This is a genomic window from Halomonas almeriensis, assembly GCF_030409235.1.
Taxonomy (GTDB): domain Bacteria; phylum Pseudomonadota; class Gammaproteobacteria; order Pseudomonadales; family Halomonadaceae; genus Halomonas; species Halomonas almeriensis.
In genome coordinates this window covers 1-55,756 of the sequence record NZ_JAUFPO010000006.1, presented here as the reverse complement: position 1 = coordinate 55,756, position 55,756 = coordinate 1, and the positions used below count along the sequence as shown (strand labels likewise).

At 63.1% G+C, this 55,756-nt stretch carries 58 protein-coding genes (1 of these 58 cut by a window edge); 25 read left to right on the top strand and 33 right to left on the bottom strand.

Annotation, left to right across the window (positions count from 1 at the left end):
• The 5 genes from QWY74_RS04160 to QWY74_RS04140 all read right to left on the bottom strand — a co-directional run.
• A protein-coding gene (locus tag QWY74_RS04160; protein WP_290313834.1) for a gamma-glutamylcyclotransferase family protein crosses the window boundary here: on the bottom strand, window positions 1-497 show its 5' portion. The gene continues 13 nt to the left of window position 1, outside the view; only the first 497 of its 510 coding nucleotides appear in the window; it begins with the start codon at window positions 495-497; its stop codon lies off the left edge, out of view.
• Window positions 494-826 carry a YqcC family protein gene (locus tag QWY74_RS04155; protein WP_264825433.1) on the bottom strand — a complete coding sequence of 111 codons (333 nt, stop codon included), beginning with the start codon at window positions 824-826 and terminating at the stop codon, window positions 494-496. The genes QWY74_RS04160 and QWY74_RS04155 overlap by 4 nt, the downstream gene beginning before the upstream one ends.
• A 67-nt stretch (window positions 827-893) precedes the next feature.
• A complete protein-coding gene (locus tag QWY74_RS04150) occupies window positions 894-1,652 on the bottom strand; it encodes an amino acid ABC transporter ATP-binding protein (RefSeq protein WP_264825432.1) in 759 nt (252 codons plus the stop codon).
• Window positions 1,649-2,323: an amino acid ABC transporter permease gene (locus tag QWY74_RS04145; protein ID WP_264825430.1), complete on the bottom strand. Its 675-nt coding sequence runs from the start codon at window positions 2,321-2,323 to the stop codon at window positions 1,649-1,651. Before QWY74_RS04145 ends, QWY74_RS04150 begins: the two co-directional genes overlap by 4 nt.
• Before the next feature lie 18 nt (window positions 2,324-2,341).
• Window positions 2,342-3,118: an amino acid ABC transporter substrate-binding protein gene (locus QWY74_RS04140; RefSeq protein WP_264825429.1), complete on the bottom strand. Its 777-nt coding sequence runs from the start codon at window positions 3,116-3,118 to the stop codon at window positions 2,342-2,344.
• Between the two features lie 301 nt (window positions 3,119-3,419).
• Between QWY74_RS04140 and QWY74_RS04135 the strand changes: the two genes are divergently transcribed.
• The 4 genes from QWY74_RS04135 to QWY74_RS04120 all read left to right on the top strand — a co-directional run bounded on the left by QWY74_RS04135 (window position 3,420) and on the right by QWY74_RS04120 (window position 6,411).
• Window positions 3,420-4,445: a DUF3549 family protein gene (locus QWY74_RS04135; protein WP_264825428.1), complete on the top strand. Its 1,026-nt coding sequence runs from the start codon at window positions 3,420-3,422 to the stop codon at window positions 4,443-4,445.
• 49 nt (window positions 4,446-4,494) lie between these two features.
• Window positions 4,495-4,932, top strand: coding sequence for an ATP-dependent zinc protease family protein (locus QWY74_RS04130; protein WP_264825427.1), 438 nt, complete (start codon window positions 4,495-4,497; stop codon window positions 4,930-4,932).
• A 35-nt stretch (window positions 4,933-4,967) separates the two neighbouring features.
• Window positions 4,968-5,876 carry a 30S ribosomal protein S6--L-glutamate ligase gene (rimK, locus tag QWY74_RS04125; RefSeq protein ID WP_264825426.1) on the top strand — a complete coding sequence of 303 codons (909 nt, stop codon included), beginning with the start codon at window positions 4,968-4,970 and terminating at the stop codon, window positions 5,874-5,876.
• 88 nt (window positions 5,877-5,964) lie between these two features.
• Window positions 5,965-6,411, top strand: coding sequence for a hypothetical protein (locus QWY74_RS04120; RefSeq protein WP_264825425.1), 447 nt, complete (start codon window positions 5,965-5,967; stop codon window positions 6,409-6,411).
• On the opposite strand, the gene QWY74_RS04115 is transcribed toward QWY74_RS04120, so the two are convergent.
• The 7 genes from QWY74_RS04115 to QWY74_RS04085 all read right to left on the bottom strand — a co-directional run bounded on the left by QWY74_RS04115 (window position 6,332) and on the right by QWY74_RS04085 (window position 13,234).
• On the bottom strand, window positions 6,332-7,090 hold the full coding sequence (locus QWY74_RS04115) for a SanA/YdcF family protein (RefSeq protein WP_264825424.1): 759 nt from the start codon (window positions 7,088-7,090) through the stop codon (window positions 6,332-6,334). The genes QWY74_RS04120 and QWY74_RS04115 overlap by 80 nt on opposite strands.
• Before the next feature lie 81 nt (window positions 7,091-7,171).
• Window positions 7,172-7,744: a putative Fe-S cluster assembly protein SufT gene (gene sufT / locus QWY74_RS04110; RefSeq protein ID WP_264825423.1), complete on the bottom strand. Its 573-nt coding sequence runs from the start codon at window positions 7,742-7,744 to the stop codon at window positions 7,172-7,174.
• 14 nt (window positions 7,745-7,758) lie between these two features.
• Window positions 7,759-9,000: an aminotransferase class V-fold PLP-dependent enzyme gene (locus QWY74_RS04105; protein ID WP_290313830.1), complete on the bottom strand. Its 1,242-nt coding sequence runs from the start codon at window positions 8,998-9,000 to the stop codon at window positions 7,759-7,761.
• A complete protein-coding gene (sufD, locus tag QWY74_RS04100) occupies window positions 9,000-10,349 on the bottom strand; it encodes a Fe-S cluster assembly protein SufD (RefSeq protein ID WP_264825422.1) in 1,350 nt (449 codons plus the stop codon). Before sufD ends, QWY74_RS04105 begins: the two co-directional genes overlap by 1 nt.
• Entirely contained in the window at window positions 10,346-11,098 is a 753-nt protein-coding gene (gene sufC, locus QWY74_RS04095; RefSeq protein WP_264825421.1) for a Fe-S cluster assembly ATPase SufC, read from the bottom strand. Before sufC ends, sufD begins: the two co-directional genes overlap by 4 nt.
• A 161-nt stretch (window positions 11,099-11,259) precedes the next feature.
• Complete coding sequence (gene sufB / locus QWY74_RS04090; protein WP_264825420.1) at window positions 11,260-12,702, bottom strand: Fe-S cluster assembly protein SufB; 1,443 nt, start codon at window positions 12,700-12,702, stop codon at window positions 11,260-11,262.
• A gap of 70 nt (window positions 12,703-12,772) precedes the next feature.
• A complete protein-coding gene (locus QWY74_RS04085) occupies window positions 12,773-13,234 on the bottom strand; it encodes an SUF system Fe-S cluster assembly regulator (RefSeq protein ID WP_264825419.1) in 462 nt (153 codons plus the stop codon).
• A gap of 368 nt (window positions 13,235-13,602) precedes the next feature.
• On the opposite strand from QWY74_RS04085, the gene QWY74_RS04080 reads away from it, so the two are divergent.
• From QWY74_RS04080 to QWY74_RS04050, 7 genes are all read left to right on the top strand, one after another.
• Window positions 13,603-14,268 (top strand): ABC transporter permease, encoded by a 666-nt coding sequence (locus QWY74_RS04080; protein ID WP_290313827.1) that lies wholly within the window; start codon window positions 13,603-13,605, stop codon window positions 14,266-14,268.
• Window positions 14,269-14,308: 40 nt separating this feature from the next.
• Complete coding sequence (locus tag QWY74_RS04075; RefSeq protein WP_290313825.1) at window positions 14,309-15,469, top strand: ABC transporter ATP-binding protein; 1,161 nt, start codon at window positions 14,309-14,311, stop codon at window positions 15,467-15,469.
• Window positions 15,470-15,473: 4 nt separating this feature from the next.
• A complete protein-coding gene (locus QWY74_RS04070) occupies window positions 15,474-16,205 on the top strand; it encodes an ABC transporter permease (RefSeq protein ID WP_290313823.1) in 732 nt (243 codons plus the stop codon).
• 76 nt (window positions 16,206-16,281) lie between these two features.
• On the top strand, window positions 16,282-17,163 hold the full coding sequence (locus tag QWY74_RS04065; protein ID WP_290313822.1) for a glycine betaine ABC transporter substrate-binding protein: 882 nt from the start codon (window positions 16,282-16,284) through the stop codon (window positions 17,161-17,163).
• Between the two features lie 57 nt (window positions 17,164-17,220).
• Window positions 17,221-18,528 carry an MmgE/PrpD family protein gene (locus QWY74_RS04060; RefSeq protein ID WP_290313820.1) on the top strand — a complete coding sequence of 436 codons (1,308 nt, stop codon included), beginning with the start codon at window positions 17,221-17,223 and terminating at the stop codon, window positions 18,526-18,528.
• Window positions 18,529-18,596: 68 nt separating this feature from the next.
• Window positions 18,597-19,439, top strand: a complete 843-nt coding sequence (locus QWY74_RS04055) for a nitrilase-related carbon-nitrogen hydrolase (RefSeq protein WP_290313818.1) — start codon at window positions 18,597-18,599, stop codon at window positions 19,437-19,439.
• A gap of 104 nt (window positions 19,440-19,543) precedes the next feature.
• The gene (locus QWY74_RS04050; RefSeq protein ID WP_290313816.1) at window positions 19,544-20,062 is read left to right on the top strand and encodes a gluconokinase; all 519 of its coding nucleotides are present in this window, start codon (window positions 19,544-19,546) and stop codon (window positions 20,060-20,062) included.
• A gap of 79 nt (window positions 20,063-20,141) precedes the next feature.
• On the opposite strand, the gene QWY74_RS04045 is transcribed toward QWY74_RS04050, so the two are convergent.
• The 7 genes from QWY74_RS04045 to QWY74_RS04015 all read right to left on the bottom strand — a co-directional run bounded on the left by QWY74_RS04045 (window position 20,142) and on the right by QWY74_RS04015 (window position 26,760).
• On the bottom strand, window positions 20,142-21,047 hold the full coding sequence (locus tag QWY74_RS04045) for a 2-dehydro-3-deoxygalactonokinase (protein WP_290313814.1): 906 nt from the start codon (window positions 21,045-21,047) through the stop codon (window positions 20,142-20,144).
• A complete protein-coding gene (locus QWY74_RS04040; RefSeq protein ID WP_290313812.1) occupies window positions 21,044-21,709 on the bottom strand; it encodes a 2-dehydro-3-deoxy-6-phosphogalactonate aldolase in 666 nt (221 codons plus the stop codon). The genes QWY74_RS04045 and QWY74_RS04040 overlap by 4 nt, the downstream gene beginning before the upstream one ends.
• A gap of 18 nt (window positions 21,710-21,727) precedes the next feature.
• On the bottom strand, window positions 21,728-22,876 hold the full coding sequence (dgoD, locus tag QWY74_RS04035; protein ID WP_264825410.1) for a galactonate dehydratase: 1,149 nt from the start codon (window positions 22,874-22,876) through the stop codon (window positions 21,728-21,730).
• Window positions 22,877-22,962: 86 nt separating this feature from the next.
• Window positions 22,963-24,267, bottom strand: a complete 1,305-nt coding sequence (locus QWY74_RS04030; protein ID WP_264825409.1) for a TRAP transporter large permease — start codon at window positions 24,265-24,267, stop codon at window positions 22,963-22,965.
• Window positions 24,267-24,860 (bottom strand): TRAP transporter small permease subunit, encoded by a 594-nt coding sequence (locus QWY74_RS04025; protein WP_264825407.1) that lies wholly within the window; start codon window positions 24,858-24,860, stop codon window positions 24,267-24,269. Before QWY74_RS04025 ends, QWY74_RS04030 begins: the two co-directional genes overlap by 1 nt.
• An 86-nt stretch (window positions 24,861-24,946) precedes the next feature.
• Complete coding sequence (locus QWY74_RS04020; RefSeq protein ID WP_264825406.1) at window positions 24,947-25,966, bottom strand: TRAP transporter substrate-binding protein; 1,020 nt, start codon at window positions 25,964-25,966, stop codon at window positions 24,947-24,949.
• Window positions 25,963-26,760 carry a FadR/GntR family transcriptional regulator gene (locus tag QWY74_RS04015; protein WP_264825405.1) on the bottom strand — a complete coding sequence of 266 codons (798 nt, stop codon included), beginning with the start codon at window positions 26,758-26,760 and terminating at the stop codon, window positions 25,963-25,965. Before QWY74_RS04015 ends, QWY74_RS04020 begins: the two co-directional genes overlap by 4 nt.
• Before the next feature lie 225 nt (window positions 26,761-26,985).
• On the opposite strand from QWY74_RS04015, the gene QWY74_RS04010 reads away from it, so the two are divergent.
• The 3 genes from QWY74_RS04010 (at window position 26,986) to QWY74_RS04000 (ending at window position 30,307) form a co-directional block, all read left to right on the top strand.
• Complete coding sequence (locus tag QWY74_RS04010) at window positions 26,986-27,891, top strand: complex I NDUFA9 subunit family protein (RefSeq protein ID WP_264825404.1); 906 nt, start codon at window positions 26,986-26,988, stop codon at window positions 27,889-27,891.
• 287 nt (window positions 27,892-28,178) lie between these two features.
• Window positions 28,179-29,630, top strand: coding sequence for an alanine/glycine:cation symporter family protein (locus QWY74_RS04005; RefSeq protein ID WP_264825403.1), 1,452 nt, complete (start codon window positions 28,179-28,181; stop codon window positions 29,628-29,630).
• 98 nt (window positions 29,631-29,728) lie between these two features.
• On the top strand, window positions 29,729-30,307 hold the full coding sequence (locus QWY74_RS04000) for an NADPH-dependent FMN reductase (protein ID WP_290313809.1): 579 nt from the start codon (window positions 29,729-29,731) through the stop codon (window positions 30,305-30,307).
• A 65-nt stretch (window positions 30,308-30,372) separates the two neighbouring features.
• On the opposite strand, the gene QWY74_RS03995 is transcribed toward QWY74_RS04000, so the two are convergent.
• The 5 genes from QWY74_RS03995 to QWY74_RS03975 all read right to left on the bottom strand — a co-directional run bounded on the left by QWY74_RS03995 (window position 30,373) and on the right by QWY74_RS03975 (window position 35,512).
• Complete coding sequence (locus tag QWY74_RS03995; RefSeq protein WP_264825401.1) at window positions 30,373-30,738, bottom strand: thiol-disulfide oxidoreductase DCC family protein; 366 nt, start codon at window positions 30,736-30,738, stop codon at window positions 30,373-30,375.
• A 35-nt stretch (window positions 30,739-30,773) separates the two neighbouring features.
• Window positions 30,774-31,346, bottom strand: coding sequence for a retropepsin-like aspartic peptidase RloA3 (gene rloA3, locus QWY74_RS03990; protein WP_264825400.1), 573 nt, complete (start codon window positions 31,344-31,346; stop codon window positions 30,774-30,776).
• Between the two features lie 162 nt (window positions 31,347-31,508).
• Window positions 31,509-32,999, bottom strand: a complete 1,491-nt coding sequence (locus QWY74_RS03985; RefSeq protein WP_290313808.1) for a CoA-acylating methylmalonate-semialdehyde dehydrogenase — start codon at window positions 32,997-32,999, stop codon at window positions 31,509-31,511.
• Between the two features lie 302 nt (window positions 33,000-33,301).
• The gene (locus QWY74_RS03980; RefSeq protein ID WP_264825397.1) at window positions 33,302-34,585 is read right to left on the bottom strand and encodes a M24 family metallopeptidase; all 1,284 of its coding nucleotides are present in this window, start codon (window positions 34,583-34,585) and stop codon (window positions 33,302-33,304) included.
• A gap of 48 nt (window positions 34,586-34,633) precedes the next feature.
• Window positions 34,634-35,512: a HalD/BesD family halogenase gene (locus QWY74_RS03975; protein ID WP_290313807.1), complete on the bottom strand. Its 879-nt coding sequence runs from the start codon at window positions 35,510-35,512 to the stop codon at window positions 34,634-34,636.
• 108 nt (window positions 35,513-35,620) lie between these two features.
• Between QWY74_RS03975 and QWY74_RS03970 the strand changes: the two genes are divergently transcribed.
• A complete protein-coding gene (locus QWY74_RS03970; protein WP_264825395.1) occupies window positions 35,621-36,544 on the top strand; it encodes a LysR family transcriptional regulator in 924 nt (307 codons plus the stop codon).
• Window positions 36,545-36,585: 41 nt separating this feature from the next.
• Here QWY74_RS03970 and QWY74_RS03965 read toward each other — a convergent pair whose 3' ends face one another.
• Entirely contained in the window at window positions 36,586-37,062 is a 477-nt protein-coding gene (locus QWY74_RS03965; RefSeq protein WP_290313806.1) for a YbhB/YbcL family Raf kinase inhibitor-like protein, read from the bottom strand.
• 157 nt (window positions 37,063-37,219) lie between these two features.
• Between QWY74_RS03965 and QWY74_RS03960 the strand changes: the two genes are divergently transcribed.
• Window positions 37,220-37,681: a flavodoxin family protein gene (locus QWY74_RS03960; RefSeq protein WP_264825393.1), complete on the top strand. Its 462-nt coding sequence runs from the start codon at window positions 37,220-37,222 to the stop codon at window positions 37,679-37,681.
• A gap of 86 nt (window positions 37,682-37,767) precedes the next feature.
• Here QWY74_RS03960 and fadA read toward each other — a convergent pair whose 3' ends face one another.
• A complete protein-coding gene (gene fadA / locus QWY74_RS03955) occupies window positions 37,768-38,946 on the bottom strand; it encodes an acetyl-CoA C-acyltransferase FadA (RefSeq protein WP_264825391.1) in 1,179 nt (392 codons plus the stop codon).
• A gap of 52 nt (window positions 38,947-38,998) precedes the next feature.
• On the bottom strand, window positions 38,999-41,197 hold the full coding sequence (gene fadB / locus QWY74_RS03950; RefSeq protein ID WP_290313805.1) for a fatty acid oxidation complex subunit alpha FadB: 2,199 nt from the start codon (window positions 41,195-41,197) through the stop codon (window positions 38,999-39,001).
• A gap of 173 nt (window positions 41,198-41,370) precedes the next feature.
• On the opposite strand from fadB, the gene QWY74_RS03945 reads away from it, so the two are divergent.
• On the top strand, window positions 41,371-42,609 hold the full coding sequence (locus QWY74_RS03945; RefSeq protein WP_264825389.1) for a DUF2914 domain-containing protein: 1,239 nt from the start codon (window positions 41,371-41,373) through the stop codon (window positions 42,607-42,609).
• A gap of 75 nt (window positions 42,610-42,684) precedes the next feature.
• Window positions 42,685-43,125 carry a transcriptional regulator SlyA gene (gene slyA, locus QWY74_RS03940; RefSeq protein WP_264825388.1) on the top strand — a complete coding sequence of 147 codons (441 nt, stop codon included), beginning with the start codon at window positions 42,685-42,687 and terminating at the stop codon, window positions 43,123-43,125.
• A 23-nt stretch (window positions 43,126-43,148) separates the two neighbouring features.
• Here slyA and QWY74_RS03935 read toward each other — a convergent pair whose 3' ends face one another.
• A complete protein-coding gene (locus tag QWY74_RS03935) occupies window positions 43,149-43,676 on the bottom strand; it encodes a preprotein translocase subunit YajC (protein WP_290313804.1) in 528 nt (175 codons plus the stop codon).
• Between the two features lie 145 nt (window positions 43,677-43,821).
• Between QWY74_RS03935 and QWY74_RS03930 the strand changes: the two genes are divergently transcribed.
• Window positions 43,822-44,283, top strand: a complete 462-nt coding sequence (locus QWY74_RS03930; RefSeq protein ID WP_264825386.1) for a universal stress protein — start codon at window positions 43,822-43,824, stop codon at window positions 44,281-44,283.
• 55 nt (window positions 44,284-44,338) lie between these two features.
• On the opposite strand, the gene QWY74_RS03925 is transcribed toward QWY74_RS03930, so the two are convergent.
• The gene (locus tag QWY74_RS03925) at window positions 44,339-46,282 is read right to left on the bottom strand and encodes an ATP-binding cassette domain-containing protein (RefSeq protein ID WP_264825385.1); all 1,944 of its coding nucleotides are present in this window, start codon (window positions 46,280-46,282) and stop codon (window positions 44,339-44,341) included.
• A 115-nt stretch (window positions 46,283-46,397) separates the two neighbouring features.
• On the opposite strand from QWY74_RS03925, the gene QWY74_RS03920 reads away from it, so the two are divergent.
• Together QWY74_RS03920 and QWY74_RS03915 are read left to right on the top strand one after the other, a co-directional pair.
• On the top strand, window positions 46,398-47,285 hold the full coding sequence (locus QWY74_RS03920) for a TatD family hydrolase (protein ID WP_264825383.1): 888 nt from the start codon (window positions 46,398-46,400) through the stop codon (window positions 47,283-47,285).
• 2 nt (window positions 47,286-47,287) lie between these two features.
• Entirely contained in the window at window positions 47,288-47,770 is a 483-nt protein-coding gene (locus QWY74_RS03915; protein ID WP_264825382.1) for a hypothetical protein, read from the top strand.
• A gap of 6 nt (window positions 47,771-47,776) precedes the next feature.
• Here the strand turns inward: QWY74_RS03915 and QWY74_RS03910 are convergent, their stop codons facing one another.
• Window positions 47,777-48,346 (bottom strand): elongation factor P hydroxylase, encoded by a 570-nt coding sequence (locus QWY74_RS03910; protein WP_264825381.1) that lies wholly within the window; start codon window positions 48,344-48,346, stop codon window positions 47,777-47,779.
• Between the two features lie 151 nt (window positions 48,347-48,497).
• On the opposite strand from QWY74_RS03910, the gene QWY74_RS03905 reads away from it, so the two are divergent.
• From QWY74_RS03905 to QWY74_RS03895, 3 genes are all read left to right on the top strand, one after another.
• Complete coding sequence (locus tag QWY74_RS03905; RefSeq protein WP_264825379.1) at window positions 48,498-49,949, top strand: MATE family efflux transporter; 1,452 nt, start codon at window positions 48,498-48,500, stop codon at window positions 49,947-49,949.
• 31 nt (window positions 49,950-49,980) lie between these two features.
• On the top strand, window positions 49,981-50,967 hold the full coding sequence (locus tag QWY74_RS03900) for a DUF3080 family protein (RefSeq protein WP_264825378.1): 987 nt from the start codon (window positions 49,981-49,983) through the stop codon (window positions 50,965-50,967).
• A gap of 154 nt (window positions 50,968-51,121) precedes the next feature.
• Window positions 51,122-51,820 carry a hypothetical protein gene (locus QWY74_RS03895; RefSeq protein ID WP_264825377.1) on the top strand — a complete coding sequence of 233 codons (699 nt, stop codon included), beginning with the start codon at window positions 51,122-51,124 and terminating at the stop codon, window positions 51,818-51,820.
• A gap of 187 nt (window positions 51,821-52,007) precedes the next feature.
• Here the strand turns inward: QWY74_RS03895 and tusA are convergent, their stop codons facing one another.
• Complete coding sequence (tusA, locus tag QWY74_RS03890; RefSeq protein ID WP_264825376.1) at window positions 52,008-52,259, bottom strand: sulfurtransferase TusA; 252 nt, start codon at window positions 52,257-52,259, stop codon at window positions 52,008-52,010.
• Window positions 52,260-52,307: 48 nt separating this feature from the next.
• On the opposite strand from tusA, the gene QWY74_RS03885 reads away from it, so the two are divergent.
• The gene (locus tag QWY74_RS03885; RefSeq protein ID WP_264825375.1) at window positions 52,308-52,595 is read left to right on the top strand and encodes an antibiotic biosynthesis monooxygenase family protein; all 288 of its coding nucleotides are present in this window, start codon (window positions 52,308-52,310) and stop codon (window positions 52,593-52,595) included.
• Between the two features lie 30 nt (window positions 52,596-52,625).
• Here the strand turns inward: QWY74_RS03885 and rlmM are convergent, their stop codons facing one another.
• Window positions 52,626-53,714 carry a 23S rRNA (cytidine(2498)-2'-O)-methyltransferase RlmM gene (gene rlmM / locus QWY74_RS03880; protein WP_264825374.1) on the bottom strand — a complete coding sequence of 363 codons (1,089 nt, stop codon included), beginning with the start codon at window positions 53,712-53,714 and terminating at the stop codon, window positions 52,626-52,628.
• A 119-nt stretch (window positions 53,715-53,833) separates the two neighbouring features.
• On the bottom strand, window positions 53,834-55,405 hold the full coding sequence (locus tag QWY74_RS03875) for a BCCT family transporter (protein WP_264825373.1): 1,572 nt from the start codon (window positions 55,403-55,405) through the stop codon (window positions 53,834-53,836).
• Window positions 55,406-55,756 lie beyond the last annotated feature (351 nt).

Sequence of the window (55,756 nt, the reverse complement as noted above, 5' to 3'; positions counted from 1 at the left end):
TCCGGCGATATGCCCAGTGACTTCAGGGCCTCCTGCCCAAGCCCTTCTACGCAAGGCGTCTCTGCCAACCAGGCTCGGTACGCCGAGGAAAGGAAGGCCTCACCTTTCAGCAGATGCATCAGGTACTCGCGGGCCGGCAGCCGCTCCGCTTCAGTAGTGCCCGGTACGGCGATATAGACCCAGGCGTCGATGACGCCCTGACCGGTATGGATTGGCAGCCGATGACGCTGATACGCCGTTGGATGACCTTCGAAGGGATCCATGGCGAGGATCTGCCCGGAGTGCTTCAGGCCGATCAGCACCCCTTCGACCCGGGCTCCCGGCCTGGCCACTACATTGGCATGACTAACCCCGGGCACCCTGGACGCCTTGTCGAAGCGCAGCTCATAGCCCTTCAACACACCCGGCATGGCGCTGTGTGTCTCGCCGATGCGCGCCGCCACGCGTTGCGGGTTCATGTTGCTGCCATAGGCGAAATAACAGGCCGGTGGGTTCAATTCTCGGTCACCAGGCTGTCCACGCGTTCAATCGCCTTGCCGACCAGGATGCGATCACTGGTACGCGCTCCCTCCTGAGTCAGGTAGGCTTCCACCGCCGGGGCGACCTCGCTTTTTGCCGGCATGGGCCCCTGCTGTTCCACCAGGGTCTCGAGACGAGCGATGAACACGAAACGCAGCCACTGCGGCAGACTCATGGTGTCGATACAGAACGGCTGAACACTGTTGAAGGCGGCCGGCTCGGGCGTTTCCATACGCCACATGTCGGCTGCCCGCATGGCGGATTCGAGTTCACGCAGGGCGTGAGAGAGTTCTTCATGTACGGTCATGGAACCTGGCTCCGGTTGATCTTTGTCGGCCATTTTCGCGCGTCTGGGCAGGCGGGCCAAATCGGATTTATCCGGGCTGCGGGGCGGGCTGCCCCGCCAGCACCTTGCGCAGGAAGTCTCGCGTGCGCGGATCCTGCGGAGACTGAAAGAGCTGCGCCGGCGGCCCCTGCTCGACGATACGTCCGCCCTCCATGAAGACGACCCGATCCGCCACGTCCTGGGCAAAGCCCATTTCATGGGTCACTACCAGCATCGTCTGACGCTCCGCCGCCAACTGCTTCATCAATCCGAGGACCTCTTCCACCCATTCGGGATCGAGCGAGGAAGTCGGCTCATCGAACAAAATCACCTCGGCCTGAGCCGCCATGGCACGGCCGATGCCCACGCGTTGCTGCTGGCCACCGGACAGCGAGGCCGGATAGGCATCGGCCTTGTCGGCCAGGCCGATACGCTCGAGAATCTCGCGAGCACGGGCATGGGCCTTGTCCTTGGGCCATCGGTTAACGATGATCAGACCTTCGGCGATGTTTTCCAGCGCCGTCTTGTTGGCAAACAGCGCATAGTTCTGGAACACGAAGGCCGTGCGGCGACGCGCCGCCAGAATGTCCCGGCGGCTGGCCCGGGTCACATCAACCTGGAGGTCCCCCAGTGTCAGCTGGCCGGCATCCGGGTGCTCAAGGAAATTCAGGCAGCGCAGCAGGGTGGATTTGCCAGTGCCGGACGGACCGATCACCACGATGATTTCACCCTGCTCGATGTCCAGATCAATGCCGTCGAGCACTGCCGTTCCGGCGAAGCGCTTGGTCAGATTGGCGATTTGAATCATCGGCTATACGCCTTGTTGAGTCGGGATTCCAGGCGACGCTGCCCCCAGGCCAGCAACTCCACGACGATCCAGTAGATAACCGCCACGGTGACAAAGGCCTCGAAGTAGAGGAAGCTGCCGGCGGCCTCTTTCTGGGTGGCCCCCATCAACTCGGTCACCCCCAGGGTGAAGGCCAGGGAGGTGGCCTTGATCATGTCGATGAAGTAATTCATCAGGGTCGGTACCGCCACCCGGGTGGCCTGGGGCAGGACGATGCGCCGCATCAACTGAGCGTTGGTCATGCCGATCGACAACGCCGCTTCAGTCTGACTGCGGTCCACACCCACGATAGCCGCGCGAATCGACTCCGCCATATAGGCCGAAAAGTGCAGGGTCAGCCCCATGATGGTCGCCGTGATGCCGTTGATCTGGGTCAGAAAATCCAGCAACTGCGGCAAGCCATAGTAGAACAGGAAAAGCTGGACCAGCAGCGGCGTGCCGCGAAAAAAGGAGATGAACAGCATGGTCGCTGCATTCAACCCCGGAATCTTCAATACGCGAATCACCGCCAAGCCGCATGCCAGGGCCAGCGCCAGCACCATTCCGGCGGCAGCCATCTGCAGTGTCAGCGGCAGATAACTGAGCAGAATGGGCAACAGTCCCAGCATGTAGTCGAGATCGAGAACACTCATGAAGGCAGCATCATCCGATCAAGGCTGCGTGATGTCGCTGCCGAACCAGCGCTCGGAGATATCGGCCAGGGTGCCGTTGTCCCGCAGAGTCTGGAGGGCCTGACCCACTTCGTCACGCAGCTGACGGCCCTGCTCGGTATCGCGAAACGGCAGTGCGTTATGAATCTCGGAGAAGGTCTCGCCTGCCAGCTGCAGAGGCAGCGGCTTGTCCTTGATGACCTGGCTGGCACTGACACGATCCATGACAAAGGCATCGACCCGACCCAGCGCAGTATCCTGTTCGATGTTGCTTTCATAAGTGCGGATATCGATATCGTCGGCGTAGGGCAGCTCACGCAGCAAGGCCTCGAAATTCGACCCCAGATTCACCGCGACGCTCTTGCCGGCCAGGTCTTCGACACCCGTGATCGATGTGTTGCCTTCCTTCACCACGACCTGGGCACCGTCATACACATAGGGCTCGGTAAAGGCGTACTTCGCCAGACGTTCCTCGGTAATGGTGATCTGGTTGGCAATGGTGTCGATACGCCCCGACTCGAGCATGCCGAACAGGCCCGAGAAATTGGCCGTTTCGAATACCACCTCGGTGTCCATCTGCTCGGCCACTGCTTCCATGACGTCGACTTCAAACCCCTTGAGGGTATCCTGCTCGACAAAGGTGAAGGGGAAATAACCACCGGACATGCCCACGCGCAGGGATTCGTCCTGCTCAGCCTGTGCCGGGCCGGTGGCGAGCAAGCCTGACGCCAGCAGCGGCAGTGCGATGTTCTTGACGGGATTCAATGAGCGCCCCATGACGATCCTCCGAAGGGTGGAAAAATACAAAAGGGAATAAGAGACCTGCTTATGTATTCCATTTTGACACGAACATTGCGCCATGTCGCGCCCCATGGCCAATGACCTCTGATTATCAGCGCCATAGCCCGGGCATGTGATTCATACACACAAGCCCTGAATGCAGCTGTGGATAACCCCTGAACATACTCGTCCGAGTGGGTCCTGGTGGGCCCTGTAATGAGTTGATCAATCACTGATCAACATGACTGACAGACGATCGCGTCCCTTGTAAACTGGATGGTTGAAGTTGGGAGAGCGCATGCAATCGATCGATAGCCTATATAACTTTTTCGTCCGCACCGGTGCCGAGGTGCGGCTATATCATCTGGGTCGTCGTGTCGAACCCTGCCCGCTAGAGTCCCTGTGTGCCCTGGAGCACGATGCAGCGGCCTGGCCAGCCCCCTGGCAGAACCAGGCAAGATTTGCCCTGATGTTCCGGATCGGCGATCTCGAGGACCCCCTGATCTGGTTTCTGGCCCTGCCGCTGGACGAGCAGGGACAGTTGGATCCGGCCGCTCGTGATGCCTTCCTGCAGCGCCTGCTGGAAACCATAGGGCGCAACGTCGAGGGACTGGGCCGCGAGGATAGTCGCCCGATCGACAACCTGATGAAGGACAATCCCCTGGCCTTCACCCCCTCGACCAACTTTCAGGCCATGCTGCACGCCCGCGCCAGCCATGATTTCGAGCGGCCGGCGAGCCAGCACCTGGAGCCGGTGGAAGCCTATCTGACCGGTCAACAGATCGTCGACTGGCGTGCTCTGGGGCTGCAGGGACTGGCCGACTTCGCCGTGCGCATGGATGACGCGTCGCAGCACCAGGTGGCGCACTCGATTGCCACACTACCGAGTGAGATGCTGGTTTCGCTGTGCTACTGTCTGGAACATGTCGGCATTGCCGACACCCTGGCCGAAAGCCTGCGCCAGCGAGGCGAACGGGCAGCCGCCGATGGGGATGTCGAGACATTCTGTGCCTGTGTCAGGGCCGTCAGCGGCGCCGACGAAAGCCTGGTCGGAGAATGGTACGACAGCTTGCTCGATGACGAGCAGGCCTGCGGTCCGGATCTCCTGGCGGCCATGGCGGGCCGGGGCTGGCAGCACCTCGAGCATGCCCGGCGACTCCCGCGCTTCCTGACCCGCCTGGCCAAGGAGCCACGCGCCGACTTTGCCGCCGTGGCACGCGACCTGGCCCTGATACCTCGACTGAGACTGCCCGTTCTGATGACCCTGCGCGAGGCCGACCCCGCCTCCCCCATCGGTCGTCGACTGGCTCACCTCAGTCGCTGAATTGACGTTACCAACCTTCTCGGGAATCCGAGCCGGAGGAGCAAACGCCATGAAAGAGCTGCCTTATCAGGCCAGGGCCATTGTCGGCAGACGCGAGATGGTGACGCTGCCGGCGCTGAGCCTGACGCTGTGCGCCAAGGTGGATACCGGGGCACGAACCTCTTCCCTGCACGCCGAGGATATCGAGAGCTTCGAACATGACGGCCACCCCTGGGTGCGCTTTACCTCGCGTGGCGGCGGACCGGCCAGCCCCGCTCATGAACAGTGTCTGCCCTTGCATGACAGGCGCCGCGTCACCAGCTCCAACGGCCAGACCGAATGGCGCCATGTAGTGCGCACTGCCATGCAACTAGGCGAGCTTGAATTCCCGGTCGAACTGACGCTGACGGACCGTCGCGACATGCGCCACCCCATGCTGCTGGGTCGCAGAGCCCTTAGACGCGTACTGGTGGCCCCTGGCGCCGGTTTCCTGCACGGCGAGCCCTGAGGCCCGCGCCCACCTCCCTATCACGGAGTCACTCCATGCATATCGCGCTGCTGTCACGCAATCGCAACCTCTATTCCTCTCGCCGACTGCTGGAAGCTGCCGAAGCACGGGGGCACACCACGCGGGTCGTCGACACCCTACGCTGCTATATGAGCATTGCCTCGCATCATCCCTCGATTCATTACAAGGGGACCGAGCTCGAGCACTTCGATGCCGTCATCCCGCGCATCGGCTCGTCCGTGACCTTCTATGGCTGCGCGTTGCTGCGCCAGTTCGAGATGATGGGCACTCAGGTTCTCAACGACAGCGTGTCGATCACCCGCTCCCGCGACAAGCTGCGCTCGTTGCAACTGCTGTCGCGCAAGGGCATCGGCCTGCCGGTGACCGGCTTTGCCCACTCGCCGGACGACATCCCCGACCTGATTACCATGGTGCGCGGCGCACCCCTGGTCATCAAACTGCTCGAGGGCACCCAGGGCATCGGCGTGGTCCTCGCCGAGACCAACCAGGCCGCCGAATCGGTCATTCAGGCCTTCATGGGCATGAAGGCCAACATCATGGTTCAGGAGTACATCAAGGAAGCCAAGGGCGCCGATATTCGCTGCCTGGTGATCGGCGACAAGGTGGTGGCGGCCATGAAGCGCCAGGGTGCCGATGGCGAGTTTCGCTCCAACCTGCACCGGGGAGGCAGTGCCAGCGTCATCCGTATCACACCGGAAGAGCGTTCGACGGCCACGCGTGCCGCCAAGGCCATGGGGCTGCAGGTGGCCGGGGTCGATCTGCTGCGCTCCAACCACGGCCCGGTCATCATGGAAGTCAATTCCTCCCCCGGGCTGCAGGGCATCGAGACGGCCACGGGTCGGGACATCGCCAGCCTGATCATCGAGCACCTGGAAAAGAGCTCGTCGCCCCGGCGCAAGTCCCCACCCAAACCCAAGGGTTGATCCGGGAACGGCAATTTAATTGTCCATGGGGGTGGCAAAAGTCCCGTGACACCCCCACAATCTGCGTCACCGGAGGAGGTGAACGCGCATGTTTCTTGATAATCGCCAGGTGGCGATGGACAGTGCCCTGGAAGCGCTGGCCGACAGCATCGATTATTTTCAGGACAATCTCGAGCGCCTGCGCCCCAGCCTGCGCGACGCGCTCAAGCCCCATTTCGAGGAACGCAGCAAGCTGATGCGCAAGCTGCAGATCCTGGCGCGTCGTCACCTGAACCTCCTGCCGCGCGACGCCGATGTGGAGCGTGATGATTACATGTGGCTATGGAGCCGCCTGAAAAGCTTCGTCGGCAATGACAGCCAGGTACTCATCAACGAGCTGCTAGAGCAGGAACGGGTGCTCATGCAGACACTCTCAACCCTGCTGACACATCCCTTGCCCGATGCCATCGAGCCGGTCATCGAGGAGTGCTGGCGGAACTGCCGCGCTCTGATTCGCGAGCTGTATCGGCTTCAGAAGCAGGATCAGCGTCGCTGACAGCCGCGCTGTCGGGAGCAATCTGCAGGGGCTCCCGAGGTCCCAGAAAGTGCGGCTCGCGCCCCCACACATAGAGATCCCCCAGGGTCGCCAGACGCGCGACCCATTCCCTGGCGCGCAAGCGCAACGTGCCATCGGAAGGCCGAGTCGGCGCTACACACCCCCTCGCCTCGACGCCCAGCTTGTCGGCAATGAACAGGGCTCTGGGCAGGTGCCAGTCCTGGGTGACCAGCAGTGCTCGGTTGACGGCAAAGACATCCCGCGCCCGTGTGAGCGTATCGAAGGTGCTGAAGCCAGCATAATCCAGGGTCATGGCGGACTCCGGGACACCACGGTCCAGCAGATCCTTCCACATTGTAATCGGTTCGTTGTAGTACCGCGTGCTGTTGTCGCCCGACAACAGCAGATGCTCGATCTTGCGGTCTTCAATCAGGCTCGCGGCAGCCTGCATGCGTCCCTCGAAATGAGGGTTACGCATGCCGCTGCGCGTCCAGTGGGACGTGCCGAAGACAATCGCCACCTGACGCGCCTGACACAGGGCGGGATCGGGTTCGATGCGCCCACGCGTGGTGCTCAGCACCCAAAGATTGCCGGCCAGAAACAGCAGGATCGCCAGGAAGGTACCGCCGCCAAGCAGCATCAGCACGAATCGGAAGGTTTTCCAGGGTAGCGAGCGCATCGTTCATTCCATCACGAAGGCAGTTCCCGACGGTACAGGAGTACCTCCGGATGAGCCCGATGCCCTCGATGACACATCGGGCTAGAACATCCCCAGTTCCAGCTTGGCCTCATCACTCATCATCTCGCGACTCCAGGGCGGGTCGAAGACGATTTCGGTGTGCACCTTGCTGATCTGCGGCGCCCCCAGGATCTTGTTGCGTGCATCCGCAGCGATCACATCGCCCATGCCGCAACCTGGGGCAGTCAAAGTCATGCGAATGGTGACGACTCGCTCACCACTGATCAAGCGCTCGATGCGACACCCGTAGACCAGACCCAGCTCGACGATATCCACCGGGATCTCCGGATCATAGCAGGTTCGCAGCTGCTCCCAGACGAAGGCCTCAATGTCCGCTTCCGAGGCGTCTTCCGGCAGTGTCGGTCGCGGCACCGCATCGAGCCCCAGGGCATCGAGCTCGCTGCCCTCGATCAGATACATGCGCCCTTCATGGCCCACGCTGACCGTGCCGCCCTTGGCCTGCATCACCGAGACCTCACTGTCCTCGGGAAGGGTCTCGGTCTTGCCGAACGGAATGGCGATGGCCTGGACATCACGCTGCAGGGGCAGTCGCTGCCCCTTAGTGACGCCCGCCAGTGGATCAATATCGCTCATCAGTCACCTCGCCTTCAACGCAGCATACTCACGACGCGCTCCAGGGTCTCGACGAACACATCGATTTCCTCGGGCGTGTTGTAGGCAGCAAAGGAGGCACGACAAGTAGCGTCGGCCCCCAGCGAGGACAACAGCGGTTGGGCACAATGGTGCCCGGTGCGGATGGCCACGCCCATCTGGTCGGCGAGCAGCCCGATATCCTGGGCATGCGCGCCATCCACGACGAACGACAGCACCGCGGCCTTGTCCGGCGAAGTGCCGAGGACCTGCAACCCCTCGATGGCCGACACACCCTGCGTGGCATGTTGAAGCAGACGGGCTTCCCAAGCCTGGATCAGGTCGATACCAATGCTCTCGACCCACTGCAGGGCCCGCCCCAGGGCGATGACCTCGGCAATGGCCGGCGTGCCCGCCTCGAACTTGTGGGGAATCTCGGCAAAGGTGGTCGGCGCCTCGAAGGACACCGTGCTGATCATTTCGCCACCGCCCTGCCAGGGCGGCATGGCCTCGAGTAGCTCGGCTCGACCATACAGCACCCCGACGCCAGTCGGCCCGTAGACCTTGTGACCGGAAAAGGCATAGAAATCAGCGCCCAGTGCCTGAACATCGACTTGCTGATGCGGCACTGCCTGAGCACCGTCCACCAGGATGAGCGCGCCATGCTGATGAGCCAGCGAGGCCATCTCGGCCACCGGGTTGACGGTGCCCAGTGCATTCGAGACGTGGTTGACCGCCACCAACCGGGTGCGCTCATTGAGCAGCTCGCGGTAGGCCGCCTGGTCCAGCACGCCCCGCTCGTCCACCGGGATCACGCGAATGGTGAAGCCCAGCTCCTGCGCCAGCAGTTGCCAGGGCACGATGTTGGAGTGATGCTCGAGACGCGAGATCAGCACCTCGTCGCCCGCCTTCAAGTTGGCCCGCCCCCAGCTTCCGACCACCAGATTGATGGCCTCGGTGGTGCCCCGCGTGAAGATGATCTCGCGCGTCTCGGCGGCGCCCAGATGGGCCCGCACGATCTCGCGGGTGCCCTCGAAAGCCTCGGTCGCCTCATCGGCCAGGCTGTGCAGGCCGCGATGGATATTGGCGTTGTAGCGCGCATAGTAGTCATCGAAGACCTCGATGACCTGGCGCGGCGTCTGGCAGGTCGCGGCATTATCGAGATAGACCAGCGGCTTGCCATGTACCTCGCGCCCGAGGATCGGAAAGTCACCCCGGACGCGTGCCACATCCAGCATGAGATCGTTGAAGTCGGTCATCACGACTCCTCGTTGAGCGCCGACGCCGTTTCCACCAGACCGGCAAGATTGAAACGCTCCGGCAGCTTGCCGGCCACGGTGAGTTCCACACGCGCGGAGACGGCGTCGAGCTTGACGCGATCCATCACCTCGCCGGCAAAGGCCAGGGTTAGCAGTCCGCGTGCGGTCTGTTCGTCGATCCCGCGGGTACGCAGCGCAAAGACGGCATTTTCATCCAACTGGCCGGTGGTGGCGCCATGAGCACACTTGACGTCGTCGGCGTAGATTTCGAGTTCCGGCTTGGTATCGATCTCGGCGCGGTCAGACAACAGCAGGTTGGCATTGCTCTGGTCGGCCTCAATCTGCTGACTGTCGCGACGCACCACGACCTTGCCATTGAACACGCCATGAGCGCGGTCATCGAGAATGCCCTTGTAGTTCTCGTGAGAGAAGGTCCGCGGGGCATTGTGGTTGGCCCAGGTATGGTTATCGATGTGCTGACGCCCCTGGCCATAGAAAAGCCCATTGAAGACCGCCTCAGCCCCCTCGCCATTGAGCTCGGTGACCAGGTCATTGCGCACCAGGCCGCCACCCAGGTTGAGGTTGAATGACTGATAGCGACTGTCGCGTGCCTGCTCGACATGAATGCTGGCGATGTGGCGATCCTTGAGCGGCGCTTCCTGCAGCTTGTAGTGCGTCAGGATGGCACCCCGATCGAGGATGATCTCTTCCACCAGGTTGGTGAAGTTGTCGGCTTCGACCTCGCCCACATGATGCTCTATAACGGTGGCCTCGCTGCCACTGCCGGCCTCGATCAGAATGCGCGGATGACTCATCACAGGTGTCTCGCCGTCGCGAGACAGAAACTGCAGCACGATCGGCTTCTCCACCAAGGTCCGCGGCGCCAGGCGCACCACGGCGCCCTCTTCCATGAAGGCCGTGTTCAGTGCGGCAAAGGCCGAGAAATCGACTCCGGTGAGACGCCCCAGGGGGCCGCCCACGGCTTCGTGATTGTCCTCCAGGGCCTGCGACAGCGGCAGCACCTGAACACCCGCAGGCAGATCGCCGAGAGCCGAGAGCGCCGGGGCGAAGACGCCGTCCACGAAGGTCAGGCGATGGGCGTCCACCGGCAGCGTCAGTGCCGCGGCCGTGGCCGGCGAGAATTCGGCGTCGCCGGCCAGAGTGAAGTCCGTTCGCGCAATGTCGCGCACATTGGTGTACTTCCAGTCTTCGACGCGACGATGCGGAAAGCCGAGCGCCTCGAAGCGGGCGGCACCCGCCTGGCGGCGCGCCGCGATCCAGCTCGGCTCGTTGCCGCGCTGGGCGTTGCGCTCGGCCAGGCGATCGAGAAAGCGCTGTTCGTCACTCATGCCGCAGAGTCCTCCACGACCCAGTCATAACCACGGGATTCGAGCTCACGGGCCAGCTCGGCGTCGCCGCTCTTGGCAATGCGACCATCGACCAGCACGTGCACTCGGTCGGGAACGATGTAGTCCAGCAGACGCTGGTAGTGGGTCACCAGCAGGATGCCCTTGTCGTCGCCGCGCAGGGAGTTGACGCCGTCGGCCACGACCCGCATGGCATCGATGTCGAGCCCCGAGTCGATCTCGTCGAGCATGGCCAGCTTGGGCTGCAGCACCAGCATCTGCAGAATCTCGTTGCGCTTTTTCTCGCCACCGGAGAAGCCTTCATTGACGGCACGCTGCAGGAAGCTGGTATCCATCTTCATGAAGCTGACCTTTTCCTTGACCAGTTTCATGAAGTCCGGCGCGGCGATTTCTTCCTCGCCACGCGCAGCGCGCTGGGCGTTGAGAGCCGCCTTGAGCAGATAGATATTCTTCACGCCCGGAATCTCGACCGGGTACTGGAAGCCCAGCAACAGGCCCGCCTGGGCGCGCTCCTCGATTTCCATCTCCAGGACATCCTGACCATCGAAGGTGATCGAACCACTCGTCACCTCATAGCCATCCTTGCCGGCGATGACCGCCGACAGTGTCGACTTGCCGGCACCGTTAGGCCCCATAAGGGCATGAACCTCGCCAGGCTGGATGGTCAGGCTCAGACCCTTGAGGATCTCGGAACCCTCGACCGTGACATGCAGATCCTTGACTTCGAGCATCTTGACTACCTTTTGAGCTATCAGCCGCCGCGGCGGCTCGCATAAGTTGATTCTTTCCCAGCGCGCTCTGGACACGTGATGAGCCACAAACGCGGCGCCTCGAATGTTTTGACCTTATCGCGCGCACTCGGAGAAACGCGCGAGCGGCGCGCAGCCGTTTCTTAACCCACAGCGCCTTCCAGAGTCACATTCAGCAACGCCTCCGCCTCCACGGCGAACTCCATCGGCAGCTCCTGGAAGACATCCTTGCAGAAGCCATTGACGATCATGTTGACCGCATCTTCCTCGCCGATACCGCGGCTCTGGCAGTAGAACAGCTGGTCCTCGCCGATCTTAGAGGTGGTCGCCTCGTGCTCCACCTTGGCGGTGCTGTTGCCGATTTCCTGATAAGGAAAGGTGTGGGCACCACAGGTATCGCCGATCAGCAGGGAGTCGCACTGGGTGAAGTTGCGCGCGCCCTTGGCCCGCGGCCCGACCTTGACCAAGCCACGATACGACTGGTCGGAGCGGCCCGCCGCGATGCCCTTGGAGACGATGGTGGAACGCGTGCCCTCGCCGATGTGGATCATCTTGGTACCGGTATCGGCCTGCTGACGACCATTGGTCACCGCCACCGAGTAGAACTCGCCGACGCTGTCCTTGCCGCGCAGCATGCAGGACGGATACTTCCAGGTGATCGCCGAACCGGTCTCGACCTGAGTCCAGCTGATGTGGGAACGCTCGCCACGGCAGTCGCCGCGCTTGGTGACGAAGTTGTAGATGCCGCCCTTGCCGTCTTCATCGCCGGGATACCAGTTCTGTACCGTGGAGTACTTGATCTTGGCATCATCCAGCGCCACCAGTTCGACCACGGCAGCGTGGAGCTGGTTCTCGTCGCGCTGCGGCGCCGTGCAGCCCTCAAGATACGACACCTCGGCCCGGCTCTCGCAGATAATCAGGGTCCGCTCGAACTGGCCGGTGTTGGCCGCGTTGATGCGGAAGTAGGTCGAGAGCTCCATGGGGCAGGTCACGCCTTCCGGCACGAAGACGAAGGAGCCGTCGGTGAACACTGCCGAATTGAGCGCGGCGAAATAGTTGTCCCCCTGCGGCACCACGCTTCCCAGGTACTGCTGAACCAGTTCGGGATAATCCTGGATCGCCTCGGAGATCGAGCAGAAGATGACCCCCGCTTCCTGCAGCTTTTCCTTGAAGGTGGTAGTCACCGATACCGAGTCGAAGACCGCATCCACGGCCACCCCGGCCAGCGCCGCCCGCTCGTGGAGCGGAATGCCCAGCTTTTCATAGGTCTCGAGCAACTTGGGATCGACTTCGTCGAGACTCTGGGGCTTGTCTTCTTCACGCTTGGGTGCGCTGTAGTAGGAGATGGCCTGGTAGTCGATGGGCGGATAATCCAGGTGCGCCCAGGAAGGCGACGTCATCTTCAACCACTGCTGGTAGGCCTGCAGGCGCCAATCCAGCATCCACTGCGGCTCGCCCTTCTTCTTCGAGATAAAGGCAATAGTGTCCTCATCCAGGCCCGGCGGTAGCGTATCGCTCTCGATGTCGGTCACGAACCCTTCCTTGTATTCGCGACGGACGAGCTCTTCCATTTCCTGACTTGCCATGATGTTGTCCCCTCCCCGGGCTGATTGGGTCGGCGAGCACGGCTCGCCTCGGGTAATGAAGTCGCGGACCTCAGGCCTCTGCGGCCAGGCTCACGCTCTGAATGGGTAGCTGAACGGGTAACTTGATCGGTGTGGTATCGGCCAGATGCGCCAGGGTCACGCTGTCGAGCAGAGCCCGTACGGCCAGCGAGACGCGCTGCCAGTTGTCCGATACACCGCAGACCGATACCAGATCGCAGTCACCTTCGGCCTGACTGCACTCGGTCATGGCCACCGGACCTTCGATGGCCGAGATGATGTCACTGGCGGAGATGAGCGACGCCGATCGCGCCAGCGAGTAGCCTCCCTGAGCACCGCGCCGCGACTCCAACAGTCCGGCACGCACCAGCATCTTCAATGTCTTGCTGACCGTGGGATGCGGCAGCGATACCGCCTCGGCCAGCTCGGCTGCCGCATGCGGCTGTTCGGGATGACGAGCGATCTGGGCCATCACTACTGCCGCGTAGTCGGTCAGTCTGGAAAGCTTCAACACGCCTGGCTCCCCGGGACTCGCCCTTCAGGTGATCGATTGAGTACCATTTTAGTCCTGTATCGATATGATGTGAAGTCTTGCCGACCATTTCACGCGCAAAATCGGGCGTTTCTCGACATGTTCACAGCCGATTATGAAATAACGCCAATCATTATCATTTTTAATGGCATCCCGATCGACACTATTCGTGGCATCACAGCCAGCAATTTATGTCATTGCGCATCGTCATCCATGCCGCAACGGGGCTTTGCTAAGATACGGCTTCAAGACCGACCCGGATGTTCACGAACCGATCCGCCTGCTGCGTGCTGCCAGGCACCGACAAACGGCTATGCTGAACAAGGATCGTCCCTGCAAGGAGAGTCTCTTTGGAACTGATTCAATACGCACTGGATAACCTCGACCTCTTGGGGGCCAGAATGCTTGAGCACATCGCGCTGGTGGGCGTGGCCGTGGGGATTGCCACCCTGACCGGCGTGCCGATCGGCATTGCCATCACTAAGAACGAGAAGCTGGCCAAGGGCGTGCTCTATGCTGCTTCGATCATCGTCACCATTCCCTCCATCGCGCTGTTCGGCATCATGATTCCGGTGCTTTCGCTGATCGGTCAGGGCATCGGCTACCTGCCCGCAGTGATCGCCGTGCTGCTCTACTCCCAGTTGCCGATCATTCGCAATACCTACACGGCCATAAACAACGTCGACCCGGCGCTGCGCGAGGCGGCACGAGGGGTCGGCATGAGCCAGAACCAGCGCCTGAGAATGGTCGAGATTCCGCTGGCGGTGCCGGTCATCATGGCCGGGGTACGGACTGCCGTGGTGCTCAACATCGGCGTGATGGCGATTGCCGCCTACATCGGCGCCGGCGGCCTGGGCACCTTTATCAGCCGCGGCATCTCGCAGTCCGACCCGCGCCAGCTGATCGCCGGCGCCATCGCGGTCAGTCTGCTGGCGATCATCGTCGATTTTGCGCTGCTGGCATTGCAGAAACGCCTGACGCCTCTGGGCATGGAACGCGCCGCCGAAACGGCCTGATGCCCCTTCGCCCACTGGCTCATCGCTCAAGGAACCCTCAATGATTCAACTGGATAACCTGACCAAGGTCTTCGACACCCCCAAGGGCGCGGTGACCGCCGCCGACAACATCAGCATGGAAGTCCCTGCCGGCGAAATCTGCATCCTGCTGGGACCTTCCGGCTGCGGCAAGACCACGACGCTGAAGATGATCAATCGCATCATCCGCCCTTCCTCCGGCAAGGTGTTCATCAATGGCGAGGACACCACGGGGCTGGATACCCAGGATCTGCGTCGCAACATCGGCTATGTGATCCAGCAGATCGGCCTGTTCCCCAACATGACCATCGAGGACAACATCTCGGTCGTCCCCAGGCTGCTGGGCTGGGACAAGACAAGGTACCGCGAACGAGCCCGAGAACACATGGACATGATCGCCCTGGATCCGGACGCCTTTCTCAAGCGCTATCCAAGCGAGCTGTCCGGCGGCCAGCAGCAACGCATCGGCGTGGCGCGGGCGCTGGCCGCGGATCCCCCGGTGATGCTCATGGACGAACCCTTCGGGGCCATCGACCCCATCAACCGGGCCGTCATCCAGGACGAGTTCCTCAAGATGCAGCAGGAGCTCAAGAAAACCATCATGTTCGTCAGCCACGACATCGACGAGGCCATCAAGATGGGCGACAGCGTCGCCGTCTTCCGCGAGGGCAAGCTGGTCCAGTACTCGACGCCCGATGACCTGCTGGCGGCACCGCAGAATGATTTCGTCGAGTCGTTTCTCGGCGAGGACCGTGCGCTCAAGCGTCTCAATCTGGTCAGGGTTCGTGAGGTGGTCAGCGATGATATCGGCACGGTCTCGCCGGGCGATACCCTGGAAACCGCCCTGGCGCGCATCGACGACTACGGCTATCAGAACGCCATTCTGGTGGTCAACGACAAGCGCCAGCCGGTCGGCCTCATATCACGCGCCCTGGCCCGCACCACCAAGGGCTTTTGCCGCGATCACTTGCAGAATGTCTCGGCCACGGTGTCGCTGGACGATGACCTGCGCAAGGTGGCCTCGCTGATGTTCGCCCAGGACATCACCTGGTTACCCTGCGTGGATGCCAAGGGACGTGTCTGCGGTCAGATTACCCAGCGTGCCATGACCCATCACCTGGGCTCCCGCTTCCGCCCCGGCACGACCGACGCTTCATCGTCTCACGTCGCGACGGAGGAGTAAGCCGATGCCCATACAGAGCCTGAAAGGCGGCTTTCGTCTGCTCGTGCTGGTCGCCATCTTCTTCGCGGGCGTCTGGACCCAGTCCAGCGGTGTCATCGGGGACTTTCTCTTCTACCTTCCGGATGTACAGTTTCTGGCCGTTCAGCACCTCTGGCTGACCGTGCTGTCAGGCGGGCTGGCCATTGTGGTGGCCATTCCCCTGGGAGTGGTGCTGTCACGGCCGAGCATGGCCAGGGTCGCCGAGAGCCTGATGCAGATCCTCAACATCGGCACAACCATCCCGACCCTGGCCGTTCTGGCGCTGTCGATGAGCTTTCTGGGAATCGGCACCGTGCCGGCCGTCTTCGGTCTGTTCGTGGCCACCCTGCTGCCCATCGCCCGCAACACCTACGCCGGCCTGAAAGGTGTCTCGCCGGCCCTGATGGAAGCGGCCGCCGGTATCGGCATGTCACCGGCCCAGCGGCTCTTCCGGGTGGAGCTGCCCAATGCGCTCTATGTGATCTTTGCCGGCATCCGCACGGCGCTGACCATCAACATCGGCACCGTGCCGCTGGCCTTTCTGATCGGTGCCGGCGGGCTGGGCGAACTGATCTTCACCGGCATCGACCTCTATGACCCGGTCATGATGCTTTCCGGGGCCATCCCCACGGCCCTGCTGGCCATCGTGGTGGATGCGCTGATCGCCCTGATCGCCTTCCTAGTCGTGCCCCGCGGGGTCAATCCTTCCCGTGCCTGATGCACCACTCACTACATGGGGCCGTCAAGTCCCGTGAACATCGCAGCAAGAGACCGTCATCCACAAGGAGAATCCCATGAAACAACTGATCACTACCCTGACCAGCCTGGCACTCGCCGGTGGCCTGGCCAGCGCCCAGGCGCAGGAAATCGTTGTCGGCGGCAAGAATTTCACCGAGCAGCAGATCCTGGCCAGCATGACCACCCAGTACCTGGAAGGCCTCGATTATGATGTCGAATCGCGCGCCGGCATGGGCTCCGCCGTACTGCGCCAGGCCCAAGAAAACGGCCAGGTCGACCTCTACTGGGAGTACACAGGCACCTCACTGATCAACTACAACGACGTCACGGAATCGCTGTCGCCCGAGGCTACCTACGAGCGCGTGAAGGAGCTGGACGGCGAGAAGGGTCTGGTATGGCTGGAGCCCTCGGCGGCCAACAACACCTACGCCCTGGCCATGCGTGAAGAGAGCGTCGAGGAAACCGGCATCGACTCGCTTTCTAAGCTGGCCGATGCGATCAACGCTGACGAACCTCTGTCGTTTGCCATGAACGCCGAGTTCTACGCCCGCGAGGATGGCTGGCGTCCCCTGCAGAAGGCCTATGACTTCCGTGTGGGACGTGCTGATGTCAAACGCATGGACTCCGGCCTGGTCTACCAGGCACTGCGCGACGGCCAGGTGGACGTCGGTCTGGTCTTCGCCACCGATGGGCGCATTCCGGCCTTCGACTTCCAGGTGCTGGAAGACGATCAGAACTTCTTCCCGGACTACGCCCTAACCCCGGTGGTGCGCCAGGAAACCCTGGACGCTCACCCGGACCTGGCCGCTCAGATGAACGAGCTCTCCGCCCTGCTCGATGACGACACCATGGCCAATCTCAACGCCAGCGTCGATGTCGACCGCGAGACCATCGAGGACGTGGCCGCCGACTTCCTCGAGGAAAATGAACTCCTCTGATCCCTCCGGGGAGCCATTTTCCGGCTCCCCGTTATTCATCTGCCAGCAGGCACCAGGATGACACGCTCCCCGGACCCACTCGACGGGATCCTCGACCTCCCCTTGAATGACCTTCCGCCGGCCACCCTGGACCGAACCCGACATTACCTGCTTGATCTGCTCGGTGTTGCCGCCGGCGCCACCCGCACGCCATTGGCCGAGCATGCCCGTCGTTTTGCGATGGCCCAGCACGGCGGAGACCGACCTCTGCTGTTTGCCAAGGGGCGCGCATCATCCACCGGGGCAGCGCTACACGGTGCCTGGTTGATCGATGCACTGGATGCTCATGACGGACAGGTGCTGACCAAGGGGCACGTCGGTGTTGCCCTGCTGCCCGGCCTACTGGCCTTGCCGGACATCGAGCAGTGCTCCGGCAAGGAGTTTCTGGGGCTCATAGCACTGGGCTACGAGGTCGCGACGCGAGCCGGCATCGCCCTGCATGCCACCAGCCCCGACTACCATACCTCCGGCGCCTGGAATGCGCTGGGCGTCGCGGCCGTCGCAGGCCGCGTAATGGGCCTGGACCGAGCCCGCCTGAATCACGCGCTGGGCATCGCCGAGTTCTATGGGCCACGCAGCCAGATGATGCGCTGCATCGACTACCCGACCATGCTCAAGGATGGCTCCGGCTGGGGCGCCATGACCGGCATCTCCGCGGCACTGCTGGCCCGCGAGGGCTTCACCGGTGCGCCGGCCCTGACCATCACGGCGCCCGAAGTGGCCGGCATCTGGCAGGACCTGGGCGAGCGGCAGTACCTGCACGAGCAGTACCTCAAGGCGTATCCGGTGTGTCGCTGGGCCCAGCCTGCCGTAGAAGCCGTGCTTTCCCTGCCGGCCCCGTTGCCGACCTCCGCCGAAATCACACGCGTCGAAATCCTTACCTTCCACGAAGCCCGGCGACTGCATGTCGTGCACCCGGAAACCACCGAGCAGGCACAATACAGCCTGCCATGGTCGGTGGCCTGTGCCCTCGCCCGCGGAACCGTCGATACCGGGGCCGTCACCCACCTGGAGGCCGACGACATCAAGAGACTGGCGTCGCGTATCGAGATCCACGAGCGCGAGGACTTCAACGCCTGCTTTCCGGCCGAGCGCTGGGCTCAGGCAAGGCTGCATCTAAGCGATGGCCGCACGCTCTCCAGCCAGCCCTGCGAGGTCCTGGGCAACCCCCACAACCCCTTGTCCGAGCAGGATATCCAGGCCAAGTATCGGTCACTCGCCGAGCCGGTGCTGGGCGGGCGCAGCGAGACGCTGCGAGAGGTCGTCAGCGACCTGGAAGCACGCCCGCTCTCGGACCTGCTGTCCTTGCTGGGGCCAGCCTCCTGAGGCGACTTGTGCCCGAACAGGGTGGCTGGGAAGATACCTGAGTCCTCTTTTCCCGCCAGGAGATCACCATGCATTACCAGGACGACCTTCATGTTGCCGCCGCCCAGATCAACGCTGAACTCGGTGCGGTGGATACCAACCTGGAGACCCATCTGAGCGTCATCGACGATGCCCGCCAGAGCGGCGTCGAATTGCTGGTGTTTCCCGAGCTCTCGCTGACCGGCTATGGGCTCGGGTGTGATGTCATGCGCGTGGCCATGCCACTGGAGGACCCAAGGTTTCGCCGACTGGCGCAGGCGGTGGGCGACATGCAGGTGGTGGCCGGCTTCGTCGAGGAGGCCAGTCCAGGCGAGTACTACAACGCCCTGGCCATCCTGCAGCATGGCGAACTGGTGGCCGTGCACCGCAAGCTCAACCTGCCCACCTACGGTGGCCTGGAGGAAGGCAAGTGGTTCACGCATGGCTCGGAGCTTACCCATGCCGATATTCGTCCGGGCTGGTCGGCCACCCAGTTGATCTGTGCCGACCTGTGGAACCCGGGGCTGGTCCATGCGGCCCTGCTGCCGCGGCCTACCGTGCTTTGTGCGCCCATCAACTCGGCCTCGGGCATCGTCAGCGAGGATTTTTCCAACGAGCAGAACTGGGCCCTGAACGTGCGCTTTTATGCCATGACCTATGGCACCCCGGTGATCATGGCCAACCGCTACGGTCCGGAAGGTGCCAGTCACTTCTGGGGCGGCTCGCGTATCCTCGGCCCGAATGGCGAACTGCTCGCCTCGGCCGACGACCGGGAAACCCTGATCACGGCTCACCTGTCGCGCACGGCCATCGCCAAGGCTCGCTTCGAGCTGCCGACACACCGGGATGCCGACACACCCCTGGTGCGCGACCTCATGGCCGGCTATCGATAAATCATGGTCAAGACCGTGCCCCGCCTCGCGCCGGACTCACATCCTTGTCGGAAACAATGCTAGAATCCAGGGCAGCTATTTCTGACAAAGACAGCGACTGACGCATGGATAAAACGGCGAAAAGCATTCTGGTAATGGGCGTTTCCGGCTCGGGAAAGTCGCATCTTGGCCGCCAGCTGGCCGCGGCTCTCGACGCCACCTTCGTGGATGGTGACGACCACCATAGCCTGTCCAATATCGAAAAAATGTCCCAGGGCCAACCCCTGACCGACGAAGATCGGGAAACCTGGCTGATCACCCTCGCCGGCCTATATGCCGACTATCACAGACGGGGCCAGACGTTGGTGATCGGTTGCTCAGCATTGAAGCGGCATTACCGTGACAAGCTGCGCGCCGCCACGCCATCTCTGGACATTCTCTATCTGCACGGTGAGCGTGCCACCCTGATGCAACGTCTCGACAAGCGCGGGGGGCATTTCTTTCACGGCTCCCACATGCTGGATAACCAGCTGGCCACCCTGGAAGTTCCCGATGAGCACGAAGCCTTTCGGGCGGATATCCGCAACTCCCCGCGCGATATCGTGATGGATTTTCTGACCAGACTTGACAGCAATACTGCCTGAAACCTGCTGTATCATGATAAAAAAGGCGACCCTATCGGGTCGCCTTTTTTATGGCGTCAAGGGTGTCATTCTTCAAGGCTTACCCGGCATTATCGTGACGCGATGCCAGCGCGCAAAGGCCCGCCAGGGTGGCATCATCACTGGACACCTCACTGACTTCGGCACCGGCCGACTCGAGTGCCATGCGGTAGAGGGAGTTCAAGGCCGTCGAACCGACCAGGGTGACCGGCGTTGCCTGCCAGCGATGCCGTTGGGAGAGCACCTCATGCCCGATCAGGACACCGGACAGGAAGCCACTGATGGCATCCGCGGTCAGGTCCGCGTACAGGGTTCGACTGCGCGCCTCGAATAACGCATGCAGGACACCATCCGGGTGCGTGGCGGTGCTCAGCCCCTGTCGAAAGCCCGCGTAATCGAAGTCGGCACGCTCTCGGGAAGGCTCACCGGGCAGCGTATGAAAGCGCACGGCATGAAACAGCTCACCGGTCATCAGGGTGGTGAAATCCACCAGCTGATGCCGGTTCACCTCGACCCACTTGCTGTGCGTACCCGGCAGGCAGCAGAGCCCAGAATCGCGACCCTGCAATGCCAGCGCGCCAAAGGCCTGAATTTCCTCGCCCCGCATGACGTCGACATGATCCTCGCACACGACCTTGAGTCCAGGCACGATCCACGCATTATCGAGACCGGGCGCGGGTACGACCTGCTCGGCCAGTTCAGCGGCCGAAGCGGGTACCGGCAATTGAGGCGCCTCACACCAGCCCCGCGCCGAACCGACCATGCCAGCCAGGTAGACGGGCACTCGCCCGCCTTCGCGCCAGCCGCCCACCTGAGCCTGGCAATAATGCGGAAACTCCGCACTGCTCAGCGAGCGCAAGCCGGCGTCGGAGCGATGGCTATCCAGACAGGCCCCGCTGCTGCGGTCGACCAGAAAAGCCCGGAAGTTGCTGGTGCCCCAGTCGATGGCGATCAAGCGCTCACTCATGACGCCGGCTCCCGCCGCGCTTTTTCAAGACGCCGCCACTCCGCGACCAGCTCGGTGGCCACGGCCGCCACCTCAGCGGCGGAGCGACCCGGCTTGTAGAGGTTGCTGCCGAAGCCGAAACCGCGCACGCCGACGCCGTGCCACTCGGCCATGTTGCCACGCTCGACGCCGCCCACCGCCAGCACCGGCAGGTCCGGTGGCAGGATAGCGCTGATGGCCTTGAAATAGCCGGTGCCCAGCTGTGCCGCCGGGAACAGCTTGAGCGCCCGGGCACCGGCACGTGCAGCGGCCAGGGCTTCGCTGGGCGTCATGCAGCCGATCAGCGGCGCCAGCCCCTGCCTGGCCCCGGCGCGGACCACCCCGGGGTCGCTGTTGGGGGTGACCATCAGCGGTGCCCCGAGCCGCGCCAGGTGCTCGGCATCGGCCACATCCAGCACCGTGCCGGCGCCGATCAGGACCGAATCCGGACAATGCGCCACGGCCCGCTCGATGCTTTCCCAGGGCCGCGGTGAATTGAGCGGAATCTCGATCAGGCGAAAGCCGGCACCAATCAGGGCGTCGCAGACACCTTCCACTTCTTCCGGGGTGATGCCGCGCAGGATGGCCACCAGCGGCAGCGTTTCCAGCGCCTCATCCAGGGTCTTGCGTTGACTCTCGTTCATGGCGTCATGCCCTCTGCGTCACCACTCGGCGATAGATCCATCGTCATGGGTCCAGACGGGATTGCGCCAGCGATGGCCGACTTGTGCCCGCTCTTCGACGAAGGCCTCATCGATCTCGACGCCCAGGCCGGGCCCCTCGGGAATCACACAGAAACCGTCCTCGATCGTCAGGGCCGACTTGTCTACCAGATAGTCGAGGACGTCGTTGTCCTTGTTGTAGTGGATGCCCATGCTCTGCTCCTGGATGAAGGCGTTGTGGTTCACCGCATCCACATGCAGGGAAGCCGCCAGGGTCAGGGGGCCGAGCGGACAGTGCGGCGCTAGGGCCACGTCATGACAGGACGCCAGGCTGGCGATCTTCATGCCCTCGCTGATACCGCCACAGTGCGAGAGATCCGGCTGCACCACATCGATCATGCCCTGCGCCAAGAGATCACGGAACTCGAAGCGGGTGTGCAGCCGCTCCCCGGTGGCCAGCGGATAGCCCAGCCCGCCGGCGATGTTCGCCAGGCACGGCAGGTGTTCGGGCGCCACGGGCTCCTCGACGAACATCGGATGATAGGGCTCCAGCTCACGCAGCAACGCCTTGGCCATGGGCCGATGCACCCGGCCATGAAAGTCGATGCCGATGCCCACGTCCGGCCCCACGGCATCACGGGCCTCTGCCACGCGCGCGACCGCCTCATCGACCTTGCGATGCGAGTCGACGATGGCCATTTCCGGTGTGCCGTTCATCTTGAAGGCCGTGAAGCCCTGGTCGACCAGCGCTCGGGCGCCCTCGCCCACGTCCTGGGGACGATCACCGCCGGTCCAGGCGTACATGCGCATCCTGTCACGCACCCGCCCGCCCAGCAGCTGGTGCACGGGCACGCCCAGATCACGCCCCTTGAGGTCCCAGAGCGCCTGGTCGATACCGGCAATGGCGCTCATCAGGATCGGCCCGCCGCGATAGAAGCCGGCGCGATACAGCATGTTCCACAGATGCTCGATACGATGCGGGTCTTCACCGACCAGGTAGTCGGAGAGTTCATGCACCGCCGCCTCGACGGTGGCGGCGCGCCCCTCCACCACCGGCTCGCCCCAGCCATAAACCCCTGCATCGGTCTCGATCTTGAGGAACAACCAGCGCGGCGGTACCTGCCAGGTCTTGAGTCGGGTAATCTTCATAGAGTGCTATCCATTCCCATATCACGTCTGTCACGTCGAAAAGCAGGCCGAAACCGCACTGTCATTCGCCTGCGCGACCATGCCAATCATCCAACAAGCCACATGGATAGGTTCGGCCAGAACAGCAGCGCAAACAGCACGCAGAGTTGCAGGGCGATGAACGGCAGCACCGAGACGAAGATGTCCTTGAGGCTGACTTCCGGCGGCGCCACCCCCTTCAGATAGAAGGCGGCCGGCCCGAAGGGCGGCGACAGGAAGGACACCTGCATGTTCACCGCGAACAGAATGCCGAACCAGATCGGGCTGTACCCCAGCTGCTCGATGATCGGCACGAAGATCGGCAGCGTCAGCATGGCCACGCCGATCCAGTCGAGGAACATGCCCAGCACCAGCAGTATCGCCATCATCACCAGGATGATCACGATCGGCGCCACGTCCAGGCCCATGATCATGCTCGAGATGAAACGGTTGCCGCCCATCAGGTTGTAGACCCCGACCAGCGCCGCGGCGCCGATGCCGATCCAGATGATCATGCCGCAGGTGGTCAGCGTCTGGCCCAGGCTCTCGTGCATGGTCTTCAGCGAGAACTCGCCGCGCAGCACCACCGCCAGCAGCACGCCGAACACGCCCATGGCCGCCGCCTCGGTCACCGAGGCCACGCCGCCATAGATCGAGCCCAGCACCAGCAGGGCGATCAGCCCTGGCACCACGATGGCCTTGAGCGCCTCCCAGCGATTGGCGAAGCCCTCCGCACGGTCGGCGTCGCTCATCGGTGGCCCCATGGCCGGGTTGCGCAGGCAGCGCACCAGCACATAGGCGATGTATGACAGCATCAGGATCACCGCCGGCGTAATGGCCGCGGTAAACAGATCGGCGATCGACACGCTGGCGATCAGGCCATAGATGATCAGCACGATGGACGGCGGCATCATGGTGCCCAGCGCCCCGCCGGCACACACCACGCCGATCGACAGGTGCTTGTCATAGCCCAGGCGCAGCATCTGCGGCAGCGCCAGGATACCCAGCAGGACGATCTCGCCGCCGATGATCCCCGACAGAGCCGCCAGGAAGAAGGCCACGATGATGGTCTGCACCGCCACGCCACCGGGCAGGCGGCCGGCGAAGACCCGCATGGCGTTGAACAGATCCTTGGCGATGCCCGAGCGATCGAGCAGTGACGCCATCAGCACGAACATCGGCACCGCCACCAGCGAGTACTCGGTGACGAAGCCATAGACCCGGCTGGTTACCAGCGGCAGCGCATTGCCGCCGAACCAGCCGAAGGTGAAGACCAGCGCGATCAGGCCGGTGATGAAGGCCAGCGGCAGACCGGTGACCAGAAGTGCGAAGATGGCCGCGACCATCAACAGCGTGGCATCTGCGATTTCCATCAGGCCATGCCCTCCTTGTCATCGATCTGGGGCGCCGGCTTGCCGCGCAGCGACTGTATGAAGTGCAGGAGGGTCTGTACGCACATGATGATCAGCGCCAGCATGATCACGCCCTTGACCAGTGCCGGGAACGGCGGGTTCCAGGAAGTGCCGGAGCGCTCCAGCTGCCACTCGCCCATGGGGTTGTGCGAGGCATCCCAGAACATGGTGAAGGCGGCATAGGACATTCCCAGGCAGAACAGGAAAGCCACCAGATCATTGAAGCGGTCGAGCCACAGGCGGGCCCCGGGGCCGACACTGTCGTAGAGCACCTTGACGCGGATGTGGCGGTTGCCGGCCAGGGCGGCCGGGCCCGCGAAGGCGAAGCTGACCGCCACCAGCATGACCACGGTTTCGTGGACCCAGGAGGTCGGCGAGGCGAAGGCATAGCGCATGATGACTTCATAGACACTGATCGCCATGGCGATGAACACCAGCCAGGCGGCGATGCGCCCACAGGCCACCACGCCGCGGTCAAAGGCATTGCGAACCTGATCCGGCGGCGTCTCTGCCGAGGCCACTGCGTCCTTCGGGGGACGAGAGTCGCGAGTCATGGGAGCTCCTCAAAGACAAGGCGCGTCCCGCAGGACGCGCCGCATCGCATCATGTCCCGGGCCGCGGCACCGCGGCCCGGCAGGCGTTACAGCAGGTTGTGGTTTTCCAGATACCCGACCACGGAGTCGTAGAACTCCTGGGTGATCTCGTTCTTTTCCGCCCAGCTGGCCCACTCTTCCTTGGCGATATTGCGGAACTTGGCGCGCTCTTCGGCCGGCAGGTCGATGATCTCGATATCCGGGTTGTTGCGCGCTTCACGCACGGCTTCCAGATCGCGGGTCTTGAGTTCGGCGACCATCTCGTAGGCCAGGCTGTCCACCGAGGTCTCGAGGATCGACTTGAGATCGGCCGGCAGGCCATCCCAGATGTCCTTGTTCAGCGAGACCGAGACCATCGGCAGGGAATGGAAGCCCGGATACAGCGGATAAGGCGCGAACTCGTGCAGTCCCTGGGCCTGATTGGTGGCGAACACCGTATAGTCGGCGGCGTCAATCACGCCCTTCTCCAGGCCGGTATAGACCTCGGAGCCCGGCAGGTTGACCGGTGTGGCGCCGGCCGCTTCGAAGATGTTGTAGACCATGCCCTCCGGCGCCCGCAGCTTGAGGCCTTTCATGTCCTCGACGGAGCGAATCGGCTTGGTCGAGGGCAGCGACTCGAGGCCGGTCGCAGCGGCACCGATCAGATGCAGGCCATAGGGCTCGACCAGCTCGTTGTACAGCTCCTCGCCACCGGCGTTGTTCATGTAGTCGAGGAAGTCGTAGGGATCGCTCCAGGCACCGACCAGGTTGCCCATCATGCCGAAGGCCGGGTTCTGTCCGGTGAAGTAGCTGGGATCGGTCAGGTGCCCCTGCAGGATGCCGGATTTCACCGCCTGCAGTGTCTGATTGGCCTGCACGACCGAGCCCACCGGCAGGATCTCGATGGCGATGCGGCCATCGGACATCTGCTCGACATTCTCGGCCCAAGCTTTCTTCATCTCGAACTGGGGCTCCCCGGAGGTTTCCGAGGTCTGAAAAGTCCATTCGTATTCGGCTGCCTGGGCGTTGCAGGCCAGGGCGCCCAGTACGGCAACGGTGAGTGTCTTGAGAGGCATGCGATAGCTCATGAGGTTTCCTTATTGGTCATTGTTGAAACGCTGCTCGGGACATCGATGGCCGGAATGTCGGAGATGACATCCGCCAGTCCCAGATCACGGCCGGTGCGCTCCAGCACCGCCAGGGCCGCGGCTCCGGCCTGGTCCGGCTGACGCAGGCGTATCGCCTCCATCACCCGACGATGGCGTTCCATGCTGTCGTGGAGTTCATCGGCACTGTGGTTGGACCTTTCCACCAGCAGTGCAATGGCAGGTTTGAGGACATGGCTGATCTGCGCCCAGACCAGGTTGTGCGAAGCGGCAAAGATGGCTTCATGAAACGCCACGTCGTAATCGTCGTGGGAGACGCCCTGCCAGTGCAGGTCACTCTGCTGCAGGGCCTTGATCATGCCTTGGTAGGCCGACTCGATGGCCAGCAGATCGGCTGCCGTGGCGTTTTCCGCTGCCAGGCGCGCCACATAGGGCTCGACGGCGACCCGAAAGGCGAAGATTTCGCGCTGAATGCGCGGGTTGGGCTGCGCGAACCGTGCCATCCAGCCACTGACCCGTGGATCCAGCAGATGCCACTCCTGAAGCGGCCGAACACGCGACCCCTGGCCGGAAATACGCACCAGCAACCCCGCCGCCACCAGGGTCTGCAAGGCGCTGCGCACGGTGCTGCGACTCACCGCGAAGTGGTCGCAAAGGTCCAGCTCCCGGGGCACAAAATCGCCGGGCTGGTACTCCCCAGCAAAGATGGCTTCGGCCAGGAAGTCGGCAATCTCGGGGCTCGAGGTGCGTCGGGTAGTGGAAACGGCAATGGACATGAGGCGCCTGTCGCAGTGGGAAGCGTGATTGTGTCTGATAGAGTCTTGCTTATGTCGGACATAGCTTCGGACAAAATCAGACACATTGCTTTTATACTTTAGTCGCCTGATGCTCGAGCGGCCTTCAGCTTCCCAAGGCCTGCTCACCGGTGTAGGGTTCGCTCAGGCCCCGTGCACGGGCACTGGACGCCGCATTCGTCTTCCATCGAGGGTAGGCCAGAGGCCATGCAATCACGCTTGACCGTCGTCTTCGGAGGTACCGGCTTCCTGGGCGCTCACCTGATAAAGGAACTCGTGGAGAGTGGCCGACCGACCCGCCTGGTCGCCCGACGCCCCGAGTGGCCCACCTGGGCCGAGGAAGGCGATCCGCTGACGCTGTGCACGGCCGACATTCGAGACCCCGATCAGGTTAGCGCGGCCCTGTCAGGCGCCGACGCCGTGGTCAATGCCACCAGCCTGTATGTGGCATCTCGCGAGGTCAGCTTCGAGGACCTGCATGTCACGGCCGCCGCCGAACTGGCGCGACAGGCGCATCAGGCGGGGATCAAACGCTTCGTGCAGGTATCCGGGATCGGAACGCGCCACACCTCGCCCTCGCCCTATGTGCGGGCCAGAGCACGAGGCGAGTCAGCGGTGCTGGCTGCCATGCCCCGGGCCACGATCGTCAGACCCAGCGTCATCTTTGGACCCGATGATGCCTTCCTGAGCGGACTGACGGCCTTGACACGACTGCCGGTGACCCCGCTGTTCGGCCGCGGCAAACAGCGCCTGCAGCCGGTGCATGTGGTCGACGTGGCACGTGCCATCGTCACGCTCACGGCGGCGCGCCCACGGGGTCGCTATTTCTTCGAACTCGGCGGCCCCGAGGTACTCGACTACCGCGAGATACTTCAGCGGGTCATGCACCATCTGGGGCGCCAGCGCCCCCTGGTGCCGGTTCCCTTCCCGGTATGGCATGCCGTGGCACTGGGCCTTTGCATCCTGCCCGAGCCACCGCTGACACGCGACCAGGTCGTGCTGATACAGGACGACAACCTGGTCACCGATGGCGTCGGCACCTTTGCCGATCTGGACCTTCACCCGCGCGCGCTACGCGATACCCTGCCGGACTGTCTGGCGCCGTCTGCCTAGGGTCCATCACCATGCCTTACTCCGCTCCCGCTTGGCCGGCCCTTCCGGCAGGCACCGGCCCTCTAGCCCGGCGATCGAGTGATTTGATGCCGATGGGAAGAGTTTCAAGCCATCACGATAGACTGGGAAGAGACCGGGGTACCAAAATCAAACAGGCCCGGGGAGCCATAACTCAAACAAATCAAGCAAAAATTTCTTAGACGAAAGTCGAAGTGGCTAAAGATGTCACCCCCAGGCCTGGTTGACGCATAATGCGCCGCTCAATCCAGCAACTCAGGCAATGACAAATGGACTTCTCCCTACCCGAGTTCTTCACCAGCCTTGTCGACAGCGGCAATGGCCTGCTGTGGGGCAGCGTGCTGATCTACCTGCTGATTGGCGCGGGGCTTTACTTCACGGTCATGACGCGCGGGATTCAATTCCGCTATTTCGGTCATATGTTCAAGCTGCTACGCCACTCACGCAGCAGCGGCGATGGTATCTCGTCCTTTCAGGCGCTCTCGACCAGCCTGGCGGCTCGGGTCGGGACGGGTAACCTGGCGGGGGTCGCCGTGGCGATTTCGCTGGGCGGACCGGGGGCAGTCTTCTGGATGTGGATGACCGCGCTGGTCGGCATGGCCACCAGCTTCGTCGAGTCGACCCTGGCCCAGGCCTACAAGACAGACCACGGTGACGGCACCTTCCGTGGCGGCCCGGCCCGTTACATCGAGCGCGGGCTGGGAATGCGCTGGCTGGCCATCGCCTTCTCGGTATGCCTGATCATTGCCTTCGGCCTGGCCTTCAACAGCGTTCAAGCCAACTCCATCGCCCAGGCCATGGAACAGGCCTTCTCGATTCCCACCTGGATCGTGGGCGTCGTGCTGATCGTCATCGTCACGCCCATCATCTTCGGTGGCCTGAAGTCCATCGCCCGCGTTGCCGAGCTGGTCGTGCCTTTGATGGCGCTGCTCTACCTGCTGCTGGCGCTGCTGGTCGTGGGGCTGAATCTGGGCGAGCTGCCGGCGGCCATCGGCACCATCGTCAAGAGCGCCTTCGGTCTCGAGCAGGCCGCCGGCGGCGCCCTCGGCTATGCGGTGTCCCAGGCCATCATCAACGGCATACAGCGCGGTTTGTTCTCCAACGAAGCCGGCATGGGCTCAGCTCCGAATGCCGCCGCCACAGCCACGACCAAGCCGGACCATCCGGCCTCCCAGGGCTTCATCCAGATGCTGGGGGTATTCCTCGATACGCTGGTGATCTGTACCGCCACGGCCTCGATCATCATCATGGCCGGGCCGGAGCTGCTGCAGAACGATGACGTCAATGGCATCCAGCTGACCCAGATGGCGCTGACACAGCATGTAGGCGACTGGGGTGGCATGTTCATCGCAATCGCCATTCTGCTGTTTGCCTTCACCTCGGTGATCGCCAATTACTCCTATGGCGAGTCCAACGTTGAGTACCTGGCCGGCCCCCGTCATGCCGCCAGGGTCATCCTGATCTATCGCCTGGCAGTACTGGCCATGGTGATGATCGGTTCCGTCGCCAGTCTCGGTGCCATCTGGAACTTCGCCGACCTGTCGATGGGCATGATGGCGCTGATCAACCTGATCGCCATCCTGCTGCTGTCACCGGTGGCCTTTGCCCTCTTCCGCGATTACGACCGACAGCTCAAGGCTGGCAAGGAACCGGTGTTCGATCCGAGCCAGTTCCCCCGGCTCTCCCAACAGGTCGACCACAAGGCCTGGCCCAAGCGCTGAGCCATTCCCGGCCATTCCGGCAACCGCGACGCCACGGCACTTGCCGTGGCGTTTGTTGTTGCGACAGTATGTGACGACCCCGCAACCGGAGAGACACCATGGCCGATCCACGCATTCTGGTTTTTGCCGGCAGTACCCGCGAAGCATCCTTCAACAAGCAACTGGCCCGCCTGGCGGCGCAGCGGATCGAGGCTCTGGGCGGCACGCCCACCTTCATCGACCTGCGCGACTACCCCATCCCCCTCTATAATGGTGACCTGGAAGAACAGCAGGGGTTGCCCGACAACGTCGTGGCACTGCGCCAGCTGCTCGCCGAGCACCAGGGGCTGCTGATCGCCTCACCGGAATACAATGGCTTCGTCACCCCATTGCTGGTCAATACCATCGACTGGCTAACCCGCCCGCACCAGGGCGAGAGTGGCCTGGCATTGTTCCAGGACCGCCAGGCGGCCCTGGTGGGCGCCTCACCCGGTGACCTGGGCGGCCTGCGCGCCCTGAATTCATTGCGTCAGTTGCTGACCAATATCGGTGTGACGGTTCTGCCGAACCAGCTCGCCGTCGGCGGCGCCGGTGACGCCTTCGATGCCCAGGGACAGCTCAGCGACGACAAACAGCGCGACAGCCTCGACGCCATTTGCCAACGGCTGATCACGACGCTGGAGCGTCTTCACGATTGAAGAAAGAGGGAAAGCCTCGTCAGCCAGGGCCTGGCTGACGGCGGACAATCCGCCAGGCCGCTGGCTCACAGCCGCCCTTGCCGGGAAAGCCGCCGCCTGACCCAGCGGTCATACCACCAGGTCAGCGCCGGCTTGATAACGGGCAGGCTGATCAGCACGGCCAGTGGCCGCATCAGCGGGACCCGCTTCATCAGCAGGCTATAGGCCGGCATGCCGCGATACAGTTGGCCGTCGGCGTCCTCGACATGCAAGGACAACAGCGCTTCCTGTACCGTCACGCCATGCTCCTGGAGCACGGCTTCATGCGTGTTGGCATCCAACCATTCCACGGAGTTGGCCCGCTGTGCCCAGCGCTCGTAACGCTGGCGTTCACGACGACACAACGGGCAGGCAGCGTCGTAATAGACCTTCAACCAGGACGTATCAGCCATGCCGCCTCCTGGCCCGGTTCAGCGGGCGACGCGGCTCAGATACCGATATCGTCATCCAGTTCCTTTTCATAATGGGATTGCAGCGGCGAGTCTTCATCACACCCCGGGTCGTGCTCGAAGGTACGGGTGACATCCAGCAGCCCCAGCTCTTGGATAGTACGCCGCCCCAGCAGGACCGGATAATTCATGTCACTGCGGTCCTCCAGACTGAACTGCTCTTCGTAGCGGGTATCGCCGATGCACATCGTCATCAGCACCGCCGGGCGTCGATCCTGACCGCCGGCGCCGGTGAGAATCAGCTTGCGAAACACCGGGCGCTCGAAGGTTCTGGACACGACTTCCTCAGTCGACTCATCCTCGACCTCGACGACGAAGCGGACCCAGTCCTCGCCGTCACGCTGGAACTCCTCGATGTGCTCGGCCTGCATGGAAGAGGTCAGCGCACCGCTGTCCAGCTTGACCTTGACCTCGGGGCCCCAGGTCTCCTCGATCGTGGCTTTCTCGACCCAGCCAAACACCTTGCGGTCGTCATCTCCCGCCGGCACGCCACTGCTCAACAGCGCCGTAACAAGACCGGCCATCAATGCGCCACCCATCACCTTGTGCATCCTGGCTCTACCTCGCGGCAAACGTCACTTAATGCGAACACCATGAACCATATCAGGGCTGACAGCGCCGTACCATATTGGGCTCGCCCCCGCCATGACAGCGCCCGCCCGGAGGTCGAGCGGGCGCTGGCGAGAAGCACTCAAGCATCATCAGGTGGTCTCTCATGCAGAGGGGAAGCTGAACTCGGCACTGGCCCATTCGTTCTGCTCGGGCCAGCGCTGGGAGATCGATTTGCGGCGAGTATAGAACCGCACGGCGTCGGGACCATAGGCATGCAGATCCCCGAACAGGGATTCCTTCCAGCCGCCGAAGCTGTGAAAGGCCACCGGCACCGGCAAGGGCACATTGATGCCCACCATGCCGACCTCGATGCGGTCGGCGAACCGCCGTGCCGCCTCGCCATCGCGGGTAAAGACGCAGGTGCCGTTGCCGTACTGGTGGTCGTTGATCAGCTCGATGGCGTCCTCGAAGGTCTCGACGCGCACCACGCACAGCACCGGGCCGAAGATCTCGTCACGATAGATGCTCATCTCCGGGGTCACCCGGTCGAACAGTGTCGCGCCGAGGAAATAGCCCGGTGACGCCTGAACCAGCGTATGAGTCCGACCATCGACCACCAGATCGGCGCCGGCCTGCTCGCCCTGGGCAATGTAGCCGGCCACCCTGTCGCGATGACTGGCGTTGACCAGCGCGCCCATGTCGAGCCCTCTCTCGGTCCCCGGCCCGATTTTCAGGTGACGCGCCTGACCGGCCACCTTCTCCACCAGGGCGTCGGCGGTTGCATCACCCACGCAGACCGCCACGGAGATGGCCATGCAGCGCTCCCCGGCACTGCCGAAGGCCGCTCCCACCAGGGTGCTCGCCGCATTGTCGAGGTCGGCATCCGGCAGCACGATGGCATGGTTCTTGGCCCCGCCCAGTGCCTGCACGCGCTTGCCGTTCGTGGCGCCGCGCTGATAGATCGAGCGCGCCACCGGTGTCGAGCCGACAAAGGACAGCGCCTTGACGTCCGGCGCATCGATCAGCGCCTCGACGGTTTCACGGTCGCCATGGACAACGCTGAAAATCCCCTTCGGCAGACCGGCCTCGTCGAGCAGCTCGGCCATCTTGAGCGCCGCCGACGGTACCTGTTCAGAGGGCTTGAGAATGAAGGCATTGCCGCAGGCGATGGCCATGGGATACATCCACAATGGCACCATGGCAGGAAAGTTGAAGGGCGTGATGCCGGCCACGATGCCCAGCGGCTGATGATTGGACCAGGTGTCGATGCCCGGACCGGCGTTGTGCGAGTACTCACCCTTGAGCAGCTCCGGGACGCCACAGGCGTATTCGACGTTCTCGATGCCACGCTTGAGCTCACCCATGGCATCCTCGAGTACCTTGCCATGTTCCTCGGCGACCAGCTGACAGATCTGCTCGGCATCGCGTTCCAGCAGCATCTTGAACCGGAACATCACCTGGGCGCGCCTGGCCGGCGGCATCTCGCGCCACGCCGGCAATGCCGAACGAGCGCCGGCGACGGCCTGCTCCACAGTGGCGGCATCACCCTGTGCCACCTGGCGAATGGCTTCACCGGTGGCCGGGTTGTAGACATCGATCCTGCGTTCGCCGGCCAGGCGTTCGCCGGCGATCCAGTGGGTCACATTGGTCATGGGTCTCTCTTCAATACTTGGGCAGACCGGAAGCCACGCCCCTTGCTGGCATGGCCTTGCCGATCCGACCGACAGAAACGATGAGCCGTTCCAGCGACAAGTCCCGCGAGGGCGCTACCCCCCCTTCCCTGGGCGCTACTTTTGCCCTGCGGCGCTTTCGCGTCCCGCTTCGCTTGCAGGTCCTGTGCTGGCCATCCATGGCCAGCCCGTTCGGAGCAGTGCTCCTCACCCATGGCAAAAGACCCTCGCTTGGCCTTGTCCCCGACGCTCATCTCGACAATCGTCAGGCGTGCAGACAGCAATCAGACCTCGCGGTCGAGCAGCGCCTCGTCGAACGGGTAACGCGAGAGCTTCTCGATGCCGGTCTCGGTGACCAGCACCTCTTCCTCCAGCTTGACGCCATCGGCGGCACCGACCTCGCCGATATAACTTTCCACCGAGACCACCATGCCCGGCTCGAGAATACCGTCCTTGGAGAAGCGGTCGAAATCCATGTGGTGGGCGACCAGCGGCGTTTCGCCATGCATGCCGACACCATGGATGATCGAGGGATAACGCCGATCCAGGAAACGCTCGGGAATCTTCCAGGCCTGCTCGGCGATCTCCAGGTAGCTCATGCCCGGCTTGAGGATGCCCATGTTGTGATGAACCTGGTCGTAGGCCATGCGATACAGGCTTTTCTGGTAGGCGCTGGGCCGGCCGGGCCCGACATGAAAGGTCCGCGAGAAGTCGGAATAGTAGCCATGGCAGCCGATGGTGTCGGTATCGAGCGCCACCAGCTCGCCGGGGCGGATCACCCTGTCGCTTGCCTCGTTGAACCAGGGGTTGGTACGGGGCCCGGAATTCAGCAACCGGGTCTCGATGAACTCCCCTCCCTGGCGGATGACATCGCCATACATGATGGCAAAGAGCTCATTCTCCGTGATACCCGGCTTGATGGCGGCCTCGACTTCGGCCACGGCCGCTTCACTGCCGGCCATGGACTGGGCCAGGCAGGCGATTTCTTCCGGTGTCTTGATGCGCCGGCAGTGCAGGGTGTCCTGCATGCAGTCAAAGACATCCAGCCCCTGGGCCTCGAGCGATCGCGCCAGGTTCATCGAGCAACGGTCCAGGCCAATCTTCCTGTTGCCGCGGCCATGCTCTTCCATCAGCTCCGCGATCTCGATGCCGAAGGGGTCGGATGACATCTTGTCGCGCTGATTGACCGCCGACCACACCACCTTGGAGGTGCGTGATTCGTCGATGGTTTCCAGCCAGGTGGAAACATGCGCACTGCCCGGGTACTCAAAAAGAATCACCGGCCCTTCCAGAGGAACATAGATATACCGCGTGGAATTGCGCAGGAAATAGCCGAACATGTTGCGCGAGCCAGTGGCATAGCGCTGATTGTAGGGGTCGAAGAGCACCAGGGCGGCGTAGCCCTGCTCGGCCATCATGGCGCGCAGGCGCTGCAGCCTTCCGGCGCGCAACTGCACCGGGTCAAAGGCCGTGGGGATGCTGTCTCCATTGGCCATGGGCGCCGAGGGGACGACCGGAAATTGGTCCGGCTCATTGTCGGTCAGCTTTTCAAAGTCGACGATACTCATGCAATCCGCTTCTCTCGCTGGTGGAACGTTCGCAGGCGGTGATCAGGCTCAATCGGCCAGGGTGTCACTGCGGCTCATGCCTTCTTTCAGCAGGGTTTCATGAACGGGTGCCATGCGTCCGAAAATGCGCTGGGCCCGCTCGGGACGACCGATGAACCCGGATTCCTTGGCATAGGCAAAGATCACCGTGTGACGCTCCTTGTCACCCTGAACCGGGGTCACTCGGTGCAGCGAGTAGCGGCCGAAGAAGATCTGCAGATCACCCGGCTGAAGATCCAGCGACTTGAGGCGCGACCGGTCCCCATCGAGGACCTTCTCGACTTCCACGAAGTTCTCGCCCTCGGGGCTGCGAATCCCCGGCGCGTACTCGAACCGACCGCCGCCGTGGGATTGACGGGTCATCATGGTGACGATGAATTCGTTGGTGTCATAGTGCCAGGGGTGCTGGCAACCTTCGCGCAGCACATTGATGACCAGGTCAGCCAGCGGGTCGGCATATTGATGGATTTCCTCCATGCCGACGACAGAAGCGATGAAACGCTGGAACTCGGGATGTTCGTAGACCTGGCGGATGATGGTGTCGGCGCCGATACGATCACCGGCCACAAAGCCGTTGGTTCGGTCGTCGAAACGATTCAGAGGGTGGCTGGCAGGCTGATCCGGGTCGGCGTCGCTATTGTAGGGGTTGGTCTCGGTCTGGTTGTAATGCGCTTCCGGCGAAAGTCGCTCGGTTTCGCGTTCCAGACGACTCAAGGCCTGTTCGGGCACGAAACGCTTGAGCACCACACAACCATCGTGGTCGAGCTGACGGCGACATTGTTCGATCAGCTCACGCCCGGCGTCACTATCCAGATGGTTCAGCGGATAGCGCTCAAGGTCGATCAAGCCATCCAGGGAAAGATCTTGCGGTGCAGCTGAAGTTGCCATGGACATGAAAGTCTCCGATTGACGATGCACACTGGACAGCCTAGGCAAGCGATCTTCATAATAAAAATGAATGATTGAGATAAAACCAATTTCAAAGGCTCATTGATTATGGATACAGTGCTGCTTCGCGCCTTTGTCACCGTGGCGGAAAGTCAGGGGTTCAGCGCGGCCGGCAAGGTACTCCACCGGACTCAGTCGGCCATCAGCCTGCAGATCAAGCGCCTGGAAGATCAGATGGGGCAGGCCCTGTTCGAGCGCACCAGTCGCAGCGTGCTGCTCACTGCCCATGGCGAGCAACTACTGCCTTATGCGCGTCACATGCTGAAGCTGGAGGACGAGGCCAGGGAGGCGCTCGGCAATCGACGACGCGGCGAACTGATTCGTTTCGCCACCTCCGAAGAGCAGGCCAGTGCCTATCTGCCGAACCTGCTGCCACGCTATGCAAAGCGTTTTCCGGATACGCGGCTGGAACTCAACTGCGACCTCAGCGCCAGCCTGGTCAACCAGTTTCACGAAGGGCTGCTGGATGTGGTGCTCTCGGTCCGCCACCTTCCCACCCAGTCCGGTCAGTTACTGGGGCGAGAGCCCATGGTCTGGGTCGTCGCCGAGCACTGCCAGGTGCATGACTGGCAGAGCATTCCGCTGGCGCTCAACCCAGAAGGCTGTGTATTTCGCGCCCATGCCCTCTCGGCACTGGGTCGCGACGAACACGCCTGGGAGATTCACTACTCCAGCCAGTCGCCCACTGGTATCAACCTGCCGGTACAGGCCGGGCTGGCCATGACCGTCAAGACACCACGCAGTGTGCCCGAAGGGTGTCGTATCGTCGGCGAATCCGAAGGGATGCCGCCACTCGGCCATGTGGAAATCGAATTGCATCGACGTCCGGGCCATACCAGCGAGGCCCTGGAAGCCTTCTGCGACGAACTGGAGCAGATCATCGTCGAAAACCATGAGGTGGCCACGCCGGAAAAGGACGCCGCCTTGGCGTTTCGGCGACCGACGCCCGACACAACCACCTCCATGGTGTAGCGAGACGCCACGGCCCCTGCGGCGAGGGGCCGTGCCATGCCTCAGTCCCGGCGGTAGGTGCCGACGAGACGGTTCATGCCCAGCAGGTGGGGCTCCACCTGCTTGAGCAACTCGGCCATGGTAATGCCTTCCGGCAGGTCGGTGGGCTTGTCGAGCGCCAGCACCCAGAAATAGTACTGGTGAACCCCATGCCCTTCGGGCGGCATGGGGCCACCATAGCCATTACGTCCGAAGTGGTTGACGCCCCGCGTGCCCTCGGCCGTCGCTTCTTGCAGGGAGGTCACCGAGCCCGGCAGGTTGTAAAGCACCCAGTGAACGAAGCCATAGCCGCCATGCTCTACCAGAGGGGCGTCCGGGTCATGACAGATCACCGCGAAGCCCTTGGTGCCTTCCGGCGCATCCAGCCAGGCAAGAGCCGGCGATACATCCTCTCCCTCGCCGGTGTAACGCACGGGAATGTTCCCCTGATCCGCAAAGGCGTCACTCTCCAGGCGCATCCTGCTCAGTGCAAAAGCCATATTCCTGGTACTCCTCGCAAAGTTGCATGATGGGAGACACGCGGGGCGCTCCCGGCTGACTCAGGCTCGGCAAAAGCCGTTAGCCTGTCAACGACGTCTTCTCATGGCATGATGGCCGTCACGTCCTTCTTCAACCCCTGCAACCACGAGGCGCCTCATGAAACACCTGCTGATCGTGGCCCATGCGCCTTCCGACAACACCCGCCGCCTGCGCGATGCGGCCGCGCGCGGCGCCCAGCATGCAGATATCGCCGATGTCAGTGTCACCCTCAAGGCCCCCCTTGACGCCGGACCCGAGGATGTCCACCACTGCGATGCCATCCTGCTCGGCACCACCGAGAACCTCGGCTACATGAGCGGTGCACTCAAGGACTTCTTCGACCGCAGCTACTACGCCGTCCTCGAGGAAAAGCGTGGACTGCCCTGCGTCTTGTACATTCGCGCCGGCCGGGACGGCACCGGCACGCGGCGCGCCGTGGAAGGCATCGTCACCGGTCTAGGCTGGAAATGGGCCCAGGCACCGCTGATCTGCCAGGGCGAGTGGCAGGCGGCGTTCGAGGACCAGGTGGAAGAACTCGGCATGGCGCTCGCCGCCGGGCTCGAGGCAGGCATTATCTAGACAGACCTGCGGAGCAACACACGGCGAAGCGAAGAGCGGCGCCCTCGAAGGGCGCCGCTGGCGAGCGTCTCCGGCAGGAAGGGAATTCAGCGCAGGCGCTCGAACACCGTGGCCACGCCCTGCCCCATGCCAATGCACATGGTGGCCAGCCCCAGCGAGGTGCGCTGCTCCTGCATCACGTTGAGCAGGGTGGTGCAGATGCGCGACCCGGAGCAGCCCAGCGGGTGGCCCAGGGCGATGGCACCGCCGTGCAGGTTGACGGCTTCATCCATACGATCCTTCAGGCCCAGGTCCTTGAGGACCGGCAGCGACTGGGCCGCAAAGGCTTCATTGAGCTCGACGGTCTGAATGTCGTCGATCGTCAGCCCCGCCGACTTGAGCGCTTTCTTGGACGCCGGCACCGGCCCATAGCCCATGATCGAGGCGTCACAACCGGCCACGCCAGTAGACAGGACCCGGGCGATGGGTTCCAGGCCGAGTGCACTGGCGCGCTCGGCGCTCATGACTGCCATGCCGCTGGCACCTACGGAAAGCGCCGAGGAGGTGCCCGCCGTCACGGTACCATTGCGCGGGTCGAACGCCGGCTTGAGCCCGGCCATGGATTCCATGCTGGCCTCCTCGCGGATGACCTCATCGCGATCGACGCGCACGCGGAAACCCTGATCATCGTGGCCTTCGATGCCGATGATCTCGTTGTCGAAGCCGCCATTCTGCTGAGCGGCATGCGCGCGCTGATGCGAGCGAACGCCGAAGGCATCCTGATCCTCCCGCGAAATGCCATGCATCTTGCCCAGCAGCTCAGCGGTCAGGCCCATCATCATGGCGGCCTTGGCGGCATGCTTGCTGGCCGCCGGGTTGACGTCCACGCCATGGGTCATCGGCACATGCTCCATGTGCTCGACCCCGCCGATGATATAGAAGTCGCCCATGCCGGCACGGATGTTGGCGGAGGCAATATGCAAGGCACTCATCGAGGAGCCGCACAGCCGGTTGACCGTCTGGGCCGGCACCGTGCGCGGGATGCCGGTCATGATCGCCGCATTGCGGGCAATATTCATGGACTGCTCGAGGGTCTGGTTGACGCAACCCCAGATGACATCATCAACTTCTGCAGGATTGAGGTTGGGATTGCGCTCGAACAGCGACTGCATGACACCGGCCGACAGGTTCTCGGCCCGCACGTGACGGAAGGCCCCGCCCCTGGCCTTGGCCATGGCCGTGCGCACGCCGTCCACGATCACGATATCTCTCGGATTCAGACTCATCGAATGGTTTCTCCCCGGCACTTGATAAGGCAAGTGGTGAATAGCACGTGAATCAGGCCTCGGCGGCCTCCTGATAGAAACGCTCGCCGTTGCGTGCCATCTCGCGCAGCTTGTTGGTCGGCGCATACAGCGCCCCGAGCTCAGCGGCCAGTTCATCGGCCTGGGCGACAAAGGCCTCGAGGCCCATAGCGTCGATGTAGCGAAGGGCGCCGCCGCGGAAGGGCGGGAAGCCGATGCCATAGATCAGTGCCATATCGGCCTCGGCCGGCGTACCGACGATGTTGTCCTCGAGGCAGCGCACTGTTTCGAGGCACAACGGCGTCATCATCCGCGCGATGATGTCGTCGTCGGAGAAGTCGCGGCCCGACTCGGCGATGCTGTTGACCAGCTCGATGGCCGTCTCGTCGCTGGTCTTCTGCGGCTTGCCTTTCCTGTCCTCTTCATAGGCATAGAAGCCCTTGGCGTTCTTCTGCCCCAGACGGTCATTGTCGAACATCAGCTGGATGGCGCTCTGCGGCTGACCTTCGCCGCCGCCACCGCCCAGGCTACCCATGCGCTCCGGGAAGCCTTCGGCCATGACGTCGCCGGCATGCACGGCGGTGTCCATGCCCACGACATCGAGCAGGTAGGCCGGGCCCATGGGCCAGCCGAACTTTTCCATGACCTTGTCGACGCGCTGAAAATCCGCGCCGCCGGCGATCAGCTGACTGAAGCCGCCGAAGTACGGGAACAGCACCCGATTGACCAGAAAGCCGGGGCAGTCGTTGACCACGATCGGCGTCTTGCCCATCTGGCGCGCATAGGCCACGGTCGCGGCAACCGCAGCATCGGCGGTCTTCTCGCCACGAATGACCTCGACCAGCGGCATGCGATGCACCGGATTGAAGAAGTGCATGCCGCAGAAGTTCTCGGGCCGTTTGAGGTTCTCGGCCAGGCGTGTGATCGAGATGGTCGAGGTGTTGGACGTGAGGATGGCCTCCTCGCTCACGTATTCCTCTACCTCGGCCAGCACCGCGCCCTTGACCCTGGGGTTCTCGACCACGGCCTCGACCACCAGGTCGACATGGCCGAAGTCACCATAGCTCAGGGTCGGGCGAATATTACCCAGTCGCTCCGCCATCTGCTGGCTGGTCAGCTTGCCGCGCTCCAGCTGCTTGCCGAAGAGCTTGCGGGCTTCCTTGAGCCCCAGCTCGATCGCCTCTTCCTTGATGTCCTTCATCAGGATCGGCGTGCCCTTGGAAGCACTCTGGTAGGCAATACCGCCCCCCATGATGCCGGCCCCGAGCACCCCGGCCTGATTGACGGGCGCGGACTGCCTGGCGTACTGGCTGCCCTTCTTCTTGACCACCTGGTCATTGAGGAAGAGCCCCACCAGGTTGTAGCAGACGTCGGTAAGCGCCAGCCTGGCGAAGGCACTGGCCTCGATGGCCTGAGCCCGCGCGCGCTCCTCGCCGGCGCCCTTCTGGATGACCTTGATCGCCTCGATGGGCGCCGGGTAATGCGGACCTGCCTTGCCGGCCACATAGCCCTTGGCCGTCTCGAAGGCCATCATCTGTTCGATGGCATCGAGTTTCAGGGGCCCCTGCTTCTCGGCACGGCGGGCCTGATAGTCAAGCTCGCCCTGCCCAGCTCGGCTGAGGATATCGCGGGCCGCGGCCTCCAGTGACTCGGCCGGTACCACGGCGTCGACCGCCCCGACCGCCAGGCAGTCATCGGCGCGGTTTTCGCTACCTCCGGAGATCCATTCGATGGCGTTGTCCGCGCCGATGAGCCGTGGCAGACGCACACAGCCGCCCCAGCCGGGCAGAATGCCGAGCTTGGTCTCGGGCAGACCGAGCTTGGCCTTGTCGCCCATGACGCGGAAGTCAGTGGCCAGTGTCACTTCACAGCCACCGCCCAGGGCCAGGCCATTGATGGCACTGACCGTCGGGAACGGCAGGTCCTCGAGATCATTGAAGATCCCGTGAACCCGCTCGAGCATGGCCTGAATCTCGTCTTCACCCTTGGCGAACATGCCGTGGAACTCGGTTATGTCGGCCCCGACGATGAAGGCATCCTTGGCGCTGGTCAGCATCAGGCCATTGATGCCCGACTCACCGCGCAGCGCTTGCAGCGCTTGCAGCGCCTCGCCCAGTTCCTGGACGACGGCCCCGGACAGGGTGTTGACCGACTCATCCTTCAGATCGAAGGTCAGGGTCGCGATGCACTGGTCATCACGCTTCAACGAGATGGCATTGCCTTGATAGATCATCCACGAATCTCCGTGCAGGAATTCATACGACCGTTTGATTAACACCAGCTTGGGGCAGCACCGTCGCCACGTCAAGCCTCACCCTCTCACCTCGGCAGCGGCGTTAGTCGAAGGGTGGGCACTTGCCCGACCAGGGTTCCCCGATGCAGGCCACAAGCTGATAACATTCGCTCATGACTCCCGATCCTCACCCTGCATCCCCCGAACCGCCCGGCCATGAGGCCTCTCGCGGCGCTACACGCCTGGGCTTCTGGGAAGCGCGTATCGAGTGGTTGACCGAGAAGGCCCGGCCCTGGAGCTGGCTCTGGCCGCCGATTGCCTTCATGGCCGGCGTCGGTAGCTTCTTCCTGGTCGAGCGTCAGCAGTGGCTGGGTGCCATGCTGGCCCTGAGCATGCTGCTTACCTGGTGTCTGCTGCTCTCCGAGAGCCTGATCGGCCGCTTTCTGTCGCGCCGCGGCTATCCAACCCTGCCACGCGGCGTGACCACCTTCATCGCTCAAATGGTGCACCAGGAAACGCTCTTTTTCACCCTGCCCTTTCTGCTGGCGACCACGGTGTGGACCAGCGGCCAGGCCGTGTTCACCTTGAGCATGGCCGCACTGGCCCTGTTGTCGGTACTCGACCCCCTCTACTATAAACTGGCGGAGCAGAAACGCAGCCTCTACTTCGCCTTCCATGCCCAATGCGTCTTTCTGGTGGTACTGGTCAGCCTGCCGACGCTGCTGCACCTGACCACCGGGCAGAGCCTGCTGCTGGCACTGCTGGCCACCGTCATTTTCAGCATGCCCAGTCTGATGCAGGTACTGCGCCCCATGACCGTGCGACGCTGGTTGCTCATGCTGGCGTTGCTGCCGCTGCTCGCCGGCATCGCCTGGGCCAGTCGCGTCTGGGTGCCACCGGCCAGCCTGTGGATATCGGGCAGCGCCCTGTCGCCATCCTTCAATGTCGAAGCCCGCTCGCCCGAGGGCAGCCTGCAGCTGACACCCGAGGCCCTGGCACGACGCGGGCTGTACGCGTATACGGCCATCCACGCTCCACGCGGGCTGCGCGAAGAGGTGGTTCACGAGTGGCGCCATCAGGGCGAGCTGATCGATCGCATTCCGCTGGAGATTCAGGGTGGACGGGCCGAGGGCTACCGCGCCTGGACGCACAAGCGCAATTTCCCCGAGGACAGCGCGGGCCAATGGCGTATCGACGTGATGACAGCCAGTGGCCAGCGCATCGGCGTCCTGCGTTTCAACGTTGCCGGCAACAAGGGCAAAGCGACGCTGGCCGACGGCCGGATCAGCGCGCCGCCCGGCCTGCCGGGGCTGAACCTGCGCGCCCTGATCGCCAGACCCGATTCGCGTGACGCCTCAGAGGAGACACCGAGCGTTGAAAAGCGGCCGACAACAGCAGAACAGGGACAATAGTTAACCCACTATCCGGTTGCATTCCACGCTGCAGCTTCGGACAATCCAAGCAGTTTTTTGGGATGCAGATGCACTATGCAACAGAATATCGGATTTCAGCTCGCTCGTGTGCCCCGCCTGTGGCGTGCCGTCATTGATCGGCGCCTGGCACCCGAAGGACTGACACAGACGCGTTGGGTCACCCTCTACCACCTCTGGCGAATGGGCAATGATCAGCCGCAGTGCGACCTGGCTAGAGCCATCGGCGTCGAGGCGCCTTCCCTGGTGCGGACGCTGGATCAGCTCTCGGAGCAGGGGCTGATCGAGCGCCGACCCTGTGGTCAGGATCGGCGAGCCAAGCGCATCTTCCTGACCGACAAGGCCACACCTCTCCTCGAGCGCATCGATGCGGTCGTGACTCAGGCACGCAAGGAAATGCTGGCCGGACTGAGCGATCAGGACGTCGAGCAACTGGTCGACCTTCTGTCACGCATCGAGGCCAATGGCCTGGCCATCCAGGAGCGGGAAGAGAGCTGACCGACCGGCCCGCCGTCACTCCTTCACCCGCCGGCGGGTGGCCCCTGATGCACCCCCGGGTAGTCGGGCCGCCCGGCCAGTTGATCACGTAGCCGAGAGATCCGTTCATCGAGTCGAGCCAGGCTGTCGGTGGAGCCCGACTCATCCCACCACAGCGTCACACAGGCCGCACCGGACTCCACGACAACCGCATCTTCCGGCAATTCGGCCAGCAACGCGCCCAACTGTTCCAGGGCGCTGGCCGGCAGATCGCGCAGCGGCTCCACGCGCCAGCGCCAGCCCGCCTGGAACGCCTTGAGCGACTCGCTGGCCACGACATCGCGCACCAGCAGAAAATCCGGGCCGGGCTGTTGAAGCGGATACCGCCACCGATAGGCGGGCAAGGGCTTGCCCACATCGTGCAGGGGCGACGACTCGATACGCACCGCGATGCCGAGCTCGCGCGCCTGCTCCCTGAGCCCCATCACACGCTGCTGGCGCTTGCTGGGACGCAGCCACATGGCTGGTGCAAACACCAGCCCGACCACAAAAAGAATCATCAACCAGAGCATTCGCTTTCCTGTCCGTCGAACCCGATTGCGACAGCGCCCGGCTGGCGGCACGCTGTCGAGGCAAGCCGTTGTCTTGTCACACTCAGCATCCTAAAGTAGTGGACAACCACCAACCGTCGTTGGCCCCAGCTGTGGAGAATGCAAAATGAGCAATGAATATCGTCATGTCCTGGTCGCCGTTGACCTGACCAAGGACTCCCGGAAAGTGCTGAAACGCGCCCTTCACATTGCCGAACGCAACGAGGCCAAGCTCTCCATCATGCACACCCTGGAGCCACTCGGCTTCGCCTATGGGGGAGATATCCCCATGGACCTCACCAGCATTCAGGACCAGCTCGACGAGCATGCCAAGCAACGCCTGGCCGAAATCGCCGACCCGCATGTCCCCGCGGCCAACCAGCATGTCATGGTCGGAATGCCGGACACCGAGATCCACCGTTTCGCCGATGACCAGGATGTCGACCTGATTGTCGTCGGCTCCCATGGCCGCCATGGCTTTGCCCTGTTGCTCGGCTCCACCTCCACCGGCGTGCTGCACGGCGCCAAGTGCGATGTGCTGGCGGTACGCGTGGGTACCGGCGAGGATGGCGAGGACAGCGCCGAATAGCAACTCCGCCCCCTGGTTGCCCCCGCCCGGGCAGGCGAGCGCCATGCCCGGGCCTTCAGGACTCCCCGGCTGCCATCGCCTCGAGCTCCATCCAGCGTTCCATGGCAGCATCCAGCTCGGCCTGCTTGTCCTGAAGCACCTGCAGGGTGGTGCTGACGGTTTCCGGATCCTGCTGATAGAAGGCAGGGTCTGCCACCTGGCCCTCGAACTCCGCCACGGCATTCTCCAGACGCTCGATCTCTGACGGCAGGCCGTCCAGTTCGCGCTGCAACTTGTAGGACAGCTTGGCACGCCGCGGCTCCGCTGATGAGCGCTGGGACACCGCGGCCGACGCTGCCTTCCGCGAACCACTCGACTCAGTGGAGGACACCGGCTCGGCATGCTGCCGCGCAGCCCCTTCCCAGGGAGCCGGCGGTAGACTGCCTCCCTGACGCACCCAGTCACTGTAGCCGCCAACGTACTCACGCACCTTGCCCTGCCCCTCGAAGGCCAGCACGCTGGTCACCACGTTATCCATGAAGGCACGATCGTGGGAGACCAGCAACATGGTGCCATCGAAGCTCAACAGCAGCTCCTCGAGCAGCTCCAGGGTTTCGACGTCCAGGTCGTTGGTGGGCTCATCGAGCACCAGCACATTGGCCGGCTGAGTGAAGAGCCTGGCCAGCAGCAAGCGGTTGGACTCCCCGCCGGATAACGCCTTGACCGGCTGGCGCGCCCGCTCCGGCGTGAACAGGAAATCCTGCAGGTAGCTCATGACGTGACGATCGCGCCCGCCCACTTCGACCCGGTCACTGCCCTGTGCCACGTTTTCGTAAACGGTCTTTTCCGGCTCGAGGCCGGCACGCAGCTGATCGAAGTAGGCGACCTGAAGCTTGGTGCCGACGCGCACGCTACCCTCGGTGGGCTCGAGCTCACCCAGCAGGATCTTCAGCAATGTCGTCTTGCCGGCGCCGTTGCGGCCGATGAAGCCGATACGATCGCCGCGCTGGATCTCGATGCTCAGGTTGTCGATGATGACGTCATCGCCGAAGCGCTGCGTCACCTTGTCGAGTTCGACGACCCGCTTGCCACTGCGCTCGCCGGTGTCCACGGACAGATTGGCGCGCCCCTGACGCTCGCGGCGCTCACTGCGCTCGCGACGCATCTGCTCCAGCGCCCGGACACGCCCCTCGTTACGCGTGCGTCGGGCCTTGATGCCCTGGCGAATCCAGGATTCCTCCTGGGCCAGCTTCTTGTCGAATTCGGCGTTTTCTCGCGCCTCGACCTCGAGCTCATGATTTTTCTGTTCCTGATAGCGGCTATAGTCACCCGGATAACGCCCCAGGCGACCGCGGTCCAGCTCAAGGATGGCGGTCGAGAGACGCGACAGGAAGGCCCGGTCGTGGGTGATGAACAGCACGGCACCATTGAAGGCAGTAAGCTGTTCTTCCAGCCAGGCGATGGTGTCCAGGTCCAGATGGTTGGTCGGCTCGTCGAGCAACAGCAGGTCGGGCTCGGCCACCAGGGCTCGCGCCAGCGCCACACGGCGCCGCCAGCCACCCGAAAGGGCTGACATCTGGGCATCTTCCGGCAGACCCAGGCGCGTCAGCACCACGTCGATACGCTGGTGAAAGGACCAGCCGTCAATGGCCTCGAGGCGGCTCTGCAGTGTCGCCATGCGCGTCATGTCAGGGTCGTCGGACTGCACCAGGTGGTGATATTCCGACAGGAGTTCGCCGGCTTCGGGCAGGCCCTGAGCGACCACGTCGAAAATGGTCGAGCCGCTGGCATCCGGCAGATCCTGGGCCAGCACGCCGATCTTCAACCCCGGGGCCCGCCAGATATCGCCGTTGTCCGGGGTGATCTCGCCCGCGACCAGCTTGAGCAGGGTCGACTTGCCGGTACCATTGCGGCCTACCAGCGCCAGGCGCTCTCCCCTTTCCAGCACCAGCTCGGCATCATTGAGCAATACCTGGTTTCCATAGGCCAGTTGCAGCCGTTCCAGACGTAGCAGCGTCACTCCAGCACCTCCCGATTCAACAAGTCGCCCAGTGTAACGCATGACCGCCCCGACGTGGCCCCATCCCGTCTACGACAGGTACAATGCGCGATCGTTGTATGAGGAGGACCCCGTCTTGGCCGAGACAAGCGACACTCAGGACACTGGCCTGCCCGAGGCATTGAGGTTTCAATCACCGTCTCCGCTGGTGGATATCGGTGCCAACCTGACGCATGAGAGTTTTGCCCGCGACCTGCCCGCCACGCTGCAACGCGCCCGTGAGGCCGGCGTCGAGACCCTGATTCTGACCGGCACGGACCTGGCGCATGCCGAAAAGGCCGCAGAGCTTGCGAGTGAACAGGATGGCCTGTTTGCCACCGCCGGCCTGCATCCGCATGCCGCCAGCGAGTGGTCCGCTGCGCTGGAAGCCGGAATGCGCGATCTCCAGCGCCGGCCCGAGGTCGTCGCGGTCGGTGAGTGCGGGCTGGACTTCAACCGCAACTTCTCGACCCCAGCCGAGCAGGAACGTGCCCTGGAAGCCCAGCTAGGCCTTGCCGCCGAGAGCGGACTGCCGGTGTTCCTGCATGAGCGTGACGCCGGCGAGCGTCTCGCCGAGATCCTCCATGCCTGGCGGGACGATATCTCACGGGCCGTGGTGCACTGCTTCACCGGTGAGCGCCGCACCCTTCACCGCTATCGCGACCTGGACCTGCACATCGGCCTGACCGGCTGGCTGTGCGATGAGCGGCGCGGCCACCATCTGCGCGACCTGCTGAGCGACATCCCCCTGGAGCGCCTAATGGTCGAGACCGACTGCCCCTACCTCTTGCCCCGCAACCTGCCGGCCAAGCTCAAGGGGCGCCGTCACGAGCCGGCGCTGCTGCCCTGGATCGTCCGCGAAATCGCCCATTGGCGCGGCAACTCGGAAGCCGAAATGGCCACGGCCACTACCACCACGGCTCAGCGCTTCTTTGACCTGGAAGCGCAAGCCACCCCGACCCGCCCCTCGAAGGAGGGATACTGATCATGACGGACCTGCCTGCATTCATCGCCATCGAGACCGGCAACGAAGGCGACCTGCCCCTCTCGGTTGCCTGGACCCTGCCGGATGGGCGCGTCAAGCATACGCTGATTCAGCCCGACAACGACTGGCTCGAGGATGAGCTGGTGGCCCTGGGGGAATACAGCCTGGAAGAGTTGAACAGTCTGGGCGTGAGCCCGCTGGACGTGATCCGCGAACTCGAGACCGACCATTTCAACGGCACGCTCTACACCACCGGCGTCGGCTATGATGAGGCCGCTCTGTCGCGGCTTTTCCATACCTACGGCATGGACCCCTTCGTCGAGCTGGCGCCGGCGGAAAGCCTATACCCGGACCTGCCTCCCGGCGAGTGGTCACGGGCACGCAATGAGCTGTTCAGTGAGCTGGGGCTGGAACCCATGCGCCCAGAGGAAGAGATTCAGGTCATGCTCGCCTTGCACCTGCGCATGCAGCAGAGCAATGACTGAAGCGCCTCAGGCGGTCTCGGTCTCGAGCCGCGCCTGCAGATATCGATGCCCGGCGTCGATGGACCGCTGCAGTCCGGCCTCCTGCTGGTAGAAAGCGGTCAGCGCCACCTGAAGCGCGCGTGCTCGCCGTGGCAGGCCCTCGGCCTCGAAACGCGCCGCTCTGGCTTCCACACGAGCACGAAAGGCCTCGCGGTCCACTTCGGCCTGCCCACCGAGGTTGTCGACACTCACATTGAACGCCATGCCGCAGGCCCGGCTGAACAGCAGCTCCAGCGCCTGTGGCGCCACCTCCACCGACTCGAACTCACGTTGCTGGTCGGCATCGCGACCGTCCGGCTGATACCAGTACCCATAGTCCTCCCATTGGCGTCGCCGAGCACCGGCAATGCACCAATGGCTGATCTCGTGCAGGGCGCTGGCATAGAAACCATGGGCGAAGATCACCCGGTGCCAGGGGCTGGACGCATCCGCCGGCAGGTAGAGGGGCTCGTCCTCCCCCCGCACCAACCGAGTCTGGTAGCCGGGCATGAAGAGGCCATCGAACAGGGCAATGATGTCATCCAGGTGGTGCGTCACAAGGACTCCAGAACACGACTCGAGGAGAAAATCCGCCGCCCAGTATAGCGACCCCGGAATGGCAGCGAAAACCACCGCCCGCTGATAAACTGTGCGGCTTCCCCGGCAAGATGGCGCCCGGGCTCGTCCTCAGTTGCATGGAGCATCCACCGTGGTTCATTTCATACGCGACCTGCTCAGGGTGTCACGCCAGGATACCCTGCCCCTGATCCGGCTGGCCCTGCCCATCTGCGGCGCACAACTCGCCCAGGCCGGCATGAGTGTCGTCGATGTAATGATGACCGGCCGCCTGAGCGCCACGGACCTGGCGGCCGTGTCGGTGGGCTCCAGCCTGTGGATGCCACTGATGCTCTTCATGACCGGCACGCTCATGGGACTGACCCCGGTAGTGGCGCATCTGCTAGGCGCAGGACAGGTCAAGGACATCCGCGTGCAGGTGCACCAGGCCCTGTGGATCGGTCTCACGCTGGGGCTGCTCTCGGCCCTGCTGTTGTGGACCACGGTGATGCCGATCTTTTCTGCCATGGGCGTGCCCGATGAGGTCGCCCGCCGCTCGGCCGGTTACCTGGCCGCGGTGGGCTTCGGCATGCCGGGGGTCGCGGTGTTCCAGACTCTGCGCTCCTTCTCCGACGGCATGAATCACACACGCCCCGCTTTGTGGATCAGCCTGGTGGGACTGGCTTTTAACATTCCCAGCAACTACCTGCTGATCTACGGAGGCGATGGGCTCACGGCCCTGCTCGGCGATGGGCTGCCGCAGGCCATGCAGGCGCTTCCGGCGCTGGGCGCTGTGGGGTGCGGCATTGCCACGGCGCTGTCCATGTGGTTGATGGGCCTGGCCATGGCCTTCTACACACGACGCAGTCGCGCTTATGGCGATGTCAAACTCTGGTGCCAGCCGGCACCGCCGCAGTGGCGGCGCATCGGCGAGTTGCTGCATGTCGGTGTGCCGATCGGGGTGGCCATCTTCGTCGAAGTCACCCTCTTCACGTTGATCGCGCTGTTCATCGCCAGCCTCGGGGAGGTCACGGTGGCCGCGCACCAGGTGGCGTTGAACTACACCAGCCTGCTGTTCATGCTGCCACTGTCGCTGGGCATGGCGCTGACGGTCAGGGTCGGCAACACCCTGGGGCAACGCCGCCGGCAGGAGGCGCGCCTGATTGCCTGGAACGGCATCCTAATCGCCGCACTGGTCGCCCTGCTCAACTGCCTGATACTCTGGATCACGGCACGCCCGGTGGTGGCTCTCTATACGCATGATGCGGCAGTCCAGCAACTGACCCTGTCATTGATCGGCCTGGCGATGATTTTTCAGGTCTCGGATTCCTTGCAGGTCGGCCTGGCCGGCGCCCTACGCGGCTACAAGGATACGCGCGTAATCATGCTGATCACCCTGCTGGCCTATTGGCTGGTGGGACTCGGTGGCGGCCACCTACTGGGCATGCATGGCCTTTTCCAGATCGCGTCGCCCATGGGGGTCCACGGCTACTGGGTCGGATTGATCGCCGGCCTGACCGTGGCAGCCCTTCTACTGGGGGAGCGACTCAGACGACGCAGCAAGGGGGTGGCACTTGGTGAAGAAGACATCCCGCAGACGGACTGACCGCCACACGACACCCTGGCGGCTCTTGCTCATGATGCTCTCTGCCATCTGGCTGGCGGGCTGCGGCCAGGGCGCCGCCGAGCAGCGCCTGCAGGACTATCAACAGCGTCTCGCCGAGGCACTGGACACCGCATCGCCGTCAACCGCCACGCCGCCCAACATTGGACGCTTTCCCGAACGCCAGGCTCGACGCTTTGCGCTTCCGGACATTCGCGAAGGCCTGACCGACATCTATGCACTGCGCGGCTGCCATATCAGCAACCTGGTCGCCAAGCGCAACAATCAGCTGGGGCGAGTTGCCGCTGCCAGTCAGCGCTGGCTCTATGAGCTCGAGCTGTGGCGCCGGCTTCAGGCCTGCCAGGACAGTTCCGTTGTTGCCTCACTGGATGATGAAGACCGCCGGCGACTCGAGCGGCTGACCCGCTTGAAAACCCAGCGACTGCCGCGAGCCAGCTGGAACGCGCTGTTCGACTCCAGCGAATGGGTCGACAGTTTTTCGCGCGCCAGTTCCCCGCTACCGCCCTCGGCGCTGTCGGCCGTGGACACGCAACTGCCCGCACTGCATTACCTGCGCACGGCGGCGAGACATCAGCTCGACCCGAACTGGAGCACCGACTCCGCCACCCTGGAAGGCCACCTCAACACCCTGCGCCAGCGCCCCCTGACGGCCGAAATTCTGCGCGCCCTGCTGCTGGCCGAGCAGCGACTGGAGGAAGCATCCGGCCTGATCGCGCAGGCGCTGGAATCACCGCAACACTGTGCGGAAACGTCCCGTGAACTGCCCCGCATGGGCAAACTGGCCGACTGGCTGACGCGCCTCGATCAACAGTCGACGCGCTGGCTCACGGCCCTGCATGAGCTGCTCGAGGCGCACCCACCCACACCGCCGGACGCCGTCGTTCGCTACCGGCATCGGTGGCTGTCACTCGACAACCCGCGTGCGCCCCTGGCCTCCATGCAGCGCGCTGTCGCCTATCACCGCGACCTTCGACAACACTATGTCGAGCAATGCCGGTGAAATCGGTCATGCCAGTCGGCAGTTCGCCAGCTGGCATGCAAGGCGTGATCACTGCGTGGCCCCCGGGGGCTTAACGCGATCATGACTCTGTGCTATTGATGAAGCATGAAAAGACGTTAGCGCAGCCGATCGATCACGCAGCAGGAGGGACGTTATGGGTATTCCGATGTCACCCCGGCCCGCCCAGGTCATCGACCTGGACACCATGCGCCAACGCCAGGAAGCCAGGCGTCGCCTGATTCGGCTCTCGCCCGAGCTCGATGGCCTCGAAATGGTCTATCAGCTGCCCGCCGAGCCCGGCACCTACTACGGCATGCCCATACTGGCCTGGGGACTCCGTGAGGACGGCCGGGTTGTGGGTCTGGTGCCCTGGATGGAAAGCCTCACGCCGTGTCATCAACTCGACGACCCGGAGCATGGTCATTTCATCGGCTATCGGGATCCGGAAACCGAGGAGCTCTTCGAGCAGGCACCGGATCACAAGGTGTTCGAGCTCGAGCAGGCCGCGGCCTACTTCGACTACGAAACCACTCAGGAGCCCACCCTAATCCAGCAACTGCCGGATACTCAGGGCACCCATGCCCTGTGCATGGACCAGGATGATACGCCCTGGCAACTCAAGCAGGTCTTCGGCTGGCGGCTCTACAGTGACGGCGCGGTGGAAGCGCTTCTGGCCGATGAGGCCCTGGTCGAGACAACGCCCATTCTGCCCGGCGACGCCTGCCTCTACACGGGGCACAGCCGCCACCACATGGTGTATTTCTTCCAGCGCCAGATCGCCAACCGTATTCGCCACGAGGATCCCGCCACCCTGGAAGCCCTGGCATTGATGGTCATGCCGGAACAGGAATGAGGTGACCGGCCTTCGCCAGCGCCCTAGGAGCCTGTCGGATTTGACCGATCGTCGCGAGAATCACGGATTTCGCGACAAGTTTATCGATCTGATGAGGCGAATAGCCCGCTATTTAACGAATCAGATCGAATGAAATTGGCCGAAAGCCCGGTCTTCGTAGCAGATCAGCGTTAAGTCCGACAGGCTCCTAGCCCAGACGGATATAGTAGAGGTACCGGCTGTCCTGTTCGCAGTGGAATATCAGCTCGTGCCCCAGGAAGCCGCAGAACTTGGGAACGTCTCGGGTGGTGGCCGGATCCGTGGCCACCACCCGGAGTACCTCGCCTTCCTGCATGTCCCGCACCTTGTTGTGCATCAGCATGATGGGCTCGGGACAATACAGCCCCGTTGTATCGAGTTCCGCATGACAGGCAGGCAGGGAATCCGCAGAATCAACCATCGAGAACCTCATCAAATCGAAGCAAAAGAACATCAAGGGAGTGGCTGGATGATCAAGGTCATTATCGAGCGTCGCATAATGCCGGGCCTGGAGGAAGAATACGAGGAAGCTGCCCGGGAGGCCATACGTCAGTCGCTGGGCGCCAGTGGTTTTGTCAGTGGCGAGACACTGGTCGAACAGGGACACACGGATCGACGCCTGGTCATCACCAAATGGCGTGACCTGCGTGCCTGGAAAGACTGGGCCAACAGCGAACATCGCGCCCGCGCCATGCAACGGCTACGTCCCCTGCTGACCGAAGAGGAGCGCATCCGGGTCTACGAACCAAGCTATTGAGTCGCCTAGGCAGACATCGTTGGAAAAGACTCAGTCCAGCAAGCGGACATGCACCGTCACTTCTTCCCGGTCATGATAGAGGTGGCGGCAGTTCACCTGGGCCTTGACCCCGGCACGCTCGAATGACGAGGCCAGGTGCTGCAATCCCTCCGAGACGGCCTGCCAGCGCTGTTTCATGGGCAGTTTAAGGTTGAACACGGCCTCGCGGCACCAACGTCGTGTCAACCATCGCTCGACCATGCTGATCACCCGGGACGGCTTGTCGACGATATCACAGACCAGCCAATCGAGCCGCGCCGGTGGCGTCCATACGAAGCCATCCTCGCGCAGATGCTCAACCAGTCCGGTCGCCATCAGGTCCGCATTCATCGGGCCATTGTCGATGGCAAATACCTGCATGCCGCGCTGAACCAGCTGCCAGGTCCACCCGCCCGGCGCCGCCCCCAGGTCGGCCGCCTGCATGCCATCGCTCAGCCGGGTTGCCCACTGCTCCGCCGGCACGAACTCGTGCCAGGCTTCCTCGAGCTTCAGTGTGGAACGACTGGGGGCTCGCGAGGGGGAGCGCAGCCGGCGAATACCTCCTGGCTGCTCGCTGCGGTTGCCCGGAAAACTCATGCCCAGTTGCACACGGTCACCATGCGTCCAAAACAGGTGCAACCGCCGCCCTCCGGCCTTGCGGCGCAACACGCCGGCCTTGCGCAACTGCGCTTCCAGGGGGCGTTTCAGCGACTTCATCAGCCCCGACAACGCCTTGGCATCGTTGGTATCCGGTGTTTCCTGCCATACGGACTCGGCGCTCCAGCCACTGTCGCTCACCTGCTCGATCATCGCGCTCAAGCGATCCGCACGATCGAGCTGCAAGGGTGGCAACGCCACCAGACTTTGTCGGGCAAAGACCAGCGAGGCCAGAGGCAAGGCACGGTGAAGTGCATTGGCCGCCTCTTCCGGCGGCATGACAAAGCGCACGTGGCCCGCCCCCTGCTGGTAGCAGGGCGAGCCGGCAAAACCGCTGTGATCGGCCTTGTCCAGCACTTCCGTTGCCAGATCGGCCTCGAAGCCGGGCCGGCAGTAGAGCAGCAGTTCGTTGGGGATACTCCGGGGCGGGACAGGGTTCGACACGACGGTTCCTCTGCTCTATACCGGCGGGCGCCTCCCTTGTTCGCGAGAGGCGCAGCCTGAACGTGGCAAAGCTGCCATCCTAACAGGTCGAGCGCCGAAACCACGACGCCCGACCGGCATCAGCCCCGGGAGCCGGCTTGCTTCGGGCTTTCCAGGAGGCCTTGCTCGCGAGCCATCGACATCGCCGCCTGCGGCCCGGTCCAGAGAGACGGCAACAGGACCAGCGAGACCGGGATCGCGGTGATCACGATGAACTGCTGGAGGGCACTGATCTGACCGGACCCCATGTACAGCAGAATGGCGGCCATCATTGACATGGTGATGCCCCAGAAGGCGCGCACCAGAGGACTCGGTTCATCATGCCCGGAGCCGACCACCGAGATCGCATAACTCATCGAGTCACCGGTGGTAGCCACGAAAATGGTGGTCAGCACCAGAATCGCCACGGCCATCATGCTGCCACCCGGCAGGGCCTGAGCCACGGTCAGGGTCGCGACATCAAACTGAAAGTTGTTGAGGGCTTCGGTCAGCTCGATGGCACCGGTCAGTTGATAGTGAATGCCGGAACCACCCATCAGGGTAAACCAGACCGTGGTGGCAATCGGCGCCATGACCGCAACGGCCAGAATCATTTGACGGATCGTGCGGCCACGCGAGATGCGCGCCACGAAAATCGCCATCAGCGGTCCATAGCCGATGAACCAGGCAAAGAAGAAGACCGTCCACCACTTCATCCACCAGTCCGGTGCCTGCTGGGATGTCATGGTCGCCATGGTAAAGAAGGACGTTAGGTATTCACCGAACCCTTGGGTATACGCGTCCACAAGGAACAGGGTGGGACCGAAGATGAAGATGACCAGCGCGATGGCCAAGGCCAGGAAGACATTGAAGCGACTCAACACCTGAATCCCGCGGTGGACCCCTGTCACGGCCGATGTCACATAGACAACACCCAGTACCACCAGGATGCTCAACTGGGTTCCGTAGCCTTCCGGTAGGCCAAAGAGCTCATGCAGGCCAAAGCTGACCTGGGTGGCCAGAAACCCGATCGGACCGACCGTGCCCGCGACGACGGCAATCACGCAGGTGGCATCGGCCACGCCACCAATCCAGCCACTGACCAGGCGCTTGCCCAGCACCGGCATCAACAGAGTACGCGGTTGCAGGGGGTGACCTTCATCATAGTGAGCCCGCGCCAATACAACCGCTGTCAGCGAACCCAGAACCGCCCAGGCCAGAAACCCCCAGTGCATGAAGGACTGAGCCAGGGCTCCGGCGATGGCATCTGCCGTTCCCGCTTCCGTATCGAAGGCCGGAGGCGTGACGATAAAGTGATACACGGGCTCGCCGGCGGCAAAGAACACCCCTCCCCCGGCAAGCAGCGTGCACATGATAATCGACAGCCACTTGAAGGTGCTCAGCTCGGGCTTATCCAGTCCACCCACCTTGGCGCTGGCTGCCGGTGTGAAAGCCAGGCCCATGGCCACCACAAAGGTCAGCAGAAGCAACAGCTGGAAATAACTGCCGAGCACCTTGGCGGTCCAGGTGAAGCCTGCTGAAACACTCTTGGACACCATATCGATGTCATATAACGACAAGCCGATAAACGCCAGGATGAATCCTACACTCAGGATAAGCACCAGCGGGTCGCCGAGCTTGTGAGCGGGTTTTTGATCGTCGGTTTCAGTCATGCAGATCTCGTCGGTCAGGGTGTAGTCGGGAGGCGGCACACTGGCAAGGTCGCCATCCATGGCATGCGAATACGGTTATCGGACGGCAGCATTCGAGCCACCGGCAGGAACAAATGGACGGAGTGCTCTCGAGAAGCAGAAACACGCCCGGCTCATGTCTAGAATAGAGGCCTGACGCCTTTGCGGCCACTGCGTGGCCTTGAGCCTGGGCTCGCATGGTAAGACCAGGGCACCGTACGGGCATAAACAAAAGCCCCCAACTCCGTCGGAGCTGGGGGCTTTTGCTTATGTAAGTGCCTGACGATGACCTACTCTCGCATGGGAACTCCCACACTACCATCGGCGCTGAGC

Coding starts and splice junctions, on each gene's coding strand:
- QWY74_RS03885 (WP_264825375.1), top strand. CDS start 52,308: ATGATCAAGGTCATTATCGAGCGTCGCATAATGCCGGGCCTGGAGGAA.
- QWY74_RS03935 (WP_290313804.1), bottom strand. CDS start 43,676: ATGCTCTGGTTGATGATTCTTTTTGTGGTCGGGCTGGTGTTTGCACCA.
- QWY74_RS04030 (WP_264825409.1), bottom strand. CDS start 24,267: ATGGAAATCGCAGATGCCACGCTGTTGATGGTCGCGGCCATCTTCGCA.
- QWY74_RS03965 (WP_290313806.1), bottom strand. CDS start 37,062: ATGGCTTTTGCACTGAGCAGGATGCGCCTGGAGAGTGACGCCTTTGCG.
- fadB (WP_290313805.1), bottom strand. CDS start 41,197: ATGATCTATCAAGGCAATGCCATCTCGTTGAAGCGTGATGACCAGTGC.
- QWY74_RS04060 (WP_290313820.1), top strand. CDS start 17,221: ATGACACGCTCCCCGGACCCACTCGACGGGATCCTCGACCTCCCCTTG.
- QWY74_RS03895 (WP_264825377.1), top strand. CDS start 51,122: ATGGGTATTCCGATGTCACCCCGGCCCGCCCAGGTCATCGACCTGGAC.
- QWY74_RS04105 (WP_290313830.1), bottom strand. CDS start 9,000: ATGACCGACTTCAACGATCTCATGCTGGATGTGGCACGCGTCCGGGGT.
- QWY74_RS04070 (WP_290313823.1), top strand. CDS start 15,474: ATGCCCATACAGAGCCTGAAAGGCGGCTTTCGTCTGCTCGTGCTGGTC.
- QWY74_RS04150 (WP_264825432.1), bottom strand. CDS start 1,652: ATGATTCAAATCGCCAATCTGACCAAGCGCTTCGCCGGAACGGCAGTG.
- tusA (WP_264825376.1), bottom strand. CDS start 52,259: ATGGTTGATTCTGCGGATTCCCTGCCTGCCTGTCATGCGGAACTCGAT.
- QWY74_RS04025 (WP_264825407.1), bottom strand. CDS start 24,860: ATGACTCGCGACTCTCGTCCCCCGAAGGACGCAGTGGCCTCGGCAGAG.
- QWY74_RS04155 (WP_264825433.1), bottom strand. CDS start 826: ATGACCGTACATGAAGAACTCTCTCACGCCCTGCGTGAACTCGAATCC.
- QWY74_RS04000 (WP_290313809.1), top strand. CDS start 29,729: ATGGCCGATCCACGCATTCTGGTTTTTGCCGGCAGTACCCGCGAAGCA.
- QWY74_RS04140 (WP_264825429.1), bottom strand. CDS start 3,118: ATGGGGCGCTCATTGAATCCCGTCAAGAACATCGCACTGCCGCTGCTG.
- QWY74_RS03915 (WP_264825382.1), top strand. CDS start 47,288: ATGACGGACCTGCCTGCATTCATCGCCATCGAGACCGGCAACGAAGGC.
- QWY74_RS04010 (WP_264825404.1), top strand. CDS start 26,986: ATGCAATCACGCTTGACCGTCGTCTTCGGAGGTACCGGCTTCCTGGGC.
- QWY74_RS04045 (WP_290313814.1), bottom strand. CDS start 21,047: ATGAGTGAGCGCTTGATCGCCATCGACTGGGGCACCAGCAACTTCCGG.
- QWY74_RS03975 (WP_290313807.1), bottom strand. CDS start 35,512: ATGGCAACTTCAGCTGCACCGCAAGATCTTTCCCTGGATGGCTTGATC.
- QWY74_RS04075 (WP_290313825.1), top strand. CDS start 14,309: ATGATTCAACTGGATAACCTGACCAAGGTCTTCGACACCCCCAAGGGC.
- QWY74_RS04015 (WP_264825405.1), bottom strand. CDS start 26,760: ATGTCCATTGCCGTTTCCACTACCCGACGCACCTCGAGCCCCGAGATT.
- dgoD (WP_264825410.1), bottom strand. CDS start 22,876: ATGAAGATTACCCGACTCAAGACCTGGCAGGTACCGCCGCGCTGGTTG.
- QWY74_RS03960 (WP_264825393.1), top strand. CDS start 37,220: ATGAAACACCTGCTGATCGTGGCCCATGCGCCTTCCGACAACACCCGC.
- sufC (WP_264825421.1), bottom strand. CDS start 11,098: ATGCTCGAAGTCAAGGATCTGCATGTCACGGTCGAGGGTTCCGAGATC.
- QWY74_RS03980 (WP_264825397.1), bottom strand. CDS start 34,585: ATGAGTATCGTCGACTTTGAAAAGCTGACCGACAATGAGCCGGACCAA.
- slyA (WP_264825388.1), top strand. CDS start 42,685: ATGCAACAGAATATCGGATTTCAGCTCGCTCGTGTGCCCCGCCTGTGG.
- QWY74_RS04055 (WP_290313818.1), top strand. CDS start 18,597: ATGCATTACCAGGACGACCTTCATGTTGCCGCCGCCCAGATCAACGCT.
- sufD (WP_264825422.1), bottom strand. CDS start 10,349: ATGAGTGACGAACAGCGCTTTCTCGATCGCCTGGCCGAGCGCAACGCC.
- rimK (WP_264825426.1), top strand. CDS start 4,968: ATGCATATCGCGCTGCTGTCACGCAATCGCAACCTCTATTCCTCTCGC.
- QWY74_RS04005 (WP_264825403.1), top strand. CDS start 28,179: ATGGACTTCTCCCTACCCGAGTTCTTCACCAGCCTTGTCGACAGCGGC.
- QWY74_RS03875 (WP_264825373.1), bottom strand. CDS start 55,405: ATGACTGAAACCGACGATCAAAAACCCGCTCACAAGCTCGGCGACCCG.
- sufB (WP_264825420.1), bottom strand. CDS start 12,702: ATGGCAAGTCAGGAAATGGAAGAGCTCGTCCGTCGCGAATACAAGGAA.
- fadA (WP_264825391.1), bottom strand. CDS start 38,946: ATGAGTCTGAATCCGAGAGATATCGTGATCGTGGACGGCGTGCGCACG.
- QWY74_RS03970 (WP_264825395.1), top strand. CDS start 35,621: ATGGATACAGTGCTGCTTCGCGCCTTTGTCACCGTGGCGGAAAGTCAG.
- rloA3 (WP_264825400.1), bottom strand. CDS start 31,346: ATGCACAAGGTGATGGGTGGCGCATTGATGGCCGGTCTTGTTACGGCG.
- QWY74_RS04020 (WP_264825406.1), bottom strand. CDS start 25,966: ATGAGCTATCGCATGCCTCTCAAGACACTCACCGTTGCCGTACTGGGC.
- QWY74_RS04050 (WP_290313816.1), top strand. CDS start 19,544: ATGGATAAAACGGCGAAAAGCATTCTGGTAATGGGCGTTTCCGGCTCG.
- QWY74_RS03985 (WP_290313808.1), bottom strand. CDS start 32,999: ATGACCAATGTGACCCACTGGATCGCCGGCGAACGCCTGGCCGGCGAA.
- QWY74_RS03995 (WP_264825401.1), bottom strand. CDS start 30,738: ATGGCTGATACGTCCTGGTTGAAGGTCTATTACGACGCTGCCTGCCCG.
- QWY74_RS04065 (WP_290313822.1), top strand. CDS start 16,282: ATGAAACAACTGATCACTACCCTGACCAGCCTGGCACTCGCCGGTGGC.
- QWY74_RS03900 (WP_264825378.1), top strand. CDS start 49,981: ATGATGCTCTCTGCCATCTGGCTGGCGGGCTGCGGCCAGGGCGCCGCC.
- QWY74_RS04130 (WP_264825427.1), top strand. CDS start 4,495: ATGAAAGAGCTGCCTTATCAGGCCAGGGCCATTGTCGGCAGACGCGAG.
- QWY74_RS04135 (WP_264825428.1), top strand. CDS start 3,420: ATGCAATCGATCGATAGCCTATATAACTTTTTCGTCCGCACCGGTGCC.
- QWY74_RS04145 (WP_264825430.1), bottom strand. CDS start 2,323: ATGAGTGTTCTCGATCTCGACTACATGCTGGGACTGTTGCCCATTCTG.
- sufT (WP_264825423.1), bottom strand. CDS start 7,744: ATGAGCGATATTGATCCACTGGCGGGCGTCACTAAGGGGCAGCGACTG.
- QWY74_RS03945 (WP_264825389.1), top strand. CDS start 41,371: ATGACTCCCGATCCTCACCCTGCATCCCCCGAACCGCCCGGCCATGAG.
- QWY74_RS04115 (WP_264825424.1), bottom strand. CDS start 7,090: ATGCGCTCGCTACCCTGGAAAACCTTCCGATTCGTGCTGATGCTGCTT.
- QWY74_RS04040 (WP_290313812.1), bottom strand. CDS start 21,709: ATGAACGAGAGTCAACGCAAGACCCTGGATGAGGCGCTGGAAACGCTG.
- QWY74_RS04120 (WP_264825425.1), top strand. CDS start 5,965: ATGTTTCTTGATAATCGCCAGGTGGCGATGGACAGTGCCCTGGAAGCG.
- QWY74_RS03930 (WP_264825386.1), top strand. CDS start 43,822: ATGAGCAATGAATATCGTCATGTCCTGGTCGCCGTTGACCTGACCAAG.